The organism is Flavobacterium shii, from assembly GCF_025847235.1.
Classification (GTDB): Bacteria; Bacteroidota; Bacteroidia; order Flavobacteriales; family Flavobacteriaceae; genus Flavobacterium; species Flavobacterium shii.
In genome coordinates this window covers 114,734-155,994 of sequence record NZ_JAOZEW010000016.1, presented here as the reverse complement: position 1 = coordinate 155,994, position 41,261 = coordinate 114,734, and the positions used below count along the sequence as shown (strand labels likewise).

The 41,261-nt window shown below is 32.4% G+C and carries 47 protein-coding genes and 1 tRNA gene (1 of these 48 cut by a window edge); 19 read left to right on the top strand and 29 right to left on the bottom strand.

The features are described from left to right. Positions 1–74: 74 nt before the first annotated feature. Positions 75–149, bottom strand: a tRNA-Pro gene (locus OIU83_RS15690). 150 nt (positions 150–299) lie between these two features. Between OIU83_RS15690 and trxB the strand changes: the two genes are divergently transcribed. Continuing rightward, entirely contained in the window at positions 300–1,247 is a 948-nt protein-coding gene (gene trxB / locus OIU83_RS15685; protein ID WP_264207205.1) for a thioredoxin-disulfide reductase, read from the top strand. Positions 1,248–1,368: 121 nt separating this feature from the next. Here the strand turns inward: trxB and OIU83_RS15680 are convergent, their stop codons facing one another. The 5 genes from OIU83_RS15680 to OIU83_RS15660 form a co-directional block, all read right to left on the bottom strand. Next, positions 1,369–2,202 (bottom strand): DUF2807 domain-containing protein, encoded by an 834-nt coding sequence (locus OIU83_RS15680; protein ID WP_264207204.1) that lies wholly within the window; start codon positions 2,200–2,202, stop codon positions 1,369–1,371. An 80-nt stretch (positions 2,203–2,282) separates the two neighbouring features. After that, the gene (locus tag OIU83_RS15675; protein ID WP_264207203.1) at positions 2,283–3,023 is read right to left on the bottom strand and encodes a head GIN domain-containing protein; all 741 of its coding nucleotides are present in this window, start codon (positions 3,021–3,023) and stop codon (positions 2,283–2,285) included. A 2-nt stretch (positions 3,024–3,025) separates the two neighbouring features. Next, positions 3,026–4,756: a PspC domain-containing protein gene (locus OIU83_RS15670; protein ID WP_264207202.1), complete on the bottom strand. Its 1,731-nt coding sequence runs from the start codon at positions 4,754–4,756 to the stop codon at positions 3,026–3,028. Positions 4,757–4,758: 2 nt separating this feature from the next. Continuing rightward, the gene (locus OIU83_RS15665; protein ID WP_039112343.1) at positions 4,759–5,091 is read right to left on the bottom strand and encodes a PadR family transcriptional regulator; all 333 of its coding nucleotides are present in this window, start codon (positions 5,089–5,091) and stop codon (positions 4,759–4,761) included. A gap of 217 nt (positions 5,092–5,308) precedes the next feature. Next, positions 5,309–5,788, bottom strand: a complete 480-nt coding sequence (locus OIU83_RS15660) for a DUF4870 domain-containing protein (RefSeq protein WP_264207201.1) — start codon at positions 5,786–5,788, stop codon at positions 5,309–5,311. Between the two features lie 231 nt (positions 5,789–6,019). Between OIU83_RS15660 and OIU83_RS15655 the strand changes: the two genes are divergently transcribed. Continuing rightward, positions 6,020–6,472 (top strand): DUF4442 domain-containing protein, encoded by a 453-nt coding sequence (locus OIU83_RS15655; protein ID WP_264207200.1) that lies wholly within the window; start codon positions 6,020–6,022, stop codon positions 6,470–6,472. Positions 6,473–6,832: 360 nt separating this feature from the next. Here OIU83_RS15655 and OIU83_RS15650 read toward each other — a convergent pair whose 3' ends face one another. The 11 genes from OIU83_RS15650 to OIU83_RS15600 form a co-directional block, all read right to left on the bottom strand. Continuing rightward, on the bottom strand, positions 6,833–7,045 hold the full coding sequence (locus OIU83_RS15650; RefSeq protein ID WP_264207199.1) for a hypothetical protein: 213 nt from the start codon (positions 7,043–7,045) through the stop codon (positions 6,833–6,835). Between the two features lie 256 nt (positions 7,046–7,301). Next, positions 7,302–7,943 (bottom strand): DUF6891 domain-containing protein, encoded by a 642-nt coding sequence (locus OIU83_RS15645; protein WP_264207198.1) that lies wholly within the window; start codon positions 7,941–7,943, stop codon positions 7,302–7,304. A gap of 35 nt (positions 7,944–7,978) precedes the next feature. Continuing rightward, positions 7,979–8,860, bottom strand: a complete 882-nt coding sequence (locus OIU83_RS15640; protein WP_264207197.1) for an alpha/beta hydrolase — start codon at positions 8,858–8,860, stop codon at positions 7,979–7,981. A gap of 48 nt (positions 8,861–8,908) precedes the next feature. Continuing rightward, the gene (locus tag OIU83_RS15635) at positions 8,909–9,397 is read right to left on the bottom strand and encodes a DinB family protein (RefSeq protein ID WP_264207196.1); all 489 of its coding nucleotides are present in this window, start codon (positions 9,395–9,397) and stop codon (positions 8,909–8,911) included. A 38-nt stretch (positions 9,398–9,435) separates the two neighbouring features. Continuing rightward, positions 9,436–10,116: a GNAT family N-acetyltransferase gene (locus OIU83_RS15630; RefSeq protein ID WP_264207195.1), complete on the bottom strand. Its 681-nt coding sequence runs from the start codon at positions 10,114–10,116 to the stop codon at positions 9,436–9,438. Positions 10,117–10,386: 270 nt separating this feature from the next. Continuing rightward, positions 10,387–10,557 carry a hypothetical protein gene (locus OIU83_RS15625; protein WP_264207194.1) on the bottom strand — a complete coding sequence of 57 codons (171 nt, stop codon included), beginning with the start codon at positions 10,555–10,557 and terminating at the stop codon, positions 10,387–10,389. 36 nt (positions 10,558–10,593) lie between these two features. Then, positions 10,594–11,226, bottom strand: coding sequence for a LysE family translocator (locus OIU83_RS15620; protein WP_264207193.1), 633 nt, complete (start codon positions 11,224–11,226; stop codon positions 10,594–10,596). Between the two features lie 40 nt (positions 11,227–11,266). Beyond that, positions 11,267–11,794: a MepB family protein gene (locus tag OIU83_RS15615; protein ID WP_264207192.1), complete on the bottom strand. Its 528-nt coding sequence runs from the start codon at positions 11,792–11,794 to the stop codon at positions 11,267–11,269. Positions 11,795–11,808: 14 nt separating this feature from the next. Beyond that, on the bottom strand, positions 11,809–12,072 hold the full coding sequence (locus tag OIU83_RS15610) for a P-loop NTPase family protein (protein WP_264207191.1): 264 nt from the start codon (positions 12,070–12,072) through the stop codon (positions 11,809–11,811). A gap of 63 nt (positions 12,073–12,135) precedes the next feature. Beyond that, complete coding sequence (locus OIU83_RS15605) at positions 12,136–12,360, bottom strand: P-loop NTPase family protein (RefSeq protein ID WP_264207190.1); 225 nt, start codon at positions 12,358–12,360, stop codon at positions 12,136–12,138. A gap of 9 nt (positions 12,361–12,369) precedes the next feature. Then, positions 12,370–13,296, bottom strand: coding sequence for an alpha/beta hydrolase (locus OIU83_RS15600; RefSeq protein ID WP_264207189.1), 927 nt, complete (start codon positions 13,294–13,296; stop codon positions 12,370–12,372). A gap of 390 nt (positions 13,297–13,686) precedes the next feature. Here OIU83_RS15600 and OIU83_RS15595 point away from each other — a divergent pair, with 390 nt between their 5' ends. The 4 genes from OIU83_RS15595 (at position 13,687) to OIU83_RS15580 (ending at position 17,365) form a co-directional block, all read left to right on the top strand. Then, positions 13,687–14,028, top strand: coding sequence for a cupin domain-containing protein (locus OIU83_RS15595; protein WP_264207188.1), 342 nt, complete (start codon positions 13,687–13,689; stop codon positions 14,026–14,028). 40 nt (positions 14,029–14,068) lie between these two features. Continuing rightward, positions 14,069–14,638, top strand: a complete 570-nt coding sequence (locus OIU83_RS15590) for a helix-turn-helix domain-containing protein (protein ID WP_264207187.1) — start codon at positions 14,069–14,071, stop codon at positions 14,636–14,638. Between the two features lie 300 nt (positions 14,639–14,938). Next, entirely contained in the window at positions 14,939–16,927 is a 1,989-nt protein-coding gene (locus OIU83_RS15585; protein WP_264207186.1) for an ATP-binding protein, read from the top strand. Between the two features lie 3 nt (positions 16,928–16,930). Continuing rightward, positions 16,931–17,365 carry a response regulator gene (locus OIU83_RS15580; RefSeq protein ID WP_264207185.1) on the top strand — a complete coding sequence of 145 codons (435 nt, stop codon included), beginning with the start codon at positions 16,931–16,933 and terminating at the stop codon, positions 17,363–17,365. 29 nt (positions 17,366–17,394) lie between these two features. Here the strand turns inward: OIU83_RS15580 and OIU83_RS15575 are convergent, their stop codons facing one another. The 11 genes from OIU83_RS15575 to OIU83_RS15525 all read right to left on the bottom strand — a co-directional run bounded on the left by OIU83_RS15575 (position 17,395) and on the right by OIU83_RS15525 (position 31,118). Continuing rightward, on the bottom strand, positions 17,395–17,925 hold the full coding sequence (locus tag OIU83_RS15575; protein ID WP_264207184.1) for a hypothetical protein: 531 nt from the start codon (positions 17,923–17,925) through the stop codon (positions 17,395–17,397). A gap of 95 nt (positions 17,926–18,020) precedes the next feature. Next, entirely contained in the window at positions 18,021–18,593 is a 573-nt protein-coding gene (locus OIU83_RS15570; RefSeq protein WP_264207183.1) for a pentapeptide repeat-containing protein, read from the bottom strand. 41 nt (positions 18,594–18,634) lie between these two features. Then, entirely contained in the window at positions 18,635–18,835 is a 201-nt protein-coding gene (locus OIU83_RS15565) for a hypothetical protein (RefSeq protein ID WP_264207182.1), read from the bottom strand. 70 nt (positions 18,836–18,905) lie between these two features. After that, positions 18,906–19,826, bottom strand: a complete 921-nt coding sequence (locus OIU83_RS15560; RefSeq protein ID WP_264207181.1) for a helix-turn-helix domain-containing protein — start codon at positions 19,824–19,826, stop codon at positions 18,906–18,908. Positions 19,827–19,888: 62 nt separating this feature from the next. After that, positions 19,889–20,449, bottom strand: a complete 561-nt coding sequence (locus tag OIU83_RS15555) for a hypothetical protein (RefSeq protein WP_264207180.1) — start codon at positions 20,447–20,449, stop codon at positions 19,889–19,891. Positions 20,450–20,485: 36 nt separating this feature from the next. Next, positions 20,486–21,022, bottom strand: a complete 537-nt coding sequence (locus OIU83_RS15550) for a GNAT family N-acetyltransferase (RefSeq protein ID WP_264207179.1) — start codon at positions 21,020–21,022, stop codon at positions 20,486–20,488. A gap of 340 nt (positions 21,023–21,362) precedes the next feature. Continuing rightward, positions 21,363–23,522, bottom strand: coding sequence for a S9 family peptidase (locus tag OIU83_RS15545; RefSeq protein WP_264207178.1), 2,160 nt, complete (start codon positions 23,520–23,522; stop codon positions 21,363–21,365). A gap of 328 nt (positions 23,523–23,850) precedes the next feature. Continuing rightward, on the bottom strand, positions 23,851–27,519 hold the full coding sequence (locus OIU83_RS15540; protein ID WP_264207177.1) for a PKD domain-containing protein: 3,669 nt from the start codon (positions 27,517–27,519) through the stop codon (positions 23,851–23,853). Between the two features lie 459 nt (positions 27,520–27,978). Continuing rightward, positions 27,979–28,236: a hypothetical protein gene (locus tag OIU83_RS15535; protein WP_264207176.1), complete on the bottom strand. Its 258-nt coding sequence runs from the start codon at positions 28,234–28,236 to the stop codon at positions 27,979–27,981. A 447-nt stretch (positions 28,237–28,683) separates the two neighbouring features. Next, positions 28,684–30,612 carry an ATP-binding protein gene (locus OIU83_RS15530; protein WP_264207175.1) on the bottom strand — a complete coding sequence of 643 codons (1,929 nt, stop codon included), beginning with the start codon at positions 30,610–30,612 and terminating at the stop codon, positions 28,684–28,686. A 101-nt stretch (positions 30,613–30,713) separates the two neighbouring features. Beyond that, positions 30,714–31,118, bottom strand: a complete 405-nt coding sequence (locus tag OIU83_RS15525; RefSeq protein ID WP_264207174.1) for a hypothetical protein — start codon at positions 31,116–31,118, stop codon at positions 30,714–30,716. Positions 31,119–31,485: 367 nt separating this feature from the next. Between OIU83_RS15525 and OIU83_RS15520 the strand changes: the two genes are divergently transcribed. From OIU83_RS15520 to OIU83_RS15460, 13 genes are all read left to right on the top strand, one after another. After that, complete coding sequence (locus tag OIU83_RS15520; protein WP_035620755.1) at positions 31,486–31,743, top strand: hypothetical protein; 258 nt, start codon at positions 31,486–31,488, stop codon at positions 31,741–31,743. A 5-nt stretch (positions 31,744–31,748) separates the two neighbouring features. Beyond that, positions 31,749–31,958, top strand: a complete 210-nt coding sequence (locus OIU83_RS15515; RefSeq protein ID WP_264207173.1) for a hypothetical protein — start codon at positions 31,749–31,751, stop codon at positions 31,956–31,958. Positions 31,959–32,044: 86 nt separating this feature from the next. Continuing rightward, the gene (locus OIU83_RS15510; RefSeq protein WP_264207172.1) at positions 32,045–33,799 is read left to right on the top strand and encodes a hypothetical protein; all 1,755 of its coding nucleotides are present in this window, start codon (positions 32,045–32,047) and stop codon (positions 33,797–33,799) included. Positions 33,800–33,816: 17 nt separating this feature from the next. Further along, positions 33,817–34,041, top strand: coding sequence for a hypothetical protein (locus OIU83_RS15505; RefSeq protein ID WP_039112309.1), 225 nt, complete (start codon positions 33,817–33,819; stop codon positions 34,039–34,041). Then, entirely contained in the window at positions 34,038–34,382 is a 345-nt protein-coding gene (locus tag OIU83_RS15500) for a hypothetical protein (protein ID WP_264207171.1), read from the top strand. The genes OIU83_RS15505 and OIU83_RS15500 overlap by 4 nt, the downstream gene beginning before the upstream one ends. A gap of 74 nt (positions 34,383–34,456) precedes the next feature. Further along, complete coding sequence (locus OIU83_RS15495; RefSeq protein ID WP_264207170.1) at positions 34,457–34,732, top strand: hypothetical protein; 276 nt, start codon at positions 34,457–34,459, stop codon at positions 34,730–34,732. 35 nt (positions 34,733–34,767) lie between these two features. Beyond that, on the top strand, positions 34,768–35,076 hold the full coding sequence (locus tag OIU83_RS15490; RefSeq protein ID WP_264207169.1) for a hypothetical protein: 309 nt from the start codon (positions 34,768–34,770) through the stop codon (positions 35,074–35,076). A gap of 2 nt (positions 35,077–35,078) precedes the next feature. Next, a complete protein-coding gene (locus OIU83_RS15485) occupies positions 35,079–35,321 on the top strand; it encodes a DUF3850 domain-containing protein (protein ID WP_264207168.1) in 243 nt (80 codons plus the stop codon). Next, a complete protein-coding gene (locus OIU83_RS15480) occupies positions 35,318–35,572 on the top strand; it encodes a hypothetical protein (RefSeq protein WP_264207167.1) in 255 nt (84 codons plus the stop codon). Before OIU83_RS15485 ends, OIU83_RS15480 begins: the two co-directional genes overlap by 4 nt. A 308-nt stretch (positions 35,573–35,880) precedes the next feature. Beyond that, positions 35,881–37,689 carry a type VI secretion system Vgr family protein gene (locus OIU83_RS15475; RefSeq protein WP_264207166.1) on the top strand — a complete coding sequence of 603 codons (1,809 nt, stop codon included), beginning with the start codon at positions 35,881–35,883 and terminating at the stop codon, positions 37,687–37,689. 10 nt (positions 37,690–37,699) lie between these two features. Then, positions 37,700–38,035, top strand: a complete 336-nt coding sequence (locus tag OIU83_RS15470; RefSeq protein ID WP_264207165.1) for a hypothetical protein — start codon at positions 37,700–37,702, stop codon at positions 38,033–38,035. A 5-nt stretch (positions 38,036–38,040) separates the two neighbouring features. Further along, a complete protein-coding gene (locus OIU83_RS15465; RefSeq protein WP_264207164.1) occupies positions 38,041–39,960 on the top strand; it encodes a DUF2235 domain-containing protein in 1,920 nt (639 codons plus the stop codon). Continuing rightward, positions 39,947–41,110: a DUF2931 family protein gene (locus OIU83_RS15460; protein ID WP_264207163.1), complete on the top strand. Its 1,164-nt coding sequence runs from the start codon at positions 39,947–39,949 to the stop codon at positions 41,108–41,110. The genes OIU83_RS15465 and OIU83_RS15460 overlap by 14 nt, the downstream gene beginning before the upstream one ends. Before the next feature lie 133 nt (positions 41,111–41,243). Here OIU83_RS15460 and OIU83_RS15455 read toward each other — a convergent pair whose 3' ends face one another. Beyond that, positions 41,244–41,261 carry the 3' end of a hypothetical protein gene (locus tag OIU83_RS15455; RefSeq protein WP_264207162.1) on the bottom strand. The gene runs 105 nt beyond the window's last position, so the window shows 18 of its 123 coding nt (coding positions 106–123); its start codon lies off the right edge, out of view; its stop codon occupies positions 41,244–41,246.

Below are 41,261 nucleotides of genomic sequence, written 5' to 3'. Positions count from 1 at the left end.
GTTTTTGTTTATCTAAAAAGTTGAAAGGGATTAAAAACAAAAAAAGTCTTTTCAGATAAATGAAAAGACTTTAGTCGGGGTGGCAGGATTCGAACCTGCGGCCTCCTGCTCCCAAAGCAGGCGCGATAACCGAGCTACGCTACACCCCGAAAGCGGGTGCAAAGATAGATAAATATTTGAGTTGTCAAAACTATTTTCCAAAATAAATTTTATTTATTTTAATATAGTTATTTAGGATTTATTTAAGTCTCTAATTTTTAGAATAAAGTTTACCTTTGCATCTCAGTAAAATAAAAATTATGTCAGATACAATCGAAAAAATTAAATGCCTAATTATAGGTTCTGGTCCAGCAGGTTATACTGCCGCTATTTATGCCGCCAGAGCTAACATGAACCCCATTTTATATCAAGGAATGCAACCTGGAGGACAATTAACTACAACTAATGAAGTAGAGAATTTCCCTGGTTATGTTGATGGAGTAACAGGACCAGAAATGATGGTGCAATTACAAAGTCAGGCGCAACGTTTTGGTGCAGATATCCGTGATGGATGGGCTACCAAAGTTGATTTTTCTGGAGATATCCATAAAGTATGGATTAATGATACTATCGAATTACATTGCGAAACGGTAATTATTTCTACTGGAGCATCTGCTAAATATCTTGGATTACCATCTGAACAACATTACTTAAAAATGGGTGGTGGAGTTTCTGCTTGTGCTGTTTGCGACGGATTCTTTTATAGAAACCAAGAAGTTGTAATTGTTGGAGCAGGAGATTCTGCTTGTGAAGAAGCACATTACTTATCTAAACTTTGTAAAAAAGTAACAATGTTAGTAAGAAGTGAAAAATTCAGAGCTTCAAAAATTATGGAAGACCGTGTTCGTAAAACCGAAAACATCGTGATTTTAATGAACCACGATACTGTAGAAGTAGTTGGAGATGAGCAAGTAGTTACTGCTGTAAAAGCAAAAAATAAAACTACTGGCGAAATTTTTGACATTCCGGCAACAGGATTCTTCGTTGCAATTGGTCATAAACCAAACACAGATATCTTCAAAGACTATTTAACTCTAGATGAGACAGGATATATCATCAATACTCCGGGAACAACATATACAAATGTTGAAGGTGTTTTTGTTGCAGGAGATGCAGCCGATCATGTATACCGTCAGGCAATTACTGCTGCAGGGACAGGTTGTATGGCAGCTTTGGATGCCGAAAGATATTTGGCTTCAAAAGACTAATTAGACATACACATTATAAAAAAAGTCCCAATCGTAAGATTGGGACTTTTTTGTTTTTATAATCTCGACTCTGCTCGATTTGACAAGATTGTCAGGTAGCGGAGTCAAAACCTTTTACTTATTACTTCAATCTTTTTACCAATTTAGCTTCTTCTGTAAAACGAGTAAGTTCAATTTTAGGTGTTCCCAAAAGCTGAACTTCGGCTTTGTCTCCTGCAGCAATAGTAATTGTAGTTTCTGCAAGTAAGCTACAAGTTGTATAACTTTCGGCTGTAAGATTAGCATTCTTTACAGTAAATTTATTTCCTGTTAGTACAGAGTTGTTATCAAGTCTAAAAGTTGCATTTGTAGCATTACCTTCAATGGCTGCATTTGATTTTTGATATAAATCACATTTAAAATCTGTTGCGGCAACCAATGCTTTTAGTCCTGCATTTTTACTTAATTGAACACTTGCATTCTCGGATTTTAAGTTTAACTCGATTTTAGATTTATCATCAGCAATCAAAGCAAACTTTTTGGAATTTACATTCAAAAATAATTTCGAATAATCTACAGAGTTAAATGTAATGTCATCAAGCTGAACTTCCTGAATAGCGTTAACTACGGCTGTGTTTTTTGCAATAACTTTAATTAAATTCTTTGTATAAGTTACCCTTACAATTAGTTTTTTAAAGATACTGGCATCTTTGGATGTGTAAAGACGAAGTAATTGCCCATTTAAATCTGTTGCGATAATTTCGTGAAGATTATCGTCGGCTTCGATTTTTATTTCATTTTTTTCACCACGTTCCAGGTAAACTTCAAGATTGTCATTAATTTCAAGACTATTGAATTCACCTATTTCTTTGGAAGTGATGGTTACTGTTTTAGAACCTTTTATTTTTTCCTTTTTTTGTGCAAAAGTTGTCGTGGAAACAACTAAAAGTAGAAGTACTAGCGTGTAATTTTTCATTAAATTTAGTTTTTTACAAATATAAAAAAATCATCCACTTTCGATGGATGATTAATATAATTTTAAGGACTATTTAAGGTTTAATCTTGATTGATACTTCCTCCTGAACTCGAATTTTTTTCGATAGATTTAGGAACTGAATTGTAATTAACATTCGCTCCACTATTTGCTTCAGCTTTTAAACTCACAATTGGGTGTACATTTATAGAAGCACCGCTAGAAGCTTGTGCTTCAATATCGTTGGCAAGCATGTTTTTTGCATTAATACTACTTGCGCTAGAAGAAGAAGCTTTTAATTTCAATGCTTTTCCTTCTATGGATATTGAACTGGCACTACTTGTTTCGCAAGTAATAGCATCCGATTCTATATTTAAATCCATTGTTGCAGCGCTTGAAGCCTCTAGACTAATATCTTCTCCTCTTAAAATGTTTTGGCTTTTTACAGATGATGCGCTCGAAGCTTCTATTTTGTCAATATTTGGCATTTTTACAATAACCCTTTTAGACTTTACATTACTAAAAGAATTATAATCACATTTAATTACCAATGTGTTTCCTTCAACTTTAGTAGTTATTCCGTTTATCAAATTATCGTCAGCTTCTACAGTAACTTCGGTTTTATCCGATTGTTCAATTACAAGATCGATAGCGTTTTCTACAGATATATTTTTAAAATCTCCCTGAATGTTTCTTTTTTCAGTAGTAACTTTTCCGCTTCCTTGTATCGATTTTAGATTGTTTGTAAAGTTACAAGAAGCAAATAATAAAGCTGTTAAGGCAACAACTATAAACTTGGTAATACACATAATTATCTTGATCATGATTAGTTAATTTTAATTATAACTCCGTTTTTATCTGTAGTTAAGTGTCCTGATGTTTTCTTTCCGTTCAGAACTTCTTTTCCGTTTATTTTAACCGATACTTCATTTATAGTATCGCTTGGGTCATTATTTTCATTATTATCAACATCATCAAATTCATTTTCTGATATTGGACAATTCAAGCATTTAACTTTAGAACTTTCTACTTTATAGATGTAATTGTCTGAACTAAAATGCAGATTAAAGAAATTATCATCAGAGCGATCGTAATCTTCTACCGAAGAATCTGGTTTTAATAATTGTCCTTCTGGCAAGTATAAATAAATCTGAACTTCTTGATCTCTAAACTTGTTTTTTACATCAGTAAGAAAGTAATTATCAAGTATAAGTTGATTTCCTTTTATTTCGACTTTATAGTTTATTTTTTCGGCTCTTTCCTTAGCATCGATAAATGATCTTCCTCTTGCTTTTTTCTCTATTTGAATGTAAGCAGTTTTCTCATCAGTTTTCATTACATGAATGTTAACATTCGTTGAATATATCAGCTGATTATTTGCCGAATCCTGTACAAATTCAAAATCTGTGTGGTGATTAAGGTCTTTAGAGTAATAATCATTGTATTTAAACTTTACAAAAAGAGTATCAGTAGTTTTAATGTTTATAGGTTGTTTTTGTACCGATTTGTTCTCATAAGAAACCTCAGTTGCTTGTTTTATCCCAACACTTATTGCTAGTGCCATTGCTATAATCCAAACTGCAAGAAGTGTATACTTAGCAATATTTCCTATAGATTTCATGTTTGGAGCCAGTAATTTAAAACCCAAAAGTGTTAAGAAGAAAAAAGGAATCCCAACAGCAAAGAACATCAATAAACCAAACACCCAAATAGGGTAATCTGTAAAGTTCCCAGCGTCTACAAAATTCTGCCAAGGAAAATCAATAAAGATATTTGTTCCCAAAGTAAAAACCCCAATAAGCAATAAGATCAAAGTTGAGATCCCAGACATGATTAGAATAATTCCTAAAAACTTAGCGAAGATTTTAAAAACAGTCATAATAAAATCACCAAAACCATTTCCTAATTTCTCAGCACCCGTCTTTACCTGGTTTCCCATTTTGTCATAATCGGCATTTTTAAATTTATCCGAAAAAGACTCGATTTCCTCACGTACTTTTTTTTCGATATTCGAAATCGTAACCGGTTCACCAGTCATTTCAAGTTTCTCCGAAGTTGTTATAGCTTCGGGAGTTACAATCCATAAAACGATATACGCTACGATACCAGTTCCAAATCCTGCAAAAACAAATATCAAGAACATGATTTTTAACCAAACGGCGTCAATCCCAAAATAATGTCCCAAACCTGTTGCTACACCACCAATCATACCTTTTTCTTTATCACGGTATAATTTTTTGGTTCTTCTAGTTCCAGAATTGCTAAATGATTGATTAGATGAGTTAGCTTCTTCCTCTATAATGTAGTCTTCCGGTTGTCCCATTACTGCAATCACCTCATCTACATCTTTTAAACCTACAACATGTTTTTCGCTTTTTTGTTTCTCGGTCAATAATTCCGACACACGCATTTCAATGTCTTTAATAATTTCATCCTTACCAGAAGAGTTGCCCAAAGAACGTTTTATAGCGTCAAAATAGCGTGTTAGTTTTAAGTATGCATCTTCATCGATATGAAAGAACATACCTCCTAAGTTAATATTTACTGTTTTGTTCATGACTATTGTTTTTGATTGGTGATTAGTGTTACAGCATCCGAAAGTTCATTCCAGGTACCATTTAGTTCGTTTAAAAATGTTTGACCTATTTCGGTTAATCCATAATATTTTCGTGGTGGTCCCGAAGTCGATTCTTCCCAGCGATAATTAAGTAAACCGTCGTTTTTCAATCTGGTTAGCAATGGATAAATAGTTCCCTCTACTACCAGTAATTTTGCGTTTTTCAAAGTGTCTAATATTTCCGATGTATAAGCATCTTTTTCTTTCAGTACAGATAAGATACAAAACTCAAGAACACCTTTGCGCATCTGTGCTTTTGTGTTTTCAATGTTCATAATTTCATTTTGTTTTGTTTAGATTGAACGATTCGTTTTTTGATTGATGATTGATTGATGATTTTTTTTTTGAAGCTATTTCCTGCTCTCCGCTATATCTTTTTCTAGCAAAAAGAGCCAGAAAAAGGATGCCGCTTCTATCAGGGCTAGACTCATATATTGTATATAACTTTTAACTTTTTATCTTGTCATCCTGAGCGGAGTCGAAGGATAAGCGTTACTTAATAAAAGGAATCGTAAGCGGATATTTGTATAATTCCCCGTTCGAAGCTTTTATCGAAGCATAAATAACCAAAAAGAACTCAAGTACTTTTAACATCCCAAAGATTAAAATTGCCAAAACTCCAATACTCAAGATTCCGATATTGTCGCCAAGATTAAAATTATTCAGAATAAAATCTTCATCGTGAATAATTGTATTCATCGGAATGTTCTTGAAGATTACAAAAACAAAAATTGGAATAGCGATTAATGCAAGAGCCAAAGTGTATAACAATAAGCTTAACTGAAAATTTAAAGCTTGTTTACCATGATGATTCACAAATTCTGACTTGTCTTTTTTACTCGTCCAGATTAATATCGGGAAGATATAATTCCCAAACGGAATAAAATATTGAGTCAATGTACTTAAATGTGTGAACGCCGCAGTGTTTCTTTCAGATGATGTTTCCATGATTAGTGGTGTTGTTGTTTCCATGATTAAAAGTATATAGTAATTTCTTATACAAATATATGGCTAAAAGACAGTATCTTGTTTTGCATAGTACTAATTATTAACAAAATTTTAACAAATTTGAAATTTTATTTACATGAAAAAAGTGTTGGAAATGAGTGTAACTAGCCGTATTTATTGGCGTTTTATGAAAGTAATAACAATTTATTGTGCGCGCATAGTTTTTTTGTATTTTTACATAAAAAACAAAACGGTATGGCAGTTTCAGTTTCCAAACTCAATAAATTTGTATTATTCAAATTACCATCGGCCTTCATTTGTGGAGTACGAGTAAAAGAAATCGACGACAATAAATGCGTAGTAACGGTAAAACACCGTTGGATAAACCAGAATCCTTTTAACTCCATGTATTTTGCAGTACAAGCTATGGCAGCCGAACTTACAACAGGAGCATTGGTAATATCCGGAATCCAAAAAAGCGGACGCAAGATCTCTATGCTTGTGGCTAATAATAAAGGGAACTTTACCAAAAAAGCAACCGGACGTATTACATTCGTATGCAACGACGGTCATTTAATAGCCGAAGCTATCCAAAGAACAATCGAAACAGGCGAGGGGCAAACCTTCTGGATGAAATCTATAGGAACCGATGAAAAAGGAATTCAAGTATCCGAAATGGATTTTGAATGGAGCGTACGCGTAAAATAGTTATTAGCCACAGATTTACTTCGTCTGTTCGACTTTCAGTCTCGAGTTAAGAAAGTCAGTTTAGGATTTTGACACCCGAGCGATAGCGAACGGACGAAGTAAAGAGTTGCTAACTTAAATTGCCCATAAAAAGGGGACGCGGATGATACAGATTTACAAAAGTAAAGCCACGGATTAAAACTGATTTAAAAATAATCAAAATAAAATCCGTTTTAATCCGTGTTTTCGCCTTAGCGAATCCGTATCATCTGCGTTCCTTTCGTAAAGAGTTAGATAGTATGTAATCTATAGAAAGAAAATATAAAACATAAAAAAATGCCTCAATTTCTTGAGGCATTTTTTATGGAATACAAAGAAGTATTATTTCTTAGCACAACATTTTTTGGCATCTTTACCAGCCATGTCTTTATCGCATTTTTTTCCTTCGGCTTTGCATTTAGCTTTACATTTTTCAATATCAGCTTTGCTCATTGTTTTCGAAGTAGTTTCTTTTTTAGCTGTTGGCTTAGCTTCCTGAGCACTTACACCCATAGAGAATAATGCAATAGTTAGAACCGTGATTACTTTTGTCATTTTGTTTTGTTTTTTTGAATGTTGATGATTTCATTTTTAGATAGTTCTAAAATGATGAACCAAATATAATATCATTTACTGTTTGTAAGAATAAGAGTAGTGTTAATGTTTTTGTAAAAAAAGACGAAGGTATTTTAAGGTTCTGAGTAAAGGTTCTTAGGAATAAAGGTTCAAAGGTTTTTTGTAGAGGCGCACTGCAGTGCGTCTACGTAATATAGGTTTACACATAAAGTAACCCTATCATTAACCTAAACCACTACTTTACCATAAACGGCAATACTCTATTATGATTTAGTAAATCCTCATCGGAGTCACTATAAACCTTTTCCCAATTAAAGTTTGGGATCTCTATTTTGGTTTGAGCAGTTCCGTCCCAAACTATTTCGAAGTCATTATTTTTAAGTATTTCGGCTACTTTTTTGCCAACAGTAATTGTAACAGTATCATCCGAATTATCTATTTTTTGAAAAGAAATCATTAAGTTCCTACTATCCGGATCAATGGCTCTTTCTAGATCCTGGCCGTGATAAAAGCAATATCCATCCGATTGTATTTGGTGTTTTCTTAATTCTATTTCTACCTCAACAACTTCATATTCTCCTTCGCTTGTTGTGTAACCAGCATTATGAAGTGCAATAATTTTCGCTTCACTCAATTCATTAAATGCTTTTACAAGTCTTTCGGTATCAGTTGGAGTATTCCAGTTTTTGCTTGCTTCTTTGTGTTTTTTAAATTCAGCATCAATGGTTTTATTAATCCATTTTTCTGAAATTTCATCTTCCATTCCTTCATCTTCGACTTGTTCCAATGTCATTTCTTTAATTTCATCAATAGGAAAAAATCCCATTTTTATTTGATTTACTAATGAATCATAGATGTATTCTTGATCTTCGGTCATAATTTTTTAATTTATTAAGGAATGATGTTATCGTTTTATTTCTGATAAATAGTTTTTGGATAAAAGGCTTTAAAAGCGTTGTAAACAGCTTGATGAATTACAGTAGAGTGAATTTCGTTTTGGATATAATCATAATGTACTTTAGTATTGTTTCCGTCATTTTGCTTTAGCGTTTCGCTTAATGATACTGCTACATCATACATAGTTTTATCTTCGTCTTTGTCACAGGCAGCAATATATACTTGTACAGGTTTATTATCTTTTGCTTTAAGCAATTTAGGAGCTTCCGCCAATAAGGATTGATCTCCCCACCATAAACTTGGAGCGATAATTATATAGCTGTCAAATAAATTTCGGTGTTTTAATAAAATTTCGGTTGCTAGAAGTCCTGCCAATGATTCGCCGATAACAGTTTTATGATAGTCTGTATTGAATTTTTTATCAATATAAGGCTGTAGTTCTTTTTCAAGAAAAGCAATATACTTATCAGACCCGCCATACTTAGGAAAGCTTTCTTTTTTGAATCCTATTTTTTCTACAAAATCCAAATTCGGAACGCTAAATGTAAAATCACGTCTTCTATTGGTGTTTTCTATTCCAACTACAATTGATTTTGGAAATCGTGCTATCCAGGATTGTGTATTAAATCGAACGATTCCTGTAATATGAATAAAATCTTCTTCGAGACCACCATCCAGAATATATATTACAGGATATTTTAAGGTGTCTTTTTTATTATATCCTTCGGGTAAGTAAATGTTTATTGTTCTTGTTTCACCAAGTTCAGTCGATTTTATTTTATCTGTAATCCCAAGAACTATTGGTTGACTTTCATCTTTAACTTGTTTGTTTTTTGTTTGAGCAAAAATTGAATTTGCAAATAAAAGAAAGATAAAGAGGCAGCATATTTTTTTCATGAAAAGGTAATTTATTAAGTAGGAAACAAATAGTATAGATTTGTTTTATTATTGACGGACTATTATTTTATATTTTTCGATTTGGCGGCGATGTCTCAAAACGTGTACAATGGCATGTTCCATAATTTGTTCGATATCGTAAATTTGTCCCCAAGAGGTAATTAGTTTTTTGTTATTGGCAAATTCTTCGAGTTCATTGTCATTTATACCTTTAAAGGAATCGACCATAAAATTAAAAGAATCATTTAAGTGATTATGATAATCATGGATAGTCATGTGATATATTTCAAAAGGAAAATCTATTGTCTCTCCTTTAAAACGTCGAATGTAAATAGCGTAAGCATAACTCGAACAAACAACATGAGATAAAATAGTCTGAATTGATATAAAGCTGGAATCGGTTGTTTGATTGTCTACAATTATTATAAGTTCAGTATCCGAAATATCCGAAATAGTTTGTTGTAAATCAATAATTGTACGTTCGTATTCGTCAAGTAAAGCACCGATTGCTCCTTGCCTGTAATTCCTTGGTGTCATAATTAATTTGTTTTTAATAAATTAGAACTGCCTTTGTTTTACTTTGAAATATACCAAAGACTCATTTTTCGTCTCGTGGTGAATCCTAGTTTCTCATATAGTTTTATTGCACCTATATTATTTTCAACAACGTGTAAATAAGGTGTTTTATTCTGATCGAAAATGTTATTTACTGCATGAGCGATTAATTGTCTGGCATATCCTTGTCCTGTATAATCGGGATGGGTTACGATTGCACTTACTTCGGTAAAATCATTCATTTTCATGCGTTCGCCAGTAACAGCAATAAGTTTACTATCTTTAAATATTCCGATATAATTGCCTAGTAAAGCCGTTTTTCTTTTAAAATAACCCGGTTGAACCAAACTAACCAATTCAAATAAAGCATCGTTATGGTCGTTGGTTGTAAGTGGGATAATTTCTTCTTTTATTTCAATATCTATTCGATTATAGATAATCATTTGCAGACATATTAATTCTTTTTTCAATTCTAATTGATTTGAAAGTTGTGGTTTTTCGCCAACAATAAAAAAACTGTCTGTCAGTTTTGAATATTCATCAATTGCGTTTGAGATATTTTCGGAAGTCATAAATCCACCGAAAGGACAATAATCGGGATGATAAAATTTGATAGTATTGTAATCTACTTGAAACTCTTTATGTGTTTCTGATAAAGAATGCCAGGCAGGATTGTCTAATTTTGTGTAATCGGTATTCATATGCTTGATATCTCCAGAATTACTTCTCGGACGTTCGTATTATTTGTTTGATTAAAGGAACTTAGCTATTGTTTTGTAACGGATTTTTTAAATAAATTCTAATGCCCGAAGAAATACTTAATAAGATAAAAGGAATGAAAAGTGAGATTTGCCAAACGAGTTCTTTTCCCGTTTTCAATCCATTATTTATTAGATCGAATAATCCAAGTCCTATCATAAATAGAGCGCCTAGAAAAATAACCATTTGAATTCTATAGATTGTTTTAGTCATTATCTTTTTTGTCTTGCATAAATAAAGGAACCAATAATATATAACCAAACGAGAGTTGATAATCCGAGGAATGTGTCTCCAATAGTTTTATAACCCTGAAGTTTAATTATTGTTCCAGCAACTATACCAATAATTGCTAAAAATAAAAGTAATCGAGTGTTGTTTTTCATATTGTCTGTTTTAAAATTAGTTATGATCCCTTATAATTATCTTTTTGTGAAAGCGACTTTTAGGCCAAGTAAAATGAAAACTATACCAGTCATTTTATTCAATCGGCTTTCGGCATTTTTGTTTTTATTAAAAAGAGTTGCAACGTTACTTCTCATTAATGCCAAAAATGAACACCATATTAGGGTTATAATAAAGATGATGAATCCGAGTAATAAATAAGGAGCAGGGTTGTTTATCTCTGAACTTTTTACAAATTGCGGTAAAAATGCCAGGAAGAAAATGGCGATTTTAGGATTTAGAATATCGCTTAGTAAAGCTGTGAAAAATAATTTCCTGTTTTTAGTGTTTTTAACTTCAATAGATTTTATTTCTGTTTGTGTTGTTTTTGCAGTAAGCGATTTATAACCCAGATAAAATAAATAGGCAGCTCCTAAATATTTAACAATACTAAAGGCAAGTGCAGATTGTGCCAGAATAAGCGAAAGTCCAAATGTGGCAGCAAGCGTATGAACTATTAAGCCTAAACTAACTCCCAAAGCCGAATATAATCCTGCTTTTTTGCCTAGAGAAATACTTCTTGTTAATACCATGATAGTATCGATTCCCGGAGTAATAACCACAATTATTGCTGCTATTATAAATGTTCCTAAACTTTCTATTCCTGTCATGGCTATTGATTTAAGTATTAGCTAAAATAAGATTTATTTATCAAGGAATCAACTTTTTTATTAAATCCAACGCACCGGGTTTATCACTAGGAATAGTAACAAAATAGTCTAATTGCCATTGTTGTGTTTTCTGTGCTTGCTTGCTAGTTGTATTATCCCAAGGCGGATATACACGAATGGCACGTTTGCCTTCTTTCTTATCATCGGATAAAATTCCTTTTTGATGTAATACCGATTTAGGAAAAATAAATTGTCCAAAATGAGAATCATTTCTAGTGCTTACAATAAACAAATCGATATTGTCTGTAATCTCAAAAGGGGCAATAGGACCTTTGTTGCTTCTTTTCCATAACGTAACAAATTGTCCCACTTTGGTTGGAGTAATTTTCGCCACGCGATATATAACAGATTGTTTATTGATCTTAAAAGTATAAGCACCATAATCGGTACTCTCGGCTTCGGCTATTGGTTGTGTACATTCTAGGTTACAAGAATCGTAGAGTAGTTTTTTTGCTTCAAGCAAATCTTTATGAATGTTATTTGTGACCCAGATAGTTGAGGTTTCCATTGTATTAATTCTAATTATTTTATTCTTTCTTCGGTCAATTTATCGATGACTAGCTTCATTATTTCATCTACAGTTAAATCTCCTTCTATTTTTAGAATAGGAAAGGTGAATTTATTCAGCCAATTTTCGTGTACGATTAAATTTCTGTTAGCAATGCCTTTGGTATCATCATAGTCACCAGCCCAAGTAATGAATTCTTTGAATAATTTTATACGTTCCGGGTCGGTTAAAATAATATCTCCATATCTTTCCAGTTCTCTTTTCTTGAGACGTTCCATTCTTACTTCATGCGGTAAGTATAAGAAAATAACCAAATCGTATGCAGGGAATACATTCTCGCCTCAATTCATTGATGAACCACCCCAAATCCAGTTTTCATTATTGTTGAGTTCCGCTTGAATAGCTGAATTTCGCTCTTCGGGATTTCGTTTTATTGTAAAAGGCGGATTAGATTTCTCCCAGAAATAAGTATCACTGTAAAAATAGGGAATGTTTAACTTTTCGGATAAAGCGTTTCCTAGCATGGTTACTCCACTACCGGAAGCGCTAAAAATATGAACTCTCATTTTTTTTATCTACTTTTTATTGGTTTTCAAAATCCAATCGATACAACTATCTATCCACTGCACATCGCTCGTAGGATTATCCATTCCGAAACCGTGACCACCTTTGGCGTAAAAGAATGATTCAACGGGAACTTTGTTTTTTTGTAAAGCAGCAATAAATACAAGTGAGTTTTGCACTTTAACGGCATCATCATCTACCGCGTGGGTAATAAATGTAGGTGGAGTATTTGGTGTTATGTGCAATTCATTTGAGTATTCTTTAATTTTTTCCGGAGATACGCTTTCGCCCAATAAATTATTTCTAGAGCCTATATGCGTCAAACTATCTGCCATGCTAATAACAGGATAAGTAAGAATCATAAAGTCGGGACGTAAGTTTGTTTTTAGTGGATTATCGATGTAGGATTTTAAATAATGTGTACCTGCTGTGGCGGCCAAATGCCCTCCTGCGGAACTACCCTGAATTCCAACTTTGTTTGGATTTATTCCCCATTGTTTGGCATTTTCTCTTACTAATTCAATGGCGCGTTGTACATCTTGTAAAGGAACTATTTCTTTGTTGTTGACATATTTTGCATCTGGTAAACGGTATTTTAATACAAATCCTGCAATTCCGTTTTCGTTTAGTTTTTTTGCAATAGCATAACCTTCATGGTCAATTGCTACACCCGAGTAGCCTCCACCAGGGCATATAATTACTGCAATTCCTGTAGCTTTATTTTTTTCGGGAAGGAAAATAGTAAGGTCTGGATTAGCAACTCTTGTAATTACAGTAATCTTTTTTTCTCCAGCTGTATAAACAATAGTTGTGTCTTTTAAACCTGCAATTTCTTTAGAATTTGGAATTTTACCATTATATAAAGGGATAACTTTTTGAGCATATTGAGAACTAGACATTCCGATAAGTAAATAAATGGTTAGAAGTAGACGTTTCATAAAGTAGTTTTAATCGAATTTGGCGCTACGAATAAAATGATAGTATTCTAGCTTTGTATTACAAAAATAGGATTTATATTTTTTATCTATTTTTATTTAGTTATTTCAATACAATTTTAATTCTTGTAAAGAAAAATGCTGCAGCATATTAATGCTATAAAAGTAGAGAAGATTTTTATTTGAATAAAAGAAATATGATGCTGATATTTAATAAGTTATGTATATTTGTGTGAATTGATTTGAAGTTCGGAATTATGTAACAATTTTTAATAATTGTACAACGCTTAACCGATTTAAAACATCATCTTTGTTTTGTGGAGAATTTTTTTTTCAATACACTCGTTTATTACGAAAATTGAATTAGTAAATTAATACTCACCCAATAAACAAATGAATCATTTCGAAATTGAAAAAGGTAAATCACATATAATTGTTGAAATTATACAGTATATTCCTAATGCCGTTTTAAGTAAAACGATTATTAAGAAAACTACTGGAAATATTACAGCATCATCATTTGACGCGGGTGAAGAACTAGCCGAAAAAATATCTCCTTTTGATAATTATATTCAGATAATTGATGGGACTGCAGAAATAATAATTAATGACAAACCTCATAAGTTAAATCTTGGACAGGGGATTGTAATTCCGGCACATGCAAAACATAGCTTTAATGCCAATGTACAGTTTAAGATGATTTCGACCATTATAAAAAGCGGTTACGAAGACTAATTAAAAGATAATCGCAAATTATCATATAAGTAAATAAGAAATGAAACTCTATATAAAATATATGGTAAGCCTCCGCTGTAAAATGGTGGTAAAAGATGCATTAGAAAATCTAGGGTTGCAATGTGTAATTGTAGATTTAGGATTGGTAGAAATAATAGGCGACATTTCTCCCGAAATTCGCGATGAACTTAAAATAGTCTTGTTAAAGGCAGGATTAGAGTTAATGGACGATAAAAAAGCAGTTTTAATTGAAAAAATTAAAAATATAATTGTCGAAATGGTCCATTATACTGATGAACTTCCCAAAGTAAATTACTCCGATTATATTAGCGAAAAAATGGGTATGGAGTATACCCATATAGCCAAGATTTTTTCGGAAGTAAAAGGAATTACAATCGAACATTTCATTATAGCCCATAAAATAGAACGCGTTAAAGAACTTTTGTTGTATAATGAACTAAATCTTACGCAAATTTCTTACATGCTTAATTATAGCAGCGTATCTCACTTATCCCAACAATTTAAAAAAGTAACGGGACTTACCCCAAGTTTTTTCAAACAACTTAAAGACAAAAAAAGGATTGCCCTTGAGAATGTCGGAATTGTATAACTTCTTTTATTTATTATACAATAAGGTATAGATTAAAATAATCAAATTTGACTACGTTAAATAGGATTATTTGGACGCTCACTATAAAATAGATTATTGGTTCTTACTATAAATTACTAATTAAAACTGAGTTGTACACACTTGGTTAGCAAGCTCTTGCTTTAGATTTTAGTAAAAAAAACTATTGTAAAAAAGCATTTTTAAAAAAACACAACCACTTAAAGTAAAAGTGCCCCTATTGGAAAAACAACGTAATTCAATTAAGGAAATTGAAAATTCAAATTCGATAAACGAATAACAATGGAATCCAAGAACAAACAAGAAAATAGTTACGCGCGTAGCTTGATAGAAGCCAATTTAAATTCAATAATTGTTATTGATCAAACGGGAAAAATTACGGATACAAATCAGGTTTTTATTGAAATTGCTGGTAAGGACAGAAAAACAATTTTAGGAAGTTTTTGTTTTGATTATTTTACCGACCCAAAAAAAGTAAAAGCAGTTTGCAAACAAATATTTAAGATAGGATATATTAATGATTATGAACTAACAATTACCGACCATAAAGAAAAAGATGTCTTGTTTAATGGATTTGTTTACAAGGATAAAGAAGAGAAAGTACTCGGTGCTATCCTTATGGCTAGAAGTATTGAAAAGCAAAAAGTAATAGAACACGAATTACGAGAGGCCAAAGTTATTGCCGAAAATGCTACAAAAATTGCGGAGGATGCTACAAAGATTGCGGAGGATGCTACAAAGATTGCCGAAGATGCTGTAAAATCGAAGCAGCAATTCTTGTCGAATATGAGCCACGAGATAAGAACGCCAATGAATGCTATTATTGGTTTTACCAAAGTGGTACTCAAAACGGATCTAACAGCAAAGCAAAAAGAATATTTAACCGCTATAAAAATTAGTGGTGATGCATTGATTGTATTAATAAATGATATTTTGGATTTGGCCAAAGTCGATGCAGGAAAACTGATTTTCGAGAAAACACCTTTTAAATTGGCATTGTCTGTAACTGCTATGTTGCATTTGTTTGAAACAAAAATTCAAGAAAAAAACTTAAAATTAATTACAAATTATGATAAAAGAATTCCCGAAGTACTCATAGGAGACCCTACCAGGCTGCATCAAATTGTTTTGAATCTGGTAAGTAATGCGGTTAAGTTTACTAATAAAGGAAAGATTGTTGTAAGTGTGCAGTTGCTTTCGCAAGATAACGAAAAGGTATCAATAGAGTTTTCGGTTTGCGATTCGGGAATTGGAGTTTCAGCCGATAAAATGGAAAAAATATTTGAGAATTTTCAACAAGCTTATTCGGGTTCCTCAAAAATATATGGAGGAACGGGATTAGGACTTGCCATTGCAAAACAATTGGTAGAATTTCAAGGAGGAACGATTCAGGTAAAAAGTGAAATTAATAAAGGAGCAACTTTTAGTTTTGTTCTGGATTTCCAGAAAACAACTGCTGAGGCTGTTTTGGAACCCGAAATTATCGAGTTGAGCAGAGATATCAAAGATACAAAGATATTGGTTGTTGAAGATATGGAACTCAATCAGTTACTTATGAAAACCTTGTTGGATGATTTTGGTTTTGAATGTGATATTACTGCAAATGGGAAATTAGCTATCGAAAAGTTAAAAACCAAAACGTATGATATTATTTTGATGGATTTACAAATGCCCGAGATGGACGGTTTTGAAGCCACAGAATACATTCGTAATACGATGAAATCCCAAATTCCGATAATTGCCCTGACGGCAGATGTAACAACAGTAGATGTAGAAAAATGTAAAGCAGTAGGGATGAATGATTATATGGCGAAACCCGTTGACGAGAGACTGCTTTACAGTAAGTTGGTTGCGTTTTCTAAAAAACCACTACTAATTATTGAGCATAAAATTGGACAAAATTTATCCATAAAAAAAATTAAATATGTAGACATGAATTATCTCATTAAGTTAACAAAATCGAATCCGGTTTTAATGATCGAAATGATAAATGCCTACCTAAAACAAACACCACCCTTAATTGCTACAATAAAGAAAAGTCTTGAAGCCAAAGATTGGAAATCGATACATGCGGCAATTCATAAAATGATCCCTTCATTTTCGATAATGGGAATAAGTCCGGATGTTGAAAAAATTGCCAAAAAAATCCAGGAATATGCTTTTGCGATTGAAATTTCTAAAGAGATAAATGAGCTTATACTCGAACTCGAAAAAGTTTGTGGTCAAGCTTGCGAGGAACTCGAAATGGAACTCGAAAATTTAAAAAAATAAACCATGAAAAGAAAGAATAAAATAAAAGTTTTTTTGGTAGATGACGATTCGGTATTTCTAAAATCCTTGGAAATCGAGTTTTCATATCGTAATGAGTACTCCATAGAAACGTTCTCCTCGGGAGAACTTTGTATTGAGAATATACTAAAAAAACCAGATGTTGTAGTTCTGGATTATCATCTGGATGGGATTGATAAAACCGCTATGAATGGATTGCAAACACTGGACAAAATAAAAGAAATAGACAGAGGGATTCCTGTAATAATGCTTTCTTCCCATGATAAGGTAGATATTGCTGTAAGTTGTATGGATCACAGAGCATTCGATTATGTTGTGAAAAGCGAAACAGCATTTGTACGATTACAAAAAGCAATTGAAATTATCTTTAGATACCAAAAAATAGAAAATGAACTTCACCTTTATAAGGACAAAATGTAAATTCTTGACTTTTATGGGATAAGGTGTTTTTACATTACCACTCGATTCTCCGTTATTGCAAGTTTGTATTCTTCGGAGTCGTGAAGTTTTTGAAGATTATCGATTAGATAATCTATTTGAGCAAGTCCTATTTCTTTATATTTTTTTATGTGTTCCTCGCTTAATTTTATTTCACGTTGCGCATCGGCAAAACCTCCCAGAAAACACCAAAGAAAGTAATCATTGTCTTTTTGTTCAAAAATATAATCCCAATCTTTCCAATAAATTAGTTTCCCTTTTAGTTTTTTGATTTCCAAATAAACAGGCTCAATTTTAAAATGCTCGTATTTGGTACATGCATATCTATGATATTTTACTTTTTCATTTTCAAGACATTTCTCAATTTCTTCAATCTGGGTTTGATTAAGGTTGTACTCATAAGTAAGCTGTTTTATGAGTTCATCGTCATCAATAAGAGCGGTATATCTAATAAATTTATCCAGTTTTTCAGCCCATTCCTTAACCGAAAGTTCTTCTCGGGTTATGAGATTTGTGCCTTGGGAATTAATTATAAATAACATTTTTTGTAATTGTTTTATTCTAAACAAAAATAAGGATTAAAGTCAAGAAATATATTAAACTCCAATGATTAACTAATACCTAGTTTTATTGATACCTACTCAATATCAAGATTAAATTTCTCTAATAATCCTGCAAGTTCCAAACGGGAGAACTTTGCATTTTTGACTTTGTTTTCTTCGGGGTCGAATGAATAGTTTTTTGCCGTACGAAAATCGACTTTCTCTAGAATACTTCGTACAAATGTTGCGTTCGAAAGATCACAGTTTTTAAATACAGCTTGAGTTAAATCGGCTTCGGAGAAATCTACATCTTTTAGAGAACAATCAAAGAAGTTTGTTTTCTTTAATTTTCTTTGTAAAAAAGTAGAGTAATCCAGGATACAACCCTGAAAATTCATAGAGAATAAAAAGGCATTACTATAACTAAAGTCTAATCCCATTAATTTGCAATCGGTGAATTTAATGTTTTTTAATCCTGTGTTTCGTAGCGTTGCCAAAGAGAAATTACAATTCTTAAAGTTGCAATCTATAAAATCATTATTGCCTAAATCGCTTTTTGAAAAGTTGCAGTTTATAAAATCACAATTTAAAAATTCGAGATCAGTTAATTTCTTTTCCGAGTAATCGATGTTTTCAAATGTCTTGCCTTGATGAAGTAATGTGTCCATAATAAATTGATGATGAAAGTTAATTGTTGCAAATGCGGTATTTATTCTAATTCGATACAATCGAAAACGTCGTTGTTTAGTATCATTTCGACTATATCGGTTTCACTATCAATTCTTAAAATATTGTCCCAATCTTCAAGGTCGAAATTCCACTTTGCGTCTGGTAATAATTCGTTAAGGATTGTTGTTGCCGATTCTAATTTCGATTCTGTATTTACCGAAGTTTTGAAAACGTAAATCATTATTTGCTTTTTTTAGTTTGCAAATGTCAATAATAAAGAGATAATTCTATTAGGATTCAATAAGCAAGAGTTAGGATTTATCAATCATTTTTCGATACTCAATAGGAGTGACGCCTTCGTGTTTTTTGAAGATACGGCTAAAGTACGATTGATCATAATGACCTACTTGTATTGCAATTTCATTAATCGTAAGATTGGTTTGGTACAATAAGTATTTGGCTTCTAGAAGAATTGTTTCGTCTATCCATTTTGTAGGCGATTTTCCTGTAACCGATTTTACCGATTTGTTTAAGTGATTTGGAGTGACGTTCAGAACCGAAGCATAATAACTCACCTGATGTTGGGTTTTTATATGCAAATATATTAGTTCTTTAAACTTTGTTGTAAGTGTAGTTGCTGCCGTGAGGGATTTATTGGTTTTTACAGCATTCTTGTTTATTTCAAAAAGTAACGCAATAAGGTAAGGCTGTATAATATCTAGATTAGTACCGCCGGTTTCGGTATATTCTATAAGCAGACGGTTTAATAAGTTCGAAATAAAACCAGCTTCTTGTTTTTGGAAAGTTACATTAGGATTTCCCCAAACCTTCAAAAAATCGAAATCATTTAGCATTTCCCGATTGCCATATTTCCCGATTAGAATATCCTGATGAAACTGACATATAATACCCGTTATCTTTTTACTCATAAAATCTATCGAGTAAATCTGTCCAGCAGGAACTAATACCATTTCATTAGCCTTGGTTGTATATTCTTCGAACCCAATTTTTAGTTTGTGGATTCCAGAAGTGATAAAAAGTAAGGTATAGCAAATGTGTTTGGATGGAGGTACAGGATATTTTAGTTGGTTTATGTCTTCAATTCTCAAACAAAAAAAATGCTCCGAATTTGATTTAAAAAAATGTTCTACTGTATTTTCAGATTCAAGGAATTTGTCCCGAAAATCTTTTGAACCATAGGTTTTTATATCTTCCTCTTTTTTCGCTTTCATTTTCCTGTTTGGTATTCGTAGTAAAATTTACTCAGCGAAAATAGGAATTAAAAAGAAGTTATTTACTTTTCAATTTCAAGACCAAAGCTTTTAGTCGGGAAGATTACCCAACGATCATTTACTTTCATTGCTTTATTTACTTTTAGTCGATATACTTTATTGTCATTCAACTCGATTATGATTTTTAAGTCGTAAGTAGCAGCATCAATCGTAACTTTGTTTCTTATTGTATTTACTTTTTTAGTTTCTACTAAAGTAGATTCTGTTTTTACAGATTTGATATTTTCCCAATTAAATAAAGCATGTGCCTCCGAAATAAACTGATTTATACGTTTGATATCTTCAGGTTTTCTTTGTTTTCCTTTTCGGATAATTAATTTTATTAAATCCTCATTAGATTTTAATCTCGAAGATTCTTCTGGGGTTATTGTACCATTTACAAAGCCATACGAAGCATTTTCTTTAGGAGATATAAACAAAGAATACAAATCGTCTGCATCTTTATCCTTGATGCTATTTGTAATTTCTATGGCAAATTCATCTATGGTTTTAGGCTCATTACAAGAAACTAATGTGATAAGACCGAAAAGGAGAATGAGTTTTGCGAATTTTATATTTTTCATTTTAAGGGATTTAATTTTTGAATGTATTTAGGTATTTTACTCAACGTCAGATTTAAGAAGTGAATATAAATTCAAGTCGATAAATTTGTCATAAAGTAATTCTCCTTGGCGAATAATGCCTTCCTTGGTAAAGTTAAGTTTTTCTGGGATTGTTTTGCTTTTAAAGTTTTCGGTTCCGCATTTTATTTCGATTCGGTTTAATTGTAAACCCGAAAAACCAAACCTGATAATTGCTTTACAAGACTTGGTTATAATGCCTTTTCCTTGTAGGTTTTCGGCAAACCAATATCCGATTTCTCCAATTTTATTCTGACCATCAATTTTATAAATGCCAATTCTTCCAACAACTTTTTCGTTATCAACAATAACAAAACCATATTCGTTTCCGTCTTTGTTTCGTTGCATGGTACCTTTTACAAAATTCTCTGCAAAGTCTACAGTTTGCATTCTGTCTACAAAAGGCAGCCATTCTCTTAAATGAGTTCTGTTTGCATCAACAAGATCAAAGATTGGTTGTGCGTGATTCTCATGAATTAACTCAAGTTTTAGGTTTTGGTCTATGTTTATGGTCATGATGGATCAAGTGTGGTGTTTTTTTCTTCAGCGAATATATAAATATTTATCAAGAATTTCCCCTGTGCTATCATTCCAAAGAATGAGTAATCTCTACCAGAAACTAACATAAAGTTTTTTATTATTGTCGAGTTACTAGCGTGATTCTTCGACTCCGTTCAGAAAGGCAGTATTATTGTTTTATTGTGGATAAGTTTTGTCTCAGGATCTTAGTTGCTTAGAGCCTTTGCGTCTTAGAACCTCTGAGCCTTTCAACTTTTTTTTCATAAAAAAAACTCAGCCTTACTATTCCTAAAGAACAACAAAGCTGAGAAAGGTGACAAGTTAAAATGTCTTTATATTATTTTGCTCCCGGAGGAGAATTTTCTCTTATGAATTTCATGAAAGTATCTGCAAGATGTTTGCTTGTTCCTTCGCCTTCATATATGCCATGCGAACGATTTGGATAAATCATCAAGTCAAACATTTTATCATATTTAACTAGTTCATTAATTAAAACTTCTGCATTTTTATAATGTACATTATCATCGCCAGTTCCATGAATGTATAATAAATTTCCTTTTAGGTTTTTGGCGTGAGTTACAGGAGACGCTTGATTATAAGCTGCTTCGTTTTCGCTTGGCAATCCCATGTATCTTTCGGTATAAATGTTATCATAAAAATGCTGATCGGTAACTGCTGCAACTGCTATACCTGTTTTATAAATCTCAGGATATTGAAACATTAAATTCAAGGTTACCGCTCCACCACCGCTCCATCCATGAATAGCAACTCTGTCGTTATCGATAAATTTCCATTTTAGAACTTCTTTGGCAGCCATGGCTTGATCGCGAGTATTTATGATTCCGATGTTTTTATAAATCGATTTTCTCCATTTTGTACCTTTCAGTACAGGAGTTCCTCGGTTATCCATTGCAATTCCTATATATCCTTCTGGAATTAAATAGGCAATATATGGGTAAAAATCCGGTTCATCATTTGCTACAGAAGCCATTGGTTCTCCGTAAACATAAAAGAATACAGGATATTTTTTATTAGGATCAAAGTTTAACGGTTTAGCCATTATTCCGTCCATTTCGATACCATCTACCGTAGTAACTTTAAATTTCTCTAAAGAATAATTACGTTCTGGAGCCGAAAACGAATCAGCTGCTTGTGGAAATATTTTTTTATGACTTGGTAAAGCGACTAAGCGTGTATTGAAATCACGATTAATGCTTGAATTGGTATGTTTTGCATATTTACCATCTGTAGAAAAACGATATCTATTTGTTCCTTCAAATTCTTTTGGAGTAATGCGTTTTGTTTTCTTGGTATTTAAATTAGTTTCGTACAAATAACGCTGCGTAGCATCTGTAGGGCTTGCAATATAATAGATAGATTGTGTTTCCTGATTGTAAGCTTTGTAATAAGCATCGAAATTTTCGGTAGTAATTAATTCCTTCTTTTTACCATCGGCACTAATTTTATAAACATGCATCCAACCATCGGCATCCGAACTCCATAAAAAAGCTTTTCCATTATCTACAAACTGACAAGGAAAAACATCATATTCTCCCGCGGAAGTATCAAAAACATCAATCCATGAATCTGATTTCTCTTGATAGATTAAATTGGCTTCGCCCGACTTAGGGTCACATTTATAAATGGAAGCTTGGTTTTGAAGTCTGTTTAATTGTACAACCATCAGACTTTGACTGTTGATCCATTCCATTCGAGCCAAATAGTTATTATCGGGTTCGCCAGGTATATTTAACCAATTTGTTTTTAAAGAAGCGATGTCAATTACCCCAATTTTTACAGATGATGGTTTTTCGCCTGCTTTAGGATATTCTACCGGAACTGTAAAAGGATATAATGCATCGGTATTGTTTATCATTAAATGGAATTTTGTTTTGGATGCATCTACGCGCCAAAACGAAATACTTTTTCCATCAGGACTCCATCTAAAACCATCACGAGCTGCAAGTTCTTCTTCATAAACCCAGTCAAAAGTTCCGTTTATAATTTTATCTGTTCCATCGGTTGTTAAAGGAGTTATTTTTTCTGTAGTAAGACTTTCCAGATAAATGTTATGTTGTGAAACATAGGCTACGTTCTCATTATCATTAGAAAATTTAGCAAACATTAATGATGACTTTTCTAAACTAGCGCCAAGTTGTTTTCCTTTTCCAGTTGCAAGATCAAAAAACCAGTAATCTCCTTTGGTATTTGCTCTCCAAACTTTTTTGGAATTGGTGTAAACTAATACTTTTGTTTTATTTTCATTCCAAACCAATTGTTCTATTTCTCCGTTAAAACCTGCTTTTTGTAGTTGCTCTTGGGTTAAAATAGTAGTATTTTGGTTTAGTTTGTCAACATCGTAAACGACTACATTACCTTGTGAGTTTACCCAGAAAGAATGTGAGTTTGGTAACCAATTTAACTGATTAATATCAATGCTTTCTTGAGCAAAAACACTCGAACAGATTAATAATAATAGTAAAAAATGTTTTTTCATTATACTTATGTAATTTTAGATTAATAATAATGCTTTAGTTATAGCGCTATAAAATTAATGATTAATGCGAACCAAGTGTTGGATTTGTAATTTTTAGTTTTAATCCAACAGCTTTTTTAAATCTGCCAAGTTGAGGTTTATAAAAAGTTGAGGTTTATGCTAATTATTGGTTTGTATAAATTTAAAAACGCAAAACATATATTTTACTTTTTTAAAGCATTTAAGTGATTTAAGTTCTTATTAGTTTCTTCTTGATACTCTTAAATGGACTTATATTCCTTACAGGGTTAATTTAATATAGTTTTTGTAATTTTATTTAAACCTTGATTTACATTTTTATTAATTTACTTACTGCTATTTTTCCGCTTGACGATTTAATTTTTAAAATGTAGACACCATTTACTTTTCCGGATAAATCGATCATCACTTCATTTGATTTCATTTCTGATTTAGTTTTGTTTACTATTAATTGTCCTGAAACGGAATAAACAGAAGCTTCATATTTTTCTTGGTCTAAAGAAGGTATGTGTATTGAGAATAAATCTTTCGATGGATTTGGGGACACAGTAATTCCATCGATTTTATTTTCTTTGGTACTTAATATTGGACTATTGTTAATTTTAAAATTGTCAAACCAAACCCTGGTACCATATCCGGAAGTATTTCGGATTTTAAGTAAAACACTAGATTGATTTTTTACAACATTAAGGTCAACGGTTTCACTTCTCCAATCGGAATCTTGTGTCGGTTTCCAGTCATTTGTTTCATTAGCTTGTTTGGTAGCAGGATCATCCTGAATAGGAGGGGATACAGTTTGTAATTGCAATTGATTCTTGGAATATACATTTGTCCATGTTATACCACAATCTGATGAAACCAAAATGTCGATTTGATCTGGTGAAGGTGTAGCGTCATAAGCGCTTAAGTATTGTGTGTATCCAAGATCAAAATGAAAATGAGGTTTGTCTGCAGTAGTGAAATCCATTGATTGTAAAATTAATTCATCAACTAAACCCGTTGGTGCATCAGCATTGTTTATTACCAAACATGATAGATCTCCTTTTCCCACATCGGTGCGTTGTTCCCATGTAATAGGATCTCCATCTAGATTTATAATTTGCCAATTTTGTCTTGGAAAACCAGAACTAAAATCTTCAGTAACAGGTAATGTACTTTTTGCTTTAATTGCTACCGAATTTGTTTTTAGCATAGTAGATCCTTGTCCAAAAGCATTGGTTGTAACCAAAGTAACATTGTAATTCCCAGGTGTATTATATATTATTGATGGATCCTTGCTTGTAGAAGTTGATGGCGTTCCACCTGGGAAAGTCCACGACCACGAGGTAGGTTCTCCAAAAGAAGTATCGGAGAATTGAACAGGCAAATCACTACAAATCATTGTGCTTGTTACTTTAAAATCGGAATACGGTTTCTCTTTACTGTCAAAGTTGATTTTTATATTATCAATCCAGACTCTTGCACCATAACCTGATGTATTTACAAATTTGATTAGTACATTCGGATTTCCTTTAAAGTTAGTTAATGAAACTCTCTCGTTCCTCCAATCAGAATCGGATGTTGGTATCCAATTATTAGCATCTGTGCTTGTAGCAGTTTCTAATACAGTGTGTGTTTTTGAATATAGATTTGTCCAAGTAGCTCCACAATCTCTGGAAATTAAAACATCCAAAACATCTGGACTGTTTGCATCGAATTTTGCATAAGCAACATCAAAAGAAAAATCGGTTGCCCCAAGAGATAAATTTAACGGTTGTAGCATAATTTCATCTACGTCTCCTGCAGCATTATCAGCATTATTTATAATCATACAAGATGATGAGTTTCTGCCGGTAGCAGTGCTTTTCTCCCATGTTAGATTATTTTTTAAATTAGTGATTTCCCAACCTACTGGAGGAAAAACTCCTTCAAAATCTTCGGTAAATGAGGTTTCGACTGGGGTAGCTATAGAAATGAAATTTGTTTTGGTTATCGTAGTACCTGCGCCCGATGCATTTGTTGTAGTTAAAGAAACGCTATATGAACCGCTTGTGTTGTAAGTCACAATCGGATTTTGAGCTGTTGAGGTTAACGGATTTCCCCCTGGAAAAGACCATGCCCAAGTTGTTGGGTTTCCTGTTGAGGTATCTTTAAATGGTACAGTTAAACTTGCACAATTTGTTTTGGTGACAGCCGCAGAAAAATCAGTTGTAGGAGTTAGACTTTGCGTAATGGCTACATTTACATTGTCTATCCAAATACGAGTTCCGTAACCTGATTTGTTTTTAAAACGAATTGTAACATTTGGATTTCCTATATAAGAAGCAAGATTAATAATTTCTTTTCTCCAATTTTCAGCGTTTTTTGGAATCCAATTATTAGAAAGTTCAGTAGGAACAACTGTAGTTTCCAGATCTGTATGTGTTTTGGAATATACCGATGTCCAATTGGTTCCGCAATCAGTAGAAACTTCTACGTCAAGAACATCAGGACTTTTATCATCAAATTTAGTATAGGCAACATCAAAATAGAGTTGACTATTTATACCATTGCTAAGATTATAGTATGGTAATTGTATATAATCCAGTTCTCCCAGAACAGCATTGTCACTATTATTCATGACCATACAAGCTGAATCTCCATTTCCTGCATCTTTTCTTTTCTCCCAAGTCAAACCAGCATCCGGATTTGTAATTGCCCATCCATCTGGAGGGAAAACTCCCGAAAAATTCTCTACCATATTTAAAGTAGATTTTTGATCAACTTTTATGTAATTAGTAATGGTTTTGGTATCATTTCCTAATGCATTTGTAGCTGTTAATGTAACAGTATAAATTCCAGACGTTGCATAAGTAACTGTTGGATTTGCTATTGTAGATGTAGCTGGTGTACCTCCGGCAAAAGTCCAAGTTCTGGAAGTAGGTAATCCAAGAGAAACATCTTTAAAGGTTACACTTTTATTGTTACATATTGCGGTTGTACTAGCTGAAAAACTTGCTATCGGAGCCGTACTAATAATACCAACAGAAGCCAAATTATTATTTTGCCATAAAAAACCTCTGGGATATTTGGCTACAGCCATATCATCTAACCAATAATTCATAGCATTGGTTTGATCTTTGGTAAACATAGCTTGACAATCTACATTATAATCCATTAAATTTTCGTAATTGGCAATAACTCCACAACTATTAACAGCCGATAAATTACAGCCAAATCCCTGTGTTGTTGGAGGAGTATCTGTCATACCATCGTTAATGGGATCACAGCCGTTTTGAAAAGTATGCTGCAAACCAAAATAATGACCAAACTCGTGAGACATCTCTTTGGCAAATTGAAAACTAGCGTCAGATCCGCCTGTAGTTCCTATATATCTATGGTTATAGGTAACGTGGGGAACAACATCCTGAACAGGTAAGAAAGCATGGCCAGAACCATAAACACCATCGGAAGGATTAGGCTCATCGACAACAACGATATCCAGATAATATTTACCCTTTTTTCCGTAATAGATATAATTGTATATCCAGGAATCGTATCCATCGACAATATGTGCATCCGGATGCCAATCCATTCCGGGAGTTTCAAGTAAATTTCCGTCCGGATCTACTGTGGCTAAAACAAATTGAATGTTCATTTTGCTTTTTACAGCTTCAAAACGTGAATCTGTTGTATTGTAGCCGGGATATAGTCCGTTAAAATCTTTGTTGCAAACATCTATTGCATCATTAATTCTGCTTTGCATTTGGACTTTGGTAAATGTCTTTCCAATATTAGATCCATCATTTAAGATATGGAATACTACGGGGATGATATAAGGAGCGGCTTCTTTTTTCTTGGTTAGCCCTGCCTTTCGGGCAGTTTCAATCTTAACTAACGATAGTTTAAAAAAATCCTGCTCTTTTTGCGACAATTTAGTTCCGCAACCCATTATGGTCTGTGCAAAAGAGTTTAAAGCAAATAGTAATAAAAACACAAATACTAAGTAATTTTTTTTCATAAAAATTTGGATTAATTTGTAGTCAGCTTAGATTCGGTAGTATCGATTTCTTATTTTAAAATTCAGAAATTGATTTTATATTGTGGTCTTTATCTTGGGCCAAATAATTTTTTTGATAAAAGTACAGTAGTGACTTGTGGGGTATTTATATTATATTAACATTAAATAATGGTATGTTATCTGGTTTGCTATTAAAAAAGTTGCATAGTATTGAATGTGTTTTTTGTTTTCCAAAACTGGAAAATGTAACGAGATATTGAGATTTCGGATGAGGTTAGGCTAAGTTTGATAGAGTTTTATTTCCCGAAGAACTTATTTAGAAGTTCTTCGGGAAATAAAAACCCCTTAAACAAAAAATGTCTAAGAGGATTGTTCTTATAGTGAGATCGAGATTTAACTTGGGGTTTTTAGTAGAAATAAAATGGATATTCTTTTGCTAAACGGTAATTGTTAAGGTGTTTATTTTTCCTGTTCTAAATTGTCTACGGCAGAAATCTGATCAAGTATATTAGTCTGGTTGGGTGCAATGTAGTTTTTGGATTCACTAGTGTTCTCTTTCTTAAAAAGAAGATCTAATGCATTGTACAGTCTTAATAAAACCTCTTTGTCTCCTTTTTCAATTTCTAAAGCAGTATTAAAATTAAAAACATAATTATTTGAATTACGTACTTCTACTTTTATTGTTTTTGATGTGATTTTGAATTTAACTATATCCATGTTGTTTGTAAATTACTTAGTTTGCAAAATGCTATTTTATTGGGTTTTTGCAGTCATGCAAAAGATATCGGTGTTTTAACTTCGTATTCTACACATGAAGTTTTGAGAAACACTACATAGTTCCAAGGATTTCCGATGAGATTGAAGTAGCATCTTTAACGGTTAAAATATTTGGTTAGGGTTCATTTCATCACTATTATTCATGATTTTTCATCATTCCTAAGGATTAGTTTGGTGTTTTTTAGATATAATCTCAATAAAAAACCCTTAAACAATTGTTGTTTAAGGGTTTATTCTTGTAGCGAGACCGAGATTTGAACTCGGGACCTCAGGGTTATGAATCTGAAACAGATTTTTTAACCCCTTTGTTTGCTACTAGTGACAAAGCCCTAGTGTTATGAAAAAATATAAATCGTATGCGATTTTGTATTCTAAATTTTTGTGAATTTATTTATCATTAAGTATAAAATCTCTAATTTCGTTAATCCAGTTTGGAATTGCATAAGTGTTAGAATTGATTTCTTCAACGTAACTATTTGCAAAGTCATATTTGATATTGTCTAGATTAAAAAAAGATAATAAAATATTGTATGAGCTTGGTGCTAAGTCCATTGCGAAATATGATGGAATTTCCTTCTTTTCTTCTTCCAAATTTATAAAATCAAGTAATTGAGGATAAACCTCTTTGTATTTTTTTAGAGTATTATGAAAAGCTTTTCCATTTAAAGAATCTTCGATTTCTGTTGGTGGAGATTTTGGATTTGATTTTATACTTACAAGTTTAGTAACTCCTTCTGTATTTATAAGTCTTTTAACTAAAACATTTTTAGAACTGGTTGATTCAAATTCGACAAGTTCGGCATCAGTATCACATATAAAAACAATCTTACCATTTAGGTCTTTTTTAAATTCTTCAATGGAAACATTTAGATGTTCGTAGATTCTCTTTATTTCGTTTATTCCACCAACTGGGATAATTCGTAATCGATTAGTTTTTTTTAGTTCTTCAAAGTAATAATCGAAGTATATTTTTTCTGAGCTTCCTTCACATATTATCCAATTAAATGGTTCATCATCTAAAATAGAAGAAACTATTGATTGGATAAAATCATTTAGACTTTTTAGTCTTAAGTCATAAGGAAGTATTCCTTTAGATTCCCTATTCTTTTGCTTTATCGCTTCTCTGTAATTGGAAAGACTAATTAAGTCAAACCTATGATCTCCATCTTTTTTTGTAATTGCGGTAACACTACATTTTTCTATTATTGGTAAAAAACCATACCAATGGGTCGAGAATAAAAATTGATGTGTTGAGTCTGCAATTTCATACATCTTCATAAAATGGTCAAAACATGCTGAAATATGAAGTGAGCTTTCAGGTTCGTCGACTGCAATTATCAAATTATCACTGTTCTCTCTGTGATTTCTAATTAAATTATGAGTTACTTCAATAATAGCTTTTTGCTTTTCACCACTGCTTAAATCACTTATTTCTAGCCAGTTTTCACCTTGCTTTTTGTGTAGTTTTCGGATGTTAAAAAAAGCTTCTATAATTAGATTATAAATATCTGTTTTTTTAAGATTCTGCTGGCGGTCAGTAGGTGTTCGAAATGAATAATCTTCCAGTTCTACAGAGAGAGCGGTTAAAAAATCGTTTAGACTCTTATTTATTTCGGTTATCTGTTTATTTGGAACTCGTTGCTCTAATACTTGAAGAAGTGTTTCTCCCATTAAAGCTTGAATTTCTTTAGTTTCAAGTTTAGTGAATGTTGTAGGGTCAATATCTTTTGGGATATAGATATATTGATAAAGAGCTTTAATTTCTATCAATAATGGTTTTAATGCATTCAATTCATTTGCTTCTAAAGATGTTCTTTCTTCTTCTAGTTCAGGTTTAACACTTCGAGCAACAGTATTAGTGTTAAAAAAACCAAGGTTTATATTAGAAGTATAGTCAATACCTAATGGCATTAATAAATATTCATTGGAATCATAATTTTTTGCTAATGCTGACCTTTGGTGGTTGAAGTCTTTAAAGTGAGGTCTGTTAATGTTAGCAATTTCTGTTTCGTTTAAATTCCAAATAGAGTCACTTAATGCCTCAGCAATTTGTATGTTTTCGGGAGATATTTTACTTTTTTTTATAAAGAAAATTGGGATTATTGAAGGGTTGGTTACTGTTAATCCACTTTTTTTAGTAGAAATATTAAGATTCCAACTTTTATCGTTAAAAAAGCAATCAATTGCTTCTAGTATAGTACTTTTTCCGATTCCATTATTTCCAACTAAACCACAAAATTTATCATTTGAAGTTATTGGAATGTAATTTATTCCTTGATAAGTTTTTATATACTTAAGTACTATCCCTATTATCATATAATGTATTAATCGTTAACTCGTTTGGTGATTTGTTATCTTGGTATTTTATGTGGTATTTTGAGAGTTTGCTGTTGTTTCAAACAATCCGCATAGTTGTTCTATGCGGTCTGACTTCTATCTGGCGAAGTTCCTCTTAGTTCTGCAATTTCACTTTTATATATTTCACATCTGTCTTTATAAAGATTTAGGTTCTCTTTTAATAAGTCATTCTGTTCTTCTAATAAACGGATTTTATCTGAAATAGCTGTTGTTCCTTCTACTGGAATATCTTCTTTTAAGACTCTTTCGTCTAAAGTAAAATAACTTTCGTATTCACTTCCTTTAATAAAGTAATAAGGGCTTTTCTTTACAGCTTCGCACAATTCTATTAAAAAACTAATAGTAACATCCTTTGTTTTGAATCTACTATTCAAACTTTGAGGAGTTATTTTTAATTTTTTAGATAATTCAACAAATTGAACATCAAGAAGTTGTAGTTTTTCTTTTAAAAAATCACCGTTCATTATAAAGATATTTGTTTACGATAAAGAAATTTGTTTATATTTGCTATGGTAAAACATAACAGATGTGTTACTGATGTTCGAAATACACATAACTGCAAATATAGTAAAAAGCACATTGCAAAAGATTTTAATCTTTTGTTGGAATCTAAATAAATAAAAGTAATGCAAAACGAGTGCCAAGTTTTACGGAAATCCATAAGGACAGCAAAAGAAAATAGACGTTATCGATTGCATCAAAAGATTGGTAAGGTGGGAGTTAAGTATATGCTTATTTGAAAACTATTTATGTGCCTTTCGATGATGATTTACAAAATAAGGATATACTGGAATTGCAAAAGAAATTTAATTATCAAATACAACTAGAGATATGATTTCTAAAAAAGAAAAAAGGCTATTGATTGAAATATTAGGATGTCAATACACACCAAAAGTGATGCCTTATTTACAAAAATTAGGAATCAAAAATGAAAAAGGGAAAAGCTTTTCAGTAGATAGTATCCGCATGATTGCAAACGGTTTTCGTGAAAATGAAAAGGTAGAATTAGCAATAATGCAATTGGTAAATAAAACTATTAAAGCTAAAAAAGCAATGGCACTTAAACGTAAAAAATTATCTAAAAAATAATTCTAATGAACCCAAAAGTATTATCAATATTCAACAATGCTAAAATCTTTCTTTCCTCTGAGGAACTGAAAGAATTAGCCTTGTGCATTGATAAAGAGTTTGGAAAGCCATTGCCGAGAAAAGCTAAAAAATCTAATGCATTAGATAACTGGACACTAGAAAGTGTTACCGAAAAGTTACTTGCTACACAATTCAAGAAAAAAAGTAAAGCATAAAAATACCTCCAGCAAATGCTGAAAATTCCTAGACGCATTCGGGCGTATTGCGTCCGATGCCGAAAGGTTATTAGAAAGAAGTACTTATGAGCAAACAAAATTTAGACAGTAGAGTATTTTCTTTAGCATCCAATCTTTTTGGATATGGTAACACTGCTGAAAAAACTATAATTCAGGAAACCATTGCAACAACCGTTGCAACAGCTTTGCAAACAGAAAATCGTATTATGGCTGTTTATCCTGCAATTAGCATGGAAGCATTTAGTATTACTATGGGTAATTATAGAAAGTACATTGCGGTATATAATTTCAAAACTACTGCTGAAAACGAATTAACAGAAAAACATAATACGGAAGTTCGAAAATTCTTATCGGAAAATCTCTTGAGCGATGTACAAAGAGAATTTGCAAAGGTTTTTTTGCATAAAAGTAAATTGCTTAAACCTAGAGCATATAATGAACAGGCTGATGCTTTTATCAAAGACCACGGTTTGATTATTGAGAAAAAGAAAATTCAAACTGTAAAATATGCTACAGAGTTAGTATTTCAAAATTTGTTACACTTATATAATTCACAATTAATGAAGCGTAACGAGCAGTATATGAAGTTACGTGTTACAGCAATTAGACCTATCGAAGAATTTAAAATCAACTCATTTTTAGTAACCGCATTACAGCGTAACGGAGTCACAAGTTTAGACCTCTGTAAAAAGACCGTGCGTAACCATAGACAGCGTTTAGAAGAATGTGGGGTATTTGTTGATTATCATTTTTCGGGGCAAAATAGACCCGTTGAAGTGCATATAAATAACGAAATTTTGACAGTTTTAGACCTCAAAACCTCAAAATTAACAACTACTGAAAATCAATGTGTTAGCCTAGTAAACGAGAAAGTTTTACCTGATAACAATGAGAATACTAGAACAGATTTAAATGAATCTCAAATGAAAGAGAATGTTAAGAACATTTCTCAATCTGATAAGGAGTTCCCTTCGGTCACGCCTTCTTATTTGTTTTTTACAAGAACACCAGCCAGCAAACTACAAAATCCAACTGTGGGGGCGGGGGCGGAGCGTGTTAAAGTTTTGAATACTTTATCCGAAAAGCTTCAAAACCTGATAATTCACCCACAAGAATTAGCAGTTAATCTTGCTAATCAGGAATATAATAACTACAAGCCGATTGATATACGTTACCTGTTTAAAGAAGCTTATTCTGGAACAATGCTCAAAGAAGATTTTAGAGAACTGGTAATACAAGACTTTTTCAAGGGGATTGCAAAGATTTATAAAAACACAACTCCTTTCATTGGTTCATGGAAAAAAGCAATTTCGTTGTATATGCAAAATAAATGGATAGCATTTACGGGGGAATCTTTTAATAAAGCAGGAATTGTCGAAGATATTAAACAAATGCGTTGGCGTGCTGAATGGGCTAGAAAATGGTTTGCTAAAAACGAGTTTCCGCCTTTGTTTCCATTCGATTATTTTGATATGACCCGAAAAACTTCAAAAGAAGTAGGGTTTGAATATACCAAAGCCAAATGGGGAGAACATCTACAAAACAAATCAAAATATGAGGCTTTAAAGAAGAAACAGGAAGCCAATGCAGTAAGACGAAAAACAACAATGAACCACGCTAAGAAATGTGAAAATGAAGTAAATCGTTTTTTCAAAAATAAAATTACAATGCCACAATTATTTGATTATGTAGAAAAGAACTTACCGAAAGAATACTTAGAAAAATTACCCCAAATGATTGAAAAGAAGTCATTAAAAATAAATGAAAAAATAATCAATATCAATAATGATTTTGCACAATATGATTTTAGTGAATTTTAACTTAACCAATTATAGCTATGCCAGTATTTGCCCCAGAACAATCAAAAATTAAAATGGTAATCCTTACTAAAACAAAAGAAAAGAATGCAGTGTGGTGGTCGCCAATAAACCAAAACAAGCGCAATACCCAATCAATAGTAACTAGTATGCTAAGAAGATTTGAAAAGCACACATTAGCAAAGATTACAAATGTAATTCAGTTTTATGAAAATGGGAATTTAATAGCGAGTAAGAAATTATGAAATCGATTACTCTCAAAAAAATAGAAGTAGAAAATTTTCAAATTCTACAAAGTGTAGTTGCTCAATGTAGAATTAAAAATTTAAGAGTGATGCAAACTATTAAATATAGTGATGTGTATTTTAATAATATGTTGACAGTTGATGTTTCTACTAATTTATTTTTCCGATTTAGGATGAAAATTGAAAATCAACATAAACCTATTTTTAATTTGAAACTAAAAATATATGAAGCTATTATTTTACTCCAGTGCTGCAATGATTATGAAGCCCGAAACGAATATGAAAAATTTATTGTTAGGAAGCATTATAATGAAATTTATGAGCAGCTAATAAATTTATAAAAAGTAGACTTTTAAGCAAACCAGGAAAAACTGCAGCTGCGGATCTATTTGAAAAAAATCTACAATTCAACAACATGATAAAGAAAAGTACTTACATAAGAAGTTTTACAGCAACTCAACACAAGCAACTAGAAAAAGTTGCAAAGGAGCAAAATATAAAAACAGTTCCCGAAATTCTGTTTTTCTCGCTTAATAGTTATTTAGAGCAAAAACAAGAAATAGAAAGATTAAAACGAATTATTCAGTTTAAAAAAGATAAGATTGACGAACTGGATTTAAGGATTGACTTTTTTAAATCAGCATCTAAAAAAATACATGAATTAAGTAATTACTTGAAAACAAAAAAATAAAAGCAGCTAAGTAACTAACCTCAAATTTTCATTTTATGAACCTTAAAACCCTTACTTATATTAGAAACAAAGCGCAATTACAAGAGCTTTTTATAAGCCAATTTACAGCCGATTACATCCGAAATGAAATAAACGAAATAATCTCAGAAACGAGAAAATGTATAAATGTTGGGACACGATTATTCGCCAAAAACATATCAACTTTTGAAGCTATTATTTTCATCGATAGAAACGGAGTGCCTGACGGATTTATTCTTTCGGAAGAATTAAAAATAAAATTGCAGGAATACAGAGAATCCTTTGCAAAGAAAATAGCTTTAGAAAAACAACTGATAAATCAATAGTTATGGTACATGATTTAAAAATTAATTATGAGTTTGCACAACTTCATTTTATTGGCAAAAAAAATTGGGAACTAAGAAAAAATGACAGAGATTTTAAAGTTGGAGACACTATCCGATTTACGGTAGCTGAATGGGAAAACTCTTCAAACTGGAAATATGAGAGAACAATAACAAATGTTTTTAAGGACACTAGTTTAGGATTACAAGAAGGATATGTGATATTATCAATAGAAAAAGAATTATGAAGCCAACAGCAAAGAAATCCGACAACCCGACAAACGCTTTAATTAATCGTAACTTTATTATACGTGTATTAGAGAATCCGAAAGAAAACCTACTCAAAAACACAAAATTAACCTCTGCAAACAAGCTTTCGAACTACATTAATGACGATGAAATGAAAATAAAGCTTTTTAACAAGATATTAGACGGTGGCAAAGACAAATACACATTCATGATAAGAAATCGTCTTAAAATCGATTTTCAGTCAAAATAACTTTTTAGGTAATAAATACTAACAAAAAAGCATTCTTGGAGTAATCCAAGAATGCTTTTTTGTTGTAGTCTATTTTTTATAAAATCACTAAAAGTTGGTATTGTTTAAATGTAACACAACCTTTAGGTTTGCAAGATTATTTTTACACTACATGTGGTGATTAAAATTAACCTACTTGAAATACCTAAGGAGGTATCATAAAAAATGATAATTGAAGCCAACCAAAGCAGTAATTTTTTGCCTTGGATGCTAATTTTTTGAACAACTCAATTACACTGAATTAAATTTAAAATAAAATAAATATTATTATGGCACATTTCTCAGAACAGGTACATGTATCTATAGGGAGTTTTACTCAAAACGTTGTTTATTATGATTTAAAGCTATCACAAAAAATGGCAGACCATCATCATTTTTCATTTATATGGCAATATACTGGTAAAGCAATCATAAAACCCGCAGACCAAGCCAAAGCATTAAGAAGTTATTTGGGTGATGAAGTTATTTTTACTTTTAAGAGTCTTACAGGAATTAGACTGATGAGTAAAGGAATCATAACCGAACTTTCTTCTGTTGATCTTCACGGTAGCCCAGTTGGTTTACACGTTACAGGTATAAGCCATACGATTGTTTTGGATGATATGAAAAAATCAAGAACTTTCTTAGAGCGAGGAATGGACGATATTGTACTTGGTATTTTTGCCGAAGGTCCAGGCGAATTTTATCAAAGAGATTCTATAAGGTCAACTTATCTTAAGGAGTTCAAATACATGACTCAGTATAATGAAACCAGTTTTGAGTTCTTAAAACGATTGGCAGCACGTTACGGACAATGGTTCTATTTTGATGGTATGCGTATGCAGTTTGGACAAACGAAAAGTAGTAACGTAAAATTAATCAATGGGGCTTCCCTGCATAGTTTTAAGATACAAACGAATATGGTATCTCATAAAATTTATTTGACTGGTTATGATTATAATAATAGTTCAGATATCCGTAATGCTGCTGCGAGAACTGCTACAGGTAGTAAGGACAGTTTTTCATCTATAGTAGGTTATAATCAAGGAACTGTTGTACAGCCTGATTTAAGCAATGGTGCCTATACGACCAATGCACAAAGCAAAGATGAAATAGAAGAAATGGTTAAATTACAAACTGCGGGTAGCGATGCCAATAGTGTGTATTATAGCGGTATATCATACTTCCCTTTAGGAATCGGACAAGTATTTACGATAGTAAATCAAACCGTAGAACATGAACTGATTGTTACAGAAGCGATACACCACTCTGAGGTACATGGAAACTATTCTTGTGAGTTTAAAGCGATTCCTGCCGATGTTGCGGCTCCACATTATACTAACGTTCATGTTTTTGCCAAAGCCGAAACCCAACCCGCAAAAATAGAAGACAACAATGATCCCGAAGGATTAGGTCGCGTAAAAGTGCGGTTTTACGGAGCAAGCGGCAATACTGTAAGCCAATGGATACGCATGATACAACCGCACGCGGGAGCAGGAAAAGGTTTTTATTTTATCCCTGAAATTGGAGAAGAAGTATTGGTCGGTTTTGAAGGTGGTAATGCGCAGAACCCCTACGTTATGGGAACACAATATAATGGTAACGAATCTTCGGGTTATGGCTCGCCAGAAAATGACATAAAAGTAATCCAAACCCGAAGTGGGTGTAAAATCGTTATCAACGATGCCGATGGTTCTATATTAACACAAGATAAAGCAGGAAGTACAGTTTTTCAAGATGGACAAGGTAATGTTACAACCGATGCGATTAAAACTTTTACTGTAAATGCTCAGAATATAAATTTTAATGCTTCACAGAGTATTACTACTAGTGCAGGAATGAATATTAGCGAAAATGCAGGAGTTGATAAATCGACTTCCGTAGGAATGTTCCATCGTACGACTGTGGGAGGCGATAGTTTGCTAAATGTGATAGGAAGTCATTCGGAATATATTGAAGGAGAATTGCATTCAGAAACTAAACAGGAAAGAAAAACCATAAGTCAAGGTGAAATTATTTCACAAAATACAGAAAAGCTAAAGATCCATTCAGAAAAAGGGATAGAGAAAAATAGTGCTGAAAGTACTAAACAGAATTAATTTAAGAGCCATGAAAACGATTCACGGAATAACTATAATTGGGCTACCTGAAAAACCCCATATGTTTTGCAATCATGAAAATCGCGCAGTTTATATAATAAATGGCAATGATGTAACGTATAAAGACCCTTTTGGTAATTTTATGTCCAACATGCCTAGGTATATACAAATTAATGGGAAATCATTTGAATTAAATACGATTGGTGAAGAAATCCGATTACAAGATGGTACTACGATGGTGCTCTTGCCAAAAGAAGAAATTCGGCATCTAGCCAACAAAACTTTTTATGATGATGGGCAGTTTAAAGTTATAGATTTTTTAACTAATACAATAACCGAAGAATAAAGGATATGTCAAGATATAGATACGTAAAAGGAAACATTACCGAGATCACTGGCGGTAATCATAACATATACGCCAAGAGCGGAATTAAATTTATTTCGGGAAAACAAATTGAAATCTCAGCACCAGAAACAACTTATGGAGAGCCTGAAAAATATGTCCCAAAACAACCCGAAGGTTCAGTAAATGTATATGTAGGAATGTTTTTTGACGGAACAGGAAATAACCGATTTAACTCTGAGAAAACATATTATTCTAAAATTAACTCGAATGAGACCTATTATAAAGCGGATACTATACCTGCTAGTTTTAGATTTATAAAAACCGTTAGGAACAAAGACCAAAAAGAAGTTAATGTAGAGGTTAAAGTAGCAGATAGGGATAGTTACTGGAATCCCTATTCTAATATTGTAAAGCTTCATGATTTATATAAAGAAAAAACAGACTCACAAAAAGATATACTATCAGAAAATGGAGGTCATCCAGAATATGGAGATTATGTAATTCTAAAACAATATGTAGAGGGGATTGGTACAGAAAAGGATGCAGAAGATGATATTTTGGGTTCTGCATTTGGTCGAGGGGACTGGGGAGTGTTGGGTCGTGTAGAGCAGGGTATAAAAAACATGGTTAACAATCAGTTCAGTGGTATTCCTAAAGATAAAAAAATAAATAAAATAGTTTTTGATGTATTTGGTTTTAGTCGTGGAGCTGCCGCAGCCAGACATTTTTGTAATGAGGTCAAGAAAAAAGCTGTGTACAAAAGTGAACTTGTAAATGACCCTTATGATAAACACCCAATACCTTCGGGAAAAGTATTACTAAAAGCTCATGCTGGCGGCTTATTAGGTAAGAAACTAAAAGAAAAAGGGTATTTGCCAGTAGGGAAAACCTACGAAATAGAGATTAGATTCTTAGGTGTTTTTGATACCGTAGTAGGTGATATGGTTGTTAAGGAAAATATAGGTAACAAACTCTCGTTATTGCCTTTTTTAGGAATTGTACCCGCTGTGGCACAGGCAAGTTTAGAAACCATAAAGACAAGTGTGGCAGGTTTAGGTATCAAGAAAGTGTTTCATATTGTAGCTCAAAATGAGTGGAGAGAGAATTTCTCACTTACTCCTACCGATGCAGGCTATACACTAAGTATGCTTGGAGCACATTCGGATATTGGTGGTGGATACGCCAGTTTGGACAAATACAAAGCAGTAGTTGATTTCTTTGATGTTCCAGTGAATGATTCAAGCATTTTGGCTGAAAAACAAAAAGTAAAAGAATTTTATACTCAACATTATTTTTCAAAAGATAAAACTGAAATTGATTTGATTAACACGTATGACCACTATCTGGAAACTACTGCCGATCCATTAATTGGTGAGTACTTACCAAGATATGAAAGCAAACAAGTAGAAAGAAATGCAGATTATATGCCCCCAAGAGAGCGGGTATACGACCCTACAAAAAAACATACCATAAATGAGAACAAACTATCGGATCATTATACGATAACCGACCAACGGGTAATTTCTAACAAACATAGTTTGGTAGCGATGTATGTAATGCTCCAAAAGGCAATGGATAATGAAGTGCCTTTTTATAAAGATTATAAACAAGCTCCTCGTATACCAAATAGTTTTGAACATGATATGCCTGACGACCCTATTTTGAAAGAGTATTTAGCAAAATTGCTAAAAATAAGCAAAGAAGAAGGCAATGTTTCTTATCATCTACCTACTGAGATGTACAGTCATATTTGCAATAAATACGTACATTTATCGGCACACTACGGAGGTTTAGACGCGCTTTATTCTAAAACAGGTGACCATGCCTTACTAGGAAATTATGGCTTTATAAACTATCCTGTACCCTATACCAAAGACGAAAATGGAAATATTAGTTACAAAAGAAAAATTTATGAGAATCGTTAATTTTATTTTTTTACTGTTTGGTTTATTAGCCAGTTGCCAGTCCCCGAAAGACAAAGCAAAAGACCAAGAAAAGTTTGATTGGAATGCAGGTATCTCTGCTCCTAAACATTATGTTGCAGTACCTTTTGTAGAATATTTATATCAAGGAAAGAGTGTTGCAGGAGCTTCAACGAGTATCGGTGGGGCTCAGGGTTGGGGCATAACTATGGGTGGGGTTACTGGCGGAGCTGTTTTTAAACCGGTTCCCGATAGTGTTTTTGTAAAATGGAGTTGCGGTTTTGACTTGATTACATACAATGGAGGATTTAAACTACCCCGAGAAAAAATGCTTGAATTGTTCCACAAAGGAACTATAGACCCATATACTGGCAACAAAGAAGATTATACCGTTTTAGTTGCAGGTACCGCACCCGGAGGTAATGTTACGATTTGGATGCAATCAGGTTCAATAATTACAGAAGTCGCAAAGTTTAAAGCTAAAAAAATAAGTCAAGAAGGGCGATATGACCCACATTCCGTTTCTCTTTGGACTTCAACAGGACAAGAAGCAAAAGAGGATTTAAAATATATTAATTTCCACGGAGTTCCCTATGAAGCTTGGGAAAAAGGCGAAAAAGAATATAATTATGATATTGGATTTAGTAGTAAAGAAGATAAGTATAGTTATGATTTAACATTTAATGCAAAGGATGGCTCTTGGTTTCCACTTGATAAATTTAATTCATTTATTCCTTGGGGTGAGAATGAAATAAAAGCAAAAAACATCATCCCTAATAAGCATAAATCCCCTGTTCAATTAAATATTCAATGGTATTCAAATGAGGAAAATTACAAAGAAAGACAATGCTATTATGGTAAAATAGTTTTACCTCAAAATTTAGAAACTTTATTAAAATCGGGACTTTATAATAGATTACTCATAAGTGTTGAAAAAGATGAGCATAAAGATGCTGTATTTGGAGCATTGTTTTTAATTGGGAAAAATAATAAAGAAAAAATTATGACTTTTAAACTTGGTAGATATGATTATAAATTAGAAAAACAATTATCTGAGGAGTATATATTGCCTAAAGACTTTGTTTTTCCTAAATGGGAAAAAGGAAAAGAACCATTAAAAACACCTGATACTGATTATTGGCAAGAAAAATAGTGACTATGAAAAAAATTATTGATTTTCCCAAAACAATCTTTGTTTTATTAAGTTTCCTTACGATAATATATTATAATCATTATTTGTCATGGAATGATCATTTTCTATCAAATTCTTTTTTTGAAAATGCTAATCATTTATTTTTCCCCAT

Bases quoted from the DNA above. Each gene is read 5' to 3' on its own strand.
- trxB (WP_264207205.1), top strand. From the start codon at position 300: ATGTCAGATACAATCGAAAAAATTAAATGCCTAATTATAGGTTCTGGT.
- OIU83_RS15680 (WP_264207204.1), bottom strand. From the start codon at position 2,202: ATGAAAAATTACACGCTAGTACTTCTACTTTTAGTTGTTTCCACGACA.
- OIU83_RS15675 (WP_264207203.1), bottom strand. From the start codon at position 3,023: ATGATCAAGATAATTATGTGTATTACCAAGTTTATAGTTGTTGCCTTA.
- OIU83_RS15670 (WP_264207202.1), bottom strand. From the start codon at position 4,756: ATGAACAAAACAGTAAATATTAACTTAGGAGGTATGTTCTTTCATATC.
- OIU83_RS15665 (WP_039112343.1), bottom strand. From the start codon at position 5,091: ATGAACATTGAAAACACAAAAGCACAGATGCGCAAAGGTGTTCTTGAG.
- OIU83_RS15660 (WP_264207201.1), bottom strand. From the start codon at position 5,788: ATGGAAACAACAACACCACTAATCATGGAAACATCATCTGAAAGAAAC.
- OIU83_RS15655 (WP_264207200.1), top strand. From the start codon at position 6,020: ATGGCAGTTTCAGTTTCCAAACTCAATAAATTTGTATTATTCAAATTA.
- OIU83_RS15650 (WP_264207199.1), bottom strand. From the start codon at position 7,045: ATGACAAAAGTAATCACGGTTCTAACTATTGCATTATTCTCTATGGGT.
- OIU83_RS15645 (WP_264207198.1), bottom strand. From the start codon at position 7,943: ATGACCGAAGATCAAGAATACATCTATGATTCATTAGTAAATCAAATA.
- OIU83_RS15640 (WP_264207197.1), bottom strand. From the start codon at position 8,860: ATGAAAAAAATATGCTGCCTCTTTATCTTTCTTTTATTTGCAAATTCA.
- OIU83_RS15635 (WP_264207196.1), bottom strand. From the start codon at position 9,397: ATGACACCAAGGAATTACAGGCAAGGAGCAATCGGTGCTTTACTTGAC.
- OIU83_RS15630 (WP_264207195.1), bottom strand. From the start codon at position 10,116: ATGAATACCGATTACACAAAATTAGACAATCCTGCCTGGCATTCTTTA.
- OIU83_RS15625 (WP_264207194.1), bottom strand. From the start codon at position 10,557: ATGAAAAACAACACTCGATTACTTTTATTTTTAGCAATTATTGGTATA.
- OIU83_RS15620 (WP_264207193.1), bottom strand. From the start codon at position 11,226: ATGACAGGAATAGAAAGTTTAGGAACATTTATAATAGCAGCAATAATT.
- OIU83_RS15615 (WP_264207192.1), bottom strand. From the start codon at position 11,794: ATGGAAACCTCAACTATCTGGGTCACAAATAACATTCATAAAGATTTG.
- OIU83_RS15610 (WP_264207191.1), bottom strand. From the start codon at position 12,072: ATGGAACGTCTCAAGAAAAGAGAACTGGAAAGATATGGAGATATTATT.
- OIU83_RS15605 (WP_264207190.1), bottom strand. From the start codon at position 12,360: ATGAGAGTTCATATTTTTAGCGCTTCCGGTAGTGGAGTAACCATGCTA.
- OIU83_RS15600 (WP_264207189.1), bottom strand. From the start codon at position 13,296: ATGAAACGTCTACTTCTAACCATTTATTTACTTATCGGAATGTCTAGT.
- OIU83_RS15595 (WP_264207188.1), top strand. From the start codon at position 13,687: ATGAATCATTTCGAAATTGAAAAAGGTAAATCACATATAATTGTTGAA.
- OIU83_RS15590 (WP_264207187.1), top strand. From the start codon at position 14,069: ATGAAACTCTATATAAAATATATGGTAAGCCTCCGCTGTAAAATGGTG.
- OIU83_RS15585 (WP_264207186.1), top strand. From the start codon at position 14,939: ATGGAATCCAAGAACAAACAAGAAAATAGTTACGCGCGTAGCTTGATA.
- OIU83_RS15580 (WP_264207185.1), top strand. From the start codon at position 16,931: ATGAAAAGAAAGAATAAAATAAAAGTTTTTTTGGTAGATGACGATTCG.
- OIU83_RS15575 (WP_264207184.1), bottom strand. From the start codon at position 17,925: ATGTTATTTATAATTAATTCCCAAGGCACAAATCTCATAACCCGAGAA.
- OIU83_RS15570 (WP_264207183.1), bottom strand. From the start codon at position 18,593: ATGGACACATTACTTCATCAAGGCAAGACATTTGAAAACATCGATTAC.
- OIU83_RS15565 (WP_264207182.1), bottom strand. From the start codon at position 18,835: ATGATTTACGTTTTCAAAACTTCGGTAAATACAGAATCGAAATTAGAA.
- OIU83_RS15560 (WP_264207181.1), bottom strand. From the start codon at position 19,826: ATGAAAGCGAAAAAAGAGGAAGATATAAAAACCTATGGTTCAAAAGAT.
- OIU83_RS15555 (WP_264207180.1), bottom strand. From the start codon at position 20,449: ATGAAAAATATAAAATTCGCAAAACTCATTCTCCTTTTCGGTCTTATC.
- OIU83_RS15550 (WP_264207179.1), bottom strand. From the start codon at position 21,022: ATGACCATAAACATAGACCAAAACCTAAAACTTGAGTTAATTCATGAG.
- OIU83_RS15545 (WP_264207178.1), bottom strand. From the start codon at position 23,522: ATGAAAAAACATTTTTTACTATTATTATTAATCTGTTCGAGTGTTTTT.
- OIU83_RS15540 (WP_264207177.1), bottom strand. From the start codon at position 27,519: ATGAAAAAAAATTACTTAGTATTTGTGTTTTTATTACTATTTGCTTTA.
- OIU83_RS15535 (WP_264207176.1), bottom strand. From the start codon at position 28,236: ATGGATATAGTTAAATTCAAAATCACATCAAAAACAATAAAAGTAGAA.
- OIU83_RS15530 (WP_264207175.1), bottom strand. From the start codon at position 30,612: ATGATAATAGGGATAGTACTTAAGTATATAAAAACTTATCAAGGAATA.
- OIU83_RS15525 (WP_264207174.1), bottom strand. From the start codon at position 31,118: ATGAACGGTGATTTTTTAAAAGAAAAACTACAACTTCTTGATGTTCAA.
- OIU83_RS15520 (WP_035620755.1), top strand. From the start codon at position 31,486: ATGATTTCTAAAAAAGAAAAAAGGCTATTGATTGAAATATTAGGATGT.
- OIU83_RS15515 (WP_264207173.1), top strand. From the start codon at position 31,749: ATGAACCCAAAAGTATTATCAATATTCAACAATGCTAAAATCTTTCTT.
- OIU83_RS15510 (WP_264207172.1), top strand. From the start codon at position 32,045: ATGAGCAAACAAAATTTAGACAGTAGAGTATTTTCTTTAGCATCCAAT.
- OIU83_RS15505 (WP_039112309.1), top strand. From the start codon at position 33,817: ATGCCAGTATTTGCCCCAGAACAATCAAAAATTAAAATGGTAATCCTT.
- OIU83_RS15500 (WP_264207171.1), top strand. From the start codon at position 34,038: ATGAAATCGATTACTCTCAAAAAAATAGAAGTAGAAAATTTTCAAATT.
- OIU83_RS15495 (WP_264207170.1), top strand. From the start codon at position 34,457: ATGATAAAGAAAAGTACTTACATAAGAAGTTTTACAGCAACTCAACAC.
- OIU83_RS15490 (WP_264207169.1), top strand. From the start codon at position 34,768: ATGAACCTTAAAACCCTTACTTATATTAGAAACAAAGCGCAATTACAA.
- OIU83_RS15485 (WP_264207168.1), top strand. From the start codon at position 35,079: ATGGTACATGATTTAAAAATTAATTATGAGTTTGCACAACTTCATTTT.
- OIU83_RS15480 (WP_264207167.1), top strand. From the start codon at position 35,318: ATGAAGCCAACAGCAAAGAAATCCGACAACCCGACAAACGCTTTAATT.
- OIU83_RS15475 (WP_264207166.1), top strand. From the start codon at position 35,881: ATGGCACATTTCTCAGAACAGGTACATGTATCTATAGGGAGTTTTACT.
- OIU83_RS15470 (WP_264207165.1), top strand. From the start codon at position 37,700: ATGAAAACGATTCACGGAATAACTATAATTGGGCTACCTGAAAAACCC.
- OIU83_RS15465 (WP_264207164.1), top strand. From the start codon at position 38,041: ATGTCAAGATATAGATACGTAAAAGGAAACATTACCGAGATCACTGGC.
- OIU83_RS15460 (WP_264207163.1), top strand. From the start codon at position 39,947: ATGAGAATCGTTAATTTTATTTTTTTACTGTTTGGTTTATTAGCCAGT.